General features: G+C 68.5%; 54 protein-coding genes and 3 pseudogenes. 38 read left to right on the plus strand and 19 right to left on the minus strand.

Annotated elements, in window-relative coordinates:
* Window positions 1–150: 150 nt before the first annotated feature.
* Entirely contained in the window at window positions 151–1,077 is a 927-nt protein-coding gene (mshD, locus tag AB0N66_RS35775; protein ID WP_365442962.1) for a mycothiol synthase, read from the minus strand.
* A gap of 288 nt (window positions 1,078–1,365) precedes the next feature.
* On the opposite strand from mshD, the gene AB0N66_RS35780 reads away from it, so the two are divergent.
* Together AB0N66_RS35780 and AB0N66_RS35785 are read left to right on the plus strand one after the other, a co-directional pair.
* On the plus strand, window positions 1,366–3,168 hold the full coding sequence (locus tag AB0N66_RS35780) for a bifunctional metallophosphatase/5'-nucleotidase (protein WP_365442964.1): 1,803 nt from the start codon (window positions 1,366–1,368) through the stop codon (window positions 3,166–3,168).
* A gap of 520 nt (window positions 3,169–3,688) precedes the next feature.
* A pseudogene (locus AB0N66_RS35785) lies at window positions 3,689–5,401 on the plus strand (ABC transporter ATP-binding protein); the annotation flags it as partial.
* A 407-nt stretch (window positions 5,402–5,808) separates the two neighbouring features.
* On the opposite strand, the gene AB0N66_RS35790 reads toward AB0N66_RS35785, so the two are convergent.
* The 7 genes from AB0N66_RS35790 to AB0N66_RS35820 all read right to left on the minus strand — a co-directional run bounded on the left by AB0N66_RS35790 (window position 5,809) and on the right by AB0N66_RS35820 (window position 12,550).
* On the minus strand, window positions 5,809–6,639 hold the full coding sequence (locus AB0N66_RS35790; RefSeq protein ID WP_365442966.1) for a response regulator transcription factor: 831 nt from the start codon (window positions 6,637–6,639) through the stop codon (window positions 5,809–5,811).
* 99 nt (window positions 6,640–6,738) lie between these two features.
* Complete coding sequence (locus AB0N66_RS35795) at window positions 6,739–8,208, minus strand: HAMP domain-containing sensor histidine kinase (protein WP_365442968.1); 1,470 nt, start codon at window positions 8,206–8,208, stop codon at window positions 6,739–6,741.
* A complete protein-coding gene (locus AB0N66_RS35800; RefSeq protein WP_365442970.1) occupies window positions 8,205–8,936 on the minus strand; it encodes a response regulator transcription factor in 732 nt (243 codons plus the stop codon). The genes AB0N66_RS35795 and AB0N66_RS35800 overlap by 4 nt, the downstream gene beginning before the upstream one ends.
* 107 nt (window positions 8,937–9,043) lie before the next feature.
* Entirely contained in the window at window positions 9,044–9,283 is a 240-nt protein-coding gene (locus tag AB0N66_RS35805) for a hypothetical protein (RefSeq protein ID WP_365442972.1), read from the minus strand.
* Between the two features lie 40 nt (window positions 9,284–9,323).
* Window positions 9,324–10,541 (minus strand): trypsin-like peptidase domain-containing protein, encoded by a 1,218-nt coding sequence (locus AB0N66_RS35810; RefSeq protein ID WP_365442974.1) that lies wholly within the window; start codon window positions 10,539–10,541, stop codon window positions 9,324–9,326.
* Between the two features lie 144 nt (window positions 10,542–10,685).
* A complete protein-coding gene (locus tag AB0N66_RS35815) occupies window positions 10,686–11,708 on the minus strand; it encodes a LacI family DNA-binding transcriptional regulator (protein ID WP_365442976.1) in 1,023 nt (340 codons plus the stop codon).
* Between the two features lie 23 nt (window positions 11,709–11,731).
* Window positions 11,732–12,550 carry a response regulator transcription factor gene (locus AB0N66_RS35820; RefSeq protein ID WP_365442978.1) on the minus strand — a complete coding sequence of 273 codons (819 nt, stop codon included), beginning with the start codon at window positions 12,548–12,550 and terminating at the stop codon, window positions 11,732–11,734.
* 255 nt (window positions 12,551–12,805) lie between these two features.
* On the opposite strand from AB0N66_RS35820, the gene AB0N66_RS35825 reads away from it, so the two are divergent.
* The 9 genes from AB0N66_RS35825 (at window position 12,806) to AB0N66_RS35865 (ending at window position 19,646) form a co-directional block, all read left to right on the plus strand.
* Window positions 12,806–13,681: an alpha/beta hydrolase gene (locus AB0N66_RS35825; RefSeq protein ID WP_365442980.1), complete on the plus strand. Its 876-nt coding sequence runs from the start codon at window positions 12,806–12,808 to the stop codon at window positions 13,679–13,681.
* Between the two features lie 60 nt (window positions 13,682–13,741).
* Window positions 13,742–13,996 (plus strand): MoaD/ThiS family protein, encoded by a 255-nt coding sequence (locus AB0N66_RS35830; RefSeq protein WP_365442982.1) that lies wholly within the window; start codon window positions 13,742–13,744, stop codon window positions 13,994–13,996.
* Window positions 13,997–14,004: 8 nt separating this feature from the next.
* Complete coding sequence (locus tag AB0N66_RS35835; protein ID WP_365442984.1) at window positions 14,005–15,198, plus strand: hypothetical protein; 1,194 nt, start codon at window positions 14,005–14,007, stop codon at window positions 15,196–15,198.
* A 67-nt stretch (window positions 15,199–15,265) separates the two neighbouring features.
* Window positions 15,266–16,090 carry a maleylpyruvate isomerase family mycothiol-dependent enzyme gene (locus AB0N66_RS35840; RefSeq protein ID WP_365442986.1) on the plus strand — a complete coding sequence of 275 codons (825 nt, stop codon included), beginning with the start codon at window positions 15,266–15,268 and terminating at the stop codon, window positions 16,088–16,090.
* 276 nt (window positions 16,091–16,366) lie between these two features.
* On the plus strand, window positions 16,367–17,110 hold the full coding sequence (locus tag AB0N66_RS35845) for a DUF2993 domain-containing protein (protein ID WP_365442988.1): 744 nt from the start codon (window positions 16,367–16,369) through the stop codon (window positions 17,108–17,110).
* 585 nt (window positions 17,111–17,695) lie between these two features.
* Window positions 17,696–18,535, plus strand: a complete 840-nt coding sequence (locus tag AB0N66_RS35850) for a sulfurtransferase (protein ID WP_365442990.1) — start codon at window positions 17,696–17,698, stop codon at window positions 18,533–18,535.
* A gap of 55 nt (window positions 18,536–18,590) precedes the next feature.
* Entirely contained in the window at window positions 18,591–18,878 is a 288-nt protein-coding gene (locus AB0N66_RS35855) for a DUF1416 domain-containing protein (protein WP_054232391.1), read from the plus strand.
* Between the two features lie 77 nt (window positions 18,879–18,955).
* Window positions 18,956–19,216 (plus strand): DUF3099 domain-containing protein, encoded by a 261-nt coding sequence (locus tag AB0N66_RS35860; protein WP_365442992.1) that lies wholly within the window; start codon window positions 18,956–18,958, stop codon window positions 19,214–19,216.
* 46 nt (window positions 19,217–19,262) lie between these two features.
* Entirely contained in the window at window positions 19,263–19,646 is a 384-nt protein-coding gene (locus tag AB0N66_RS35865; RefSeq protein ID WP_365442995.1) for a VOC family protein, read from the plus strand.
* On the opposite strand, the gene AB0N66_RS35870 is transcribed toward AB0N66_RS35865, so the two are convergent.
* On the minus strand, window positions 19,640–20,002 hold the full coding sequence (locus tag AB0N66_RS35870) for a DsrE family protein (protein WP_365442997.1): 363 nt from the start codon (window positions 20,000–20,002) through the stop codon (window positions 19,640–19,642). The genes AB0N66_RS35865 and AB0N66_RS35870 overlap by 7 nt on opposite strands.
* A 223-nt stretch (window positions 20,003–20,225) precedes the next feature.
* On the opposite strand from AB0N66_RS35870, the gene AB0N66_RS35875 reads away from it, so the two are divergent.
* The 7 genes from AB0N66_RS35875 (at window position 20,226) to AB0N66_RS35905 (ending at window position 25,560) form a co-directional block, all read left to right on the plus strand.
* Window positions 20,226–20,939 (plus strand): hypothetical protein, encoded by a 714-nt coding sequence (locus AB0N66_RS35875; protein ID WP_365442999.1) that lies wholly within the window; start codon window positions 20,226–20,228, stop codon window positions 20,937–20,939.
* Window positions 20,936–21,823: a hypothetical protein gene (locus AB0N66_RS35880; protein ID WP_365443001.1), complete on the plus strand. Its 888-nt coding sequence runs from the start codon at window positions 20,936–20,938 to the stop codon at window positions 21,821–21,823. The genes AB0N66_RS35875 and AB0N66_RS35880 overlap by 4 nt, the downstream gene beginning before the upstream one ends.
* Window positions 21,824–22,038: 215 nt before the next feature.
* Complete coding sequence (locus AB0N66_RS35885) at window positions 22,039–22,866, plus strand: hypothetical protein (protein ID WP_365443133.1); 828 nt, start codon at window positions 22,039–22,041, stop codon at window positions 22,864–22,866.
* Between the two features lie 222 nt (window positions 22,867–23,088).
* Window positions 23,089–23,667: an FABP family protein gene (locus AB0N66_RS35890; protein WP_365443003.1), complete on the plus strand. Its 579-nt coding sequence runs from the start codon at window positions 23,089–23,091 to the stop codon at window positions 23,665–23,667.
* A 99-nt stretch (window positions 23,668–23,766) separates the two neighbouring features.
* Window positions 23,767–24,126 (plus strand): response regulator, encoded by a 360-nt coding sequence (locus AB0N66_RS35895; protein WP_365443005.1) that lies wholly within the window; start codon window positions 23,767–23,769, stop codon window positions 24,124–24,126.
* 21 nt (window positions 24,127–24,147) lie between these two features.
* Complete coding sequence (locus AB0N66_RS35900) at window positions 24,148–24,585, plus strand: transcriptional repressor (protein WP_365443007.1); 438 nt, start codon at window positions 24,148–24,150, stop codon at window positions 24,583–24,585.
* A 9-nt stretch (window positions 24,586–24,594) separates the two neighbouring features.
* Window positions 24,595–25,560 (plus strand): folate-binding protein, encoded by a 966-nt coding sequence (locus tag AB0N66_RS35905; protein ID WP_365443009.1) that lies wholly within the window; start codon window positions 24,595–24,597, stop codon window positions 25,558–25,560.
* Between the two features lie 3 nt (window positions 25,561–25,563).
* Here AB0N66_RS35905 and dtd read toward each other — a convergent pair whose 3' ends face one another.
* Complete coding sequence (gene dtd / locus AB0N66_RS35910) at window positions 25,564–25,989, minus strand: D-aminoacyl-tRNA deacylase (protein WP_365443011.1); 426 nt, start codon at window positions 25,987–25,989, stop codon at window positions 25,564–25,566.
* A gap of 216 nt (window positions 25,990–26,205) precedes the next feature.
* Between dtd and AB0N66_RS35915 the strand changes: the two genes are divergently transcribed.
* From AB0N66_RS35915 to AB0N66_RS35925, 3 genes are all read left to right on the plus strand, one after another.
* Window positions 26,206–26,907, plus strand: coding sequence for an AmfC protein (locus AB0N66_RS35915; protein WP_365443013.1), 702 nt, complete (start codon window positions 26,206–26,208; stop codon window positions 26,905–26,907).
* Window positions 26,908–27,000: 93 nt separating this feature from the next.
* The gene (locus AB0N66_RS35920; RefSeq protein WP_365443015.1) at window positions 27,001–27,972 is read left to right on the plus strand and encodes an asparaginase; all 972 of its coding nucleotides are present in this window, start codon (window positions 27,001–27,003) and stop codon (window positions 27,970–27,972) included.
* A gap of 170 nt (window positions 27,973–28,142) precedes the next feature.
* Complete coding sequence (locus AB0N66_RS35925; protein WP_365443017.1) at window positions 28,143–29,396, plus strand: GNAT family N-acetyltransferase; 1,254 nt, start codon at window positions 28,143–28,145, stop codon at window positions 29,394–29,396.
* Window positions 29,397–29,620: 224 nt separating this feature from the next.
* Here the strand turns inward: AB0N66_RS35925 and AB0N66_RS35930 are convergent, their stop codons facing one another.
* On the minus strand, window positions 29,621–29,806 hold the full coding sequence (locus tag AB0N66_RS35930; RefSeq protein ID WP_365443019.1) for a hypothetical protein: 186 nt from the start codon (window positions 29,804–29,806) through the stop codon (window positions 29,621–29,623).
* A 216-nt stretch (window positions 29,807–30,022) separates the two neighbouring features.
* Between AB0N66_RS35930 and AB0N66_RS35935 the strand changes: the two genes are divergently transcribed.
* Entirely contained in the window at window positions 30,023–30,946 is a 924-nt protein-coding gene (locus tag AB0N66_RS35935) for a GntR family transcriptional regulator (protein ID WP_365443021.1), read from the plus strand.
* A 42-nt stretch (window positions 30,947–30,988) separates the two neighbouring features.
* On the opposite strand, the gene AB0N66_RS35940 is transcribed toward AB0N66_RS35935, so the two are convergent.
* Complete coding sequence (locus AB0N66_RS35940) at window positions 30,989–31,177, minus strand: hypothetical protein (RefSeq protein WP_365443023.1); 189 nt, start codon at window positions 31,175–31,177, stop codon at window positions 30,989–30,991.
* A gap of 158 nt (window positions 31,178–31,335) precedes the next feature.
* On the opposite strand from AB0N66_RS35940, the gene AB0N66_RS35945 reads away from it, so the two are divergent.
* The 3 genes from AB0N66_RS35945 (at window position 31,336) to AB0N66_RS35955 (ending at window position 34,012) form a co-directional block, all read left to right on the plus strand.
* Window positions 31,336–32,217 carry a winged helix-turn-helix domain-containing protein gene (locus AB0N66_RS35945; RefSeq protein ID WP_365443025.1) on the plus strand — a complete coding sequence of 294 codons (882 nt, stop codon included), beginning with the start codon at window positions 31,336–31,338 and terminating at the stop codon, window positions 32,215–32,217.
* Complete coding sequence (locus AB0N66_RS35950; RefSeq protein ID WP_365443027.1) at window positions 32,217–32,954, plus strand: HAD-IA family hydrolase; 738 nt, start codon at window positions 32,217–32,219, stop codon at window positions 32,952–32,954. The genes AB0N66_RS35945 and AB0N66_RS35950 overlap by 1 nt, the downstream gene beginning before the upstream one ends.
* A 161-nt stretch (window positions 32,955–33,115) precedes the next feature.
* The gene (locus AB0N66_RS35955) at window positions 33,116–34,012 is read left to right on the plus strand and encodes a GntR family transcriptional regulator (protein WP_365443029.1); all 897 of its coding nucleotides are present in this window, start codon (window positions 33,116–33,118) and stop codon (window positions 34,010–34,012) included.
* A gap of 12 nt (window positions 34,013–34,024) precedes the next feature.
* On the opposite strand, the gene AB0N66_RS35960 is transcribed toward AB0N66_RS35955, so the two are convergent.
* The gene (locus AB0N66_RS35960) at window positions 34,025–34,216 is read right to left on the minus strand and encodes a hypothetical protein (protein WP_365443031.1); all 192 of its coding nucleotides are present in this window, start codon (window positions 34,214–34,216) and stop codon (window positions 34,025–34,027) included.
* A gap of 205 nt (window positions 34,217–34,421) precedes the next feature.
* On the opposite strand from AB0N66_RS35960, the gene AB0N66_RS35965 reads away from it, so the two are divergent.
* The 6 genes from AB0N66_RS35965 to AB0N66_RS35990 all read left to right on the plus strand — a co-directional run bounded on the left by AB0N66_RS35965 (window position 34,422) and on the right by AB0N66_RS35990 (window position 41,119).
* Complete coding sequence (locus tag AB0N66_RS35965) at window positions 34,422–35,258, plus strand: winged helix-turn-helix domain-containing protein (RefSeq protein WP_365443033.1); 837 nt, start codon at window positions 34,422–34,424, stop codon at window positions 35,256–35,258.
* A 100-nt stretch (window positions 35,259–35,358) separates the two neighbouring features.
* Window positions 35,359–36,543 (plus strand): aminoglycoside phosphotransferase family protein, encoded by a 1,185-nt coding sequence (locus AB0N66_RS35970; RefSeq protein ID WP_365443035.1) that lies wholly within the window; start codon window positions 35,359–35,361, stop codon window positions 36,541–36,543.
* Window positions 36,533–37,249 (plus strand): HAD family hydrolase, encoded by a 717-nt coding sequence (locus AB0N66_RS35975; protein ID WP_365443037.1) that lies wholly within the window; start codon window positions 36,533–36,535, stop codon window positions 37,247–37,249. Before AB0N66_RS35970 ends, AB0N66_RS35975 begins: the two co-directional genes overlap by 11 nt.
* Window positions 37,250–37,257: 8 nt before the next feature.
* Entirely contained in the window at window positions 37,258–38,328 is a 1,071-nt protein-coding gene (locus tag AB0N66_RS35980; RefSeq protein ID WP_365443039.1) for a phosphotransferase, read from the plus strand.
* Window positions 38,325–38,972, plus strand: a complete 648-nt coding sequence (locus AB0N66_RS35985) for a TetR family transcriptional regulator (protein ID WP_365443041.1) — start codon at window positions 38,325–38,327, stop codon at window positions 38,970–38,972. The genes AB0N66_RS35980 and AB0N66_RS35985 overlap by 4 nt, the downstream gene beginning before the upstream one ends.
* Window positions 38,973–39,013: 41 nt before the next feature.
* Window positions 39,014–41,119 carry an AAA family ATPase gene (locus AB0N66_RS35990; RefSeq protein WP_365443043.1) on the plus strand — a complete coding sequence of 702 codons (2,106 nt, stop codon included), beginning with the start codon at window positions 39,014–39,016 and terminating at the stop codon, window positions 41,117–41,119.
* A gap of 1 nt (window position 41,120) precedes the next feature.
* Here AB0N66_RS35990 and AB0N66_RS35995 read toward each other — a convergent pair whose 3' ends face one another.
* Window positions 41,121–42,014, minus strand: coding sequence for a nitroreductase/quinone reductase family protein (locus AB0N66_RS35995; RefSeq protein ID WP_365443045.1), 894 nt, complete (start codon window positions 42,012–42,014; stop codon window positions 41,121–41,123).
* A 569-nt stretch (window positions 42,015–42,583) separates the two neighbouring features.
* On the opposite strand from AB0N66_RS35995, the gene AB0N66_RS36000 reads away from it, so the two are divergent.
* Together AB0N66_RS36000 and AB0N66_RS36005 are read left to right on the plus strand one after the other, a co-directional pair.
* Entirely contained in the window at window positions 42,584–43,153 is a 570-nt protein-coding gene (locus AB0N66_RS36000; protein WP_365443047.1) for a carboxymuconolactone decarboxylase family protein, read from the plus strand.
* A 10-nt stretch (window positions 43,154–43,163) separates the two neighbouring features.
* Window positions 43,164–44,030 (plus strand): RNA polymerase sigma-70 factor, encoded by an 867-nt coding sequence (locus AB0N66_RS36005; protein ID WP_365443135.1) that lies wholly within the window; start codon window positions 43,164–43,166, stop codon window positions 44,028–44,030.
* A gap of 262 nt (window positions 44,031–44,292) precedes the next feature.
* On the opposite strand, the gene AB0N66_RS36010 is transcribed toward AB0N66_RS36005, so the two are convergent.
* Together AB0N66_RS36010 and AB0N66_RS36015 are read right to left on the minus strand one after the other, a co-directional pair.
* Window positions 44,293–45,384, minus strand: a complete 1,092-nt coding sequence (locus AB0N66_RS36010; protein WP_365443049.1) for a MerR family transcriptional regulator — start codon at window positions 45,382–45,384, stop codon at window positions 44,293–44,295.
* Between the two features lie 367 nt (window positions 45,385–45,751).
* Entirely contained in the window at window positions 45,752–47,203 is a 1,452-nt protein-coding gene (locus tag AB0N66_RS36015) for a lamin tail domain-containing protein (protein WP_365443051.1), read from the minus strand.
* A gap of 696 nt (window positions 47,204–47,899) precedes the next feature.
* Here AB0N66_RS36015 and AB0N66_RS36020 point away from each other — a divergent pair.
* Window positions 47,900–48,511 carry a DUF6000 family protein gene (locus tag AB0N66_RS36020; RefSeq protein WP_365443053.1) on the plus strand — a complete coding sequence of 204 codons (612 nt, stop codon included), beginning with the start codon at window positions 47,900–47,902 and terminating at the stop codon, window positions 48,509–48,511.
* Window positions 48,512–48,570: 59 nt separating this feature from the next.
* On the opposite strand, the gene AB0N66_RS36025 is transcribed toward AB0N66_RS36020, so the two are convergent.
* The 3 genes and pseudogenes from AB0N66_RS36025 to AB0N66_RS36035 all read right to left on the minus strand — a co-directional run bounded on the left by AB0N66_RS36025 (window position 48,571) and on the right by AB0N66_RS36035 (window position 50,736).
* Entirely contained in the window at window positions 48,571–48,921 is a 351-nt protein-coding gene (locus AB0N66_RS36025; RefSeq protein ID WP_365443055.1) for a S1 RNA-binding domain-containing protein, read from the minus strand.
* 208 nt (window positions 48,922–49,129) lie between these two features.
* Window positions 49,130–50,009, minus strand: a pseudogene (locus AB0N66_RS36030) (GNAT family N-acetyltransferase).
* Between the two features lie 73 nt (window positions 50,010–50,082).
* Entirely contained in the window at window positions 50,083–50,736 is a 654-nt protein-coding gene (locus AB0N66_RS36035) for a class I SAM-dependent methyltransferase (protein WP_365443057.1), read from the minus strand.
* 257 nt (window positions 50,737–50,993) lie between these two features.
* On the opposite strand from AB0N66_RS36035, the gene AB0N66_RS36040 reads away from it, so the two are divergent.
* The 4 genes and pseudogenes from AB0N66_RS36040 to AB0N66_RS36055 form a co-directional block, all read left to right on the plus strand.
* Entirely contained in the window at window positions 50,994–51,812 is an 819-nt protein-coding gene (locus tag AB0N66_RS36040; protein ID WP_365443059.1) for a TnsA-like heteromeric transposase endonuclease subunit, read from the plus strand.
* The gene (locus tag AB0N66_RS36045; protein ID WP_365443061.1) at window positions 51,809–54,109 is read left to right on the plus strand and encodes a transposase; all 2,301 of its coding nucleotides are present in this window, start codon (window positions 51,809–51,811) and stop codon (window positions 54,107–54,109) included. Before AB0N66_RS36040 ends, AB0N66_RS36045 begins: the two co-directional genes overlap by 4 nt.
* A 1-nt stretch (window position 54,110) precedes the next feature.
* Window positions 54,111–55,397 carry an ATP-binding protein gene (locus AB0N66_RS36050; protein ID WP_365443063.1) on the plus strand — a complete coding sequence of 429 codons (1,287 nt, stop codon included), beginning with the start codon at window positions 54,111–54,113 and terminating at the stop codon, window positions 55,395–55,397.
* Window positions 55,394–55,816, plus strand: a pseudogene (locus AB0N66_RS36055) (TniQ family protein); the annotation flags it as partial. The gene AB0N66_RS36050 and the pseudogene AB0N66_RS36055, both read left to right, overlap by 4 nt.
* Window positions 55,817–56,072 lie beyond the last annotated feature (256 nt).

Raw genomic sequence — 56,072 nt, forward strand, 5'->3', positions numbered from 1 at the left:
CGTCCCTTGTTCCTGGGGGCTGCCGCCCCCAGACCCCCGCTGTCGCGCTGAACGCGCTCGTCCTCAAACGCCGGACGGGCTGAAACGGGGCGGAGGGGGCGAAGAAAACCCCCGCCCCTGCCCGGCTCGGGGATCCGTATCCGTCGGTGGTTACGACTCGCTGCGGTACATCAGGTCCGTCTCGTGGGTGTGGAAGCCGAGGCGCTCGTACACCGTGACAGCCGCTTTGTTGTCGGCGTCGACGTACAGCATCGCGGTGGGCAGCCCCTGCGCCGCGAGGTGCCGGAGCCCGATCGTGGTGAGCGCCTTGCCCAGACCCCCGCCCTGGGCACCGGGGCGCACACCGACGACGTACACCTCGCCGATCTGCTCCTCCGCGTGCACCTTCGTCCAGTGGAAGCCGATCAGTTCGCCGTCGCGGAAGGCGAGGAAGAACCCCGACGGGTCGAACCACGGCTCGGCCATCCGGTCGTCCAGGTCGCGCTGGGTGAGGGAGCCCTGCTCGGGATGGTGGGCGAAGGCCTCCGCGTTCACCGCGAGCCAGGCGGCGTCGTCCCGGCCCGGCACGAAGGCGCGGACGTGCACGCCGTCCGAGAGCTTCGGCTCGGGCAGGTCCAGGCCGGTCAACGGGCGCCGCATCTGGCGCAGTTCGCGGAAGAGGGTCAGTCCGAGGACCTGGGCGAGATGCCGGGCGGCGGGGTGCCCGCCGTGCGCCCACACCCGCAGCCGCTTCCCGGACTCGGCGAGCAGCGCGGCGCCCAGCGCCCGGCCGTGCCCGCGCCCGCGGTGCGCCGGGTGGACGACCAGCTCGGCGGCCGGGGCCTCCACGGGATCGGTGTCCTCCAGCTGCGCATACCCGACCAGCTCGTCTCCGAGGGTCAGCAGCAGATGCCGTACGCCCGGACGCGCACCGCCCTTCAACTGCAGACGCCCCTGCTCGGACACCGCCTGCTGACCGTCGGTCCTCGCGGCCTCCGCGAGGAGCCGGAGCACGTCCTCGGCCTGGGCCGGGGAGAGCGCGGAGTAGGTCTCGATGGAGCGGGAGAGGCCGGACTGTGCGGTGTCGTCGCTGGTCATGGATATGAGGGTACGGCGAGGCGCCCGGATGGATCGAGAGGTAGCGGGATACGGATCGAGAGGCAGCGGCCTACCGATCGAGAGGCAGCGGCAAGCGGATCGAGAAGCAGCGGCAAATGGGTCGAGAGGCAAAGGCAACCTGTCTGTAACCACGAACCCCCTGTTGCGCTACGCGCGTTGATTCTAAAGTGCGTGCAAAACCTCAGCTGTCGCTCAGCTCTCGGAGTTCTCGCATCTCCTGGAGCCCGCTCAGCTCCCGGAGCTCTCACACTTCCCTGGGGGGAATCCATGCCGCCGACTCCCCGGCACAGACGTACGTATCGCATACTCGCGGGTGCCGCGGGCCTGGCCACCGTCGGTGCCCTGGCCGCCGCGCTGCCCGCGAGCGCCGGCCCTGCACTGGACAAGTCCGCCGGTCACAAGCCTGGCAACAGCCGTTACCAGGACGTACAGCTGCTCTCCTTCAACGATCTGCACGGCAACCTGGAGCCGCCGTCGGGCTCTTCCGGCCGGGTGACCGAGGTACAGGAGGACGGCACCACGAAGACCATCGACGCGGGCGGCGTCGAGTACCTCGCCACCCACCTGCGCGAGGCCCGCAAGGGCAACAAGTACTCGATCACGGCCGCCGCCGGTGACATGGTCGGCGCCTCCCCGCTGATCTCCGGACTCTTCCACGACGAGCCGACCATTGAAGCGCTCAACGGCCTCGACCTGGACGTCACCTCCGTCGGCAACCACGAGTTCGACGAGGGCGCCACGGAACTGGCCCGCCTCCAGAACGGCGGCTGCCACCCGACGGACGGCTGTTACGACGACAGCGAGGAGTTCGACGGCGCCAACTTCCCCTACCTCGCGGCGAACGTCACCAAGGAGAAGACCGGCAAGCCGATCCTCAAGCCCTACTGGGTGTGGAAGCAGAACGGCGTCAAGGTCGGCTTCATCGGCGTGACCCTCGAAGGCACTCCGAACATCGTCTCCGCCGAGGGCGTCAAGGGCCTGAAGTTCGGGGACGAGGTCGCCACGATCAACAAGTACGCCAAGGAGCTCCAGAAGCAGGGCGTGAAGTCGATCGTCGCGCTGATCCACGAGGGCGGCGCGCCCGCCTCGACGTCGTACAACTACGACTGCGACAGCCCCGGCGCCGGTGACGGCATCTCCGGGCCGATCGTCGACATCGCCAAGAACGTCACCCCGGCCGTCGACGCGCTGGTCACCGGCCACACCCACCAGGCGTACGCCTGCACGATCAACGACCCCGCGGGCAACCCCCGTATGGTCACCTCGGCCTCGTCCTTCGGCCGCCTCTACACGGACACCACGCTGACGTACGACCGCTGGACCGGCGACATCGCCCGTACGGCGGTGAAGTCCGCGAACCACGTGGTCACCCGTGACGTGGCGAAGGCCACCGACATGACCGCTCTGATCGACCGGTGGAAGACCCTCTCCGCCCCGATCGCCTCCCGCCCGATCGGCTACATCGCGGGCGAGATCCCCAGCACCGGCACCGAGTCCCCGCTCGGCGACCTGATCGCCGACGCGCAGCTCGCGCACGCCAAGTCCCTCGACCCGGAAGCCGACATCGCGGTGATGAACCCGGGCGGCATCCGCGCCGGGCTCACCTACGCGGCGAGCGGCAGTGAGGGCGACGGGGTGGTGACCTTCGGCGAGGCGTACACGGTCCAGCCGTTCGCCAACACCGTCAACCTGGTCGACCTCACCGGCGCCCAGGTGATCACCGCCCTTCAGCAGCAGGTCAGCGGCCTGAACGAGGCTGCCCCGAAGATCCTTCAGGTTTCGGCGGGGCTGACCTACACGCTGGACCTGACGAAGTCGGGCGCCGCGCGCGTGGTCGTCGACTCCGTCAAGCTCAACGGCGCGGCCATCGACCCGGCGGCCACCTACCGCGTCGCGATGAACTCCTTCCTCGCGGGCGGCGGCGACGGCTTCGCCGAACTCGGCAAGGGCGGAGACGTCCTCGTCGGCAGCGACGACCTCGCGGCCTTCGAGTCGTATCTGACGGCCAACTCGTCGGCCACGACGCCGTATCCGGTGCCGGCGGCGAACCGGATCACGATCGTGAAGTAGGAATGAAGTAGGAGTGAAGTAGGGGCAGCGAATAGCTGAGTGGGGCCGGTACGCCAGTGCGTACCGGCCCCTTTGCTTTATCCTTACGAGCGCCCCGATAAATTCCATGTGAGGCCTGTAATAAACTCTGTGTGAGTCGTGGGTTGGTTCCGAATCCGAGCTTAGAATTGTTTTCAGGTGCAATTCACCGAGGTCTAAGGCGAATTGGTGATTTGCGGGTTTGCTGTCCCGTAGTGTTTTTCTTGTCGAAAGCGAACGGAGCTTCCGGCGGCAGGATTTCACCACACGACATCGCAGCGGAAGAGGAGAACACCATGAGCTTCCACAAGATCACCCCGGTCAAGAAGACCAGCAAGGCCGCGCCCAAGCCCGAGCCGAAGAAGAAGACGGCGAAGAAGGCTCCGAAGCGCCCGGTGGGTCACCAGGACCGCTAGCAGCCGCGACGAGGCGGGGTCACCGGAATTGCTCCGGTGACCCCGCCTCGGCCATGTTCCGGAACGGAAAGGGGAGTTGAGTCGACATGCGGGAAGTCCGGGAGGCGTTCGCGCGGTTCTGGCCACTGACGCGCGGTGACCGTAAATGGCTGGTGCTGATTATCTGCTGCGTGATCGTGGCCGCGCTCGCCGAGACGGCGTCGATCCTGATCTTCGCGGATCTCACCGATCACGCGCTGAAGTTCGGCAGGCTCTCCAAGTTCTGGGGACCGGCCGGCACCTGGCTCACGGTCGCCGTTCTCGGCGCGATCGTCGGCTACCTCGGCAACTCGCTCGCCGTGTGGACCGCCGAGAGGTTCGTGCTGCGGCTGCGCGCGAACGTCTTCCGGCACGTCCAGGACATGCCACCCGACTTCTTCCAGAAGCACCGCCAGGGCGACCTGGTCGAACGCCTCACCGGTGACGTCGAGGCCATCGAGCAGATGGTGGTGTCCGGTGTCGTCGGCACCGTCTCCGCCGCCTTCTCGGCCGTCTTCTACGCCGCCGCAGCCCTCTGGCTCCGCTGGGACCTCGCCCTCGTCACCTTCCTCCTCGCCCCTCTCTTCCTCGTCGCCGCCCGCCGCTTCGCCGGCCGCATCAGGACGTCCTCCCAGGAGGAGCGCGCCGCCGACGGTGCGATCACCTCGGTCGTCGAGGAGTCCCTCGGCAACGTCGTGCTGACCCAGGCGTACAACCGCCGCGGAGCGGAGGAGAAGCGGCTCGACCACGAGGCGCGGGCCTGGATGCGGGCGTCCGTGCGCGGGGCGCGGGCCAGTGAGATGTACGAGCAGTTCGTCGAGGTCGTCGAGACGCTGTGCGTGCTCGCGGTGATCGGCATGGGCGTCTGGGAGATCGCCCAAAGGCGCATGACGCTGGGCCAGTTGCTCGCCTTCGCCGCCTTCCTCGGCTACCTGTATCCGCCGATCCGCAGCCTCGGCCAGCTCGGCCTGACGCTCACCGCGGCGACGGCGGGGGCCGAACGGCTGGCGGAGATCCTGGACACCGAGCCCGCGGTCACCGACCCCGCCGACCCGGTCCGGGCCTGGCCCGTACGCGGCTGGGTCAGCCTCCACAACGCCTCGTTCCGCTACCCGGGCGCCGAGCGCGACTCCCTCCACGACGTGACCCTCACCGCCGCCCCCGGCGAACTCGTCATCGTCACCGGCCCGAGTGGCGCCGGAAAGTCGACGCTCTCCAAACTCCTCACCCGCTTCTACGACCCCTCCTCGGGCGTGATCTGCCTGGACGGGGTCCCGCTGACCGACGTACCCCTGGAGTTCCTGCGCGAGAACGTCGCGCTGCTGCCCCAGGAGACCCTCATCCTGAACGGCACGATCCGCGAGAACATCGGGTGCGGGCGCCCGGGAGCTTCCCCGGCCGACATTGAGAGGGCCGCGTCCGACGCCTTCGCGCACGAGTTCATCCATGCGCTTCCCGACGGGTACGACACGGAGATCGCCCCCGGCACCGCCACCCTCTCAGGCGGTCAGCTCCAGCGCATCGCCATCGCCCGCGCCATGCTGCGCGGCGCCCCGGTCCTCGTCCTCGACGAGCCCACCACCGGCCTCGACTCGGTCGCCGCGCGCCGGGTGGTGCAGCCGCTACGACGCCTGATGGCGGGCCGTACGACCATCATGATCACCCACGACCTGAGCCTCGCCCCCGACGCGGACCGCATCCTCGTCGTGGACGGCGGGCGGCTGGTGGAGGCGGGCACGCACGACGAGCTGATGGCTCGGGGCGGGGCGTACGCGCGGCTGGCGATGCCGGAGCTGGGGGGCTCGGGGGCCTCGGCAGCCGCGTCGCTTTCGGCGGCCGATTCGACGAGGGTGCTGGGGGAGTCGGCGGGGGTACTGGGTTACTCGACTACGGCGGCGGTGGCCGCTTCGGCTTCGGATGCAGCGCTGGCCGCTTCGGATACCGCGTTGGCCGCTTCGTCGGCGGTGCTGGCCGCTTCGGCCACCGCCCTGGCCACATCGGCGAAGGTGCTGGCTGCTTCGGCGGCGGCGCTGGGGAAGGCGGTCACCACGCCGCCCACCTCGACGGCGGCGCTGGGCGAGTCGACTCTCGTGCTGGGGCTGCGCCTGCCCTTGGAGTCGGGCCGTTCGGCTTCGGGGCTCGACGGTGCGAAGGCGGAGGCGGGCCGCTCGGCACCGGGGCTCGGCGGTTACCTGATCCCGAGCGTGCCGCGTGTGCCCCGGCCCCCGCGGGTTCCGAGCGTGCCGGGCCTCTCCCTCTCCGTCGTACCCGGCGCACCCGCCGCACCTGACGCGCCGACTGCGCGGGACGACGACGCCTCAGGTGTCCGCAGGGTGTAGCCCAGCCCCCGCACGGTGTGGACTAGCCGGGGTCCGCCCCGGCGCTCCATCTTCCGGCGCAGATACATCACGTACACGTCCAGCGTGTTGGATGCCGGCTCGCAGTCGAAGCCCCAGACGGCCTTGAGGATCTTGGCGCGGCTGAGAACCTTGGCAGGGTGCCGGAGCAGGTACTCCAGCAGGCCGAACTCCGTCTTGGTGAGGTCGAGCAGTTGGCCGTCGCGGGTCACCGTGCGGGCGCGCAGGTCCATGGCGACGTCCTCGAAGGCGAGCCGGTCGCCGGGGCGGGGCGCGGCCGGCTTCCGCGCGGGGCTGCGGCGCAGCAACGCCCTTACGCGCGCGAGGAGTTCCTCGGCGGCGAAGGGTTTCATGAGGTAGTCGTCGGCGCCGTTGTCGAGGGCGACGATACGGTCACCGACGGCGTTCCGGCCGGTGATCATCAGGATGGGCACGGTGGACCCGGAGGCCCTGATCCGCCGTGTCGCGGCCAGCCCGTCGAGGACCGGCATGGTGACGTCCATCAGCACCAGGTCGGGCAGGCCGTCCTTCCCGGCGACCAGGTCGAGGGCCTCCCTGCCGTCCACGGCGAGGACAGTCTCGTACCCCTCGAACCTGAGCAGTCTGCCGAGCCCCTCTCGTACGGCCTCGTCGTCATCGGCCAGCAGGATCTTCCGCGCCATCCGCCCAACGTGTAACGGAGGGCTGTGGGAGAGCTTGGAGGAGGGTGTGGGGAGGCTGGGGGTCCGCCTTCCCACACCAGTCGACGTAGGGCGCGAGGGTTACGACAGCTCGGGCGGAGGTGTCGGCGCCCCCGGAAGCCGTACCGTCGCCACCGTGCCGCCGCCCGCCGCGGGCGTCAGGGACACCTCGCCGCCCGACTGCTGCACCGTACGCGCGACGATCGACAGGCCCAGGCCCGAGCCCGGCAACGCTCGTGCGCTCGGGGAGCGCCAGAAGCGGTCGAAGACGTGGGGGAGTTCCTCGGTGGGGATGCCCGGGCCGTGGTCCCGGACGGTCAGTTCGCCGTCCCTGAGGGTGACGTCGACCGTGCCGCCCTCGGGGCTGAACTTCACCGCGTTGTCGAGGATGTTCACGATCGCCCGCTCCAGGCCGGACGGTTCCGCCCGTACGTACCAGGGCCGGATGTCGGCCCTGATCGTCAGCTCCGGTCCGCGCAGCCGCGCCCTGCGCAGCGCCGAGTCCACCGTCTCCTGCAACGCGACCACCTGAAGCCGGTCCGCCTGATGACCCGCGTCCGAACGCGACAGCGTCTGCAAGTCGCCGATCAGCGCGGCCAGTTCGGTCATCTGCGCGGTGACCGAGGAGAGCAGTGCCTTGCGGTCCGCCGGGGGGATCGCCCGGCCCGTCTCCTCGCTGCGGGCGAGGAGTTCGATGTTCGTGCGCAATGACGTCAGGGGGGTGCGGAGTTCGTGGCCGGCGTCCGCGATGAGCTGCTGCTGCAGCTCTCGGGAGGAAGCCAGCGAGGACGTCATTGAGTTGAAGGAACGGGAGAGACGGGCGATCTCGTCCGCGCTGTCGTCCTCGACCGGGATACGGATCGAGAGGTCTTCCGTGCGCGCGATGTTTTCCACCGCATCGGTGAGCTTGTCGACGGGTCGCATGCCCGCGCGGGCGACCGCGAGGCCGGCGGCACCGGCGCCGATGACTCCCACGCCGCTGACCAGGAGGAGCACGAGGGCCAGCTCGTTGAGGGTGGCTTGGGTGCCCTTGAGGGGGACGGCGATGAGCAGTGCGACCCCGGGGTACAGCTGCGCTTGCCGGGCGCCGGGCCCTTGGCTGACGGTCAAGGGGGTGGTCAGGACGCGTACGGCATTACCGTCGGTGTCGGTGCCGTTGCGAATGATGCTGTCGCCGGTACTGCTCGCGTTTTTGATGACATCCGTATCGCGGCCGGTTACCTTGACCGCGCCTTCGGAGGTCGCCGACACGCAGGGTGTTCCGTCGGCTTGGACCAGTTGCAGGTAGTAGGTCTCTTTGACGTCGAATGTGTTGCTTTTCTGCGGCGGAGTCTGGGTGCAGTTCTCAAGCGCACCCTGGACCTGGTTGATCAGCTGGGGCTGAACTGTCGCTCGCAGGTCCTCGTCCACCTGCTCGTACAGCTTCCCCTGCACGATGAACCAACAGGTAACCGAAACCGCAGCCACCCCGAACGCCACCGCCGCGGCGACCAGCATCGCCAGTCGGGACCGGATCGGCAGGGTTCGGATCCGGCGTACCACCGATTTCACTCCGCGCCGCCCGACCGCAGGACATACCCCACACCCCGCACCGTGTGGACAAGGCGCGGCTCGCCGCCCGCCTCGGTCTTGCGGCGGAGGTACATGACGTACACGTCGAGGGAGTTGGAGGACGGCTCGAAGTCGAAGCCCCAGACCGACTTCAGGATCTGCTCGCGGGTGAGGACCTGGCGCGGGTGGGCGAGGAACATCTCCAGGAGTGTGAACTCCGTGCGGGTCAGTTCCACGGCACGCCCCGCGCGGGTGACCTCGCGGGTCGCGAGGTCCATGCGCAGGTCGCCGAAGGTGAGGGCGTCGTCCTCGGGAACCCCGACCGCGGCGGCGGCGTACGAGCTGCGCCGCAGCAACGCCCGGACGCGGGCGAAGAGTTCGTCGAGTTCGAAGGGCTTGACGAGGTAGTCGTCGGCGCCGGCGTCGAGCCCGGTGACGCGGTCGCCGACGGTGTCGCGCGCGGTCAGCATGAGGATGGGGGTGGTGGTGCCCGCGCCGCGCATCCGGCGGGCGGCCGTCAGACCGTCCATCCTCGGCATCTGGATGTCGAGGACGACCAGGTCGGGCTGGTAGGCGGTCGCCTTTTCGAGGGCGTCCGCCCCGTCGACCGCGACCTGGGTGTCGTATCCCTCGAAGGCAAGGCTGCGCTGGAGTGCTTCACGCACAGCCGGCTCGTCGTCGACGATCAGGATGCGCTGGGGTTCACGGTCGCCTTCGGCGGGGCTCATGGGCGTGGGTTCCTCGGGTGCGGTGGGACGGGGCCGGTCGCTTTCAGCCTCGCACGTTTCCGGGCTGCGTCGTAGGGCCGTAAAGGATCAGCCATGCGGACGAGGGATCAGCCTCGTACGCCGGTACGGCGGCGGGCGGGAGTCCGGCGGGACCGCTGGGCGGCGGCCGTGGAGACCTCAGGAGCCCGGCTCACCGGAGTGTGCAGCTCGCGGGCCACCGCGAGGGCCAGGCCGAGACCGGCCGGGTCGTCGCCCGGGACCCCGTGCGAAACCTGCTTGATCGAGAGCTGCTTGATCGAGGGCTGCTCGGCCGAAGCCTGCTCGGTCTGCTTGATCTGCGTGGTCATGTCGAACTCCTTGCTCACTTACGGCCCCGGCGGGGGCGTCTCAGCTGTCCGAGCCGCCTGCGCGAAGGGTTGCCAGGTCGGACTTGACGGTGTTGATCGGGATGGCGAAGCCGAGGCCGACGCTGCCCGCACTCGACGAGCTCGTGGCGTCCGCGGCGGAGTACATCGCGGAGTTGATGCCGATGATGTTGCCGTTCATGTCGATGAGGGCGCCGCCGGAGTTGCCCGGGTTGAGGGACGCGTCCGTCTGGAGCGCCTTGTACGTCGTCGTGGACGAACCGGTGTCGCCGTTGAACTGCTGGCCGCCGAACTCGAACGGCCACTGGCCGCTGCCGCCGCCCTGCTGTTGCTGCTGGCCCTGGCTCTCGTCCGTGGAGACGGTGACGTCACGGTTCAGGGCGGAGACGATGCCGCTGGTGACGGTGCCGGTCAGGCCCTCGGGGGAGCCGATCGCGACGACCTCGTCGCCGACCTGGACGCCGGCGGAGTCGCCGAGCGTCGCGGTCTTCAGACCGGAGGGCGCGCTGTCCAGCTTGATCAGCGCGAGGTCCTTGGCGCTGTCGGTGCCGACGACGCTCGCGGTGTACGACTTGCCGTCGCTCAGCTGCACCTTGATCGTGGAGGCGCCCGAGACGACGTGGTTGTTGGTGATGATCTCGCCGCCGGTCGTGATGATCACGCCGGAACCGGTGGCCTCACCGGCGTTGGAGGAGGCGGTGATCTCGACGATGCTCGGGCTGACCGCCTTGGCGACGCCGGCGACGGTGCCCTTGTCGGCGGTGGGTACGACGCTGGTGCTGGTGCTGCTCGACACGGTGTCGTTGCCGGTCAGTTCCTGGATGCCGTACGCGGTGCCGCCTCCGATGGCCGCGGCGACTATCGCGACGGCGGCGAGGAGGGCCAGCGGACCCTTGGCGCGCTTCTTCGGGGTGTGGTGGGTGGGCGGCGCGGGCTCGGCCGTGAGTACGGCGGTGCTCGCCGCGGCCGGCTCGGGGTAACCGCCGTAGGCGCCCTCGCCCTGGCCGTAGTCGTTCCCGCCGCTGCCACCCTGACCGGCGCCCGGCCATACGGTGGTGCCCGGCTCCACGGCGACGGGCTGCACCGGCTGGTGCGCCGGCGGGGGCGGCCACTCGGGGTTCACGGGGGAGGAAGCTTGCTGCTGGGGGTACGGGGGCTGCTCGCTGCCCTGAACGTACCCGGACTCGTCCCCCTGCTGGGGGTGCTCGTACTCGCCGCTGCGGCGGAAGCTCTCGGTCATGGAACAGAGACTGTCGCCCCATCATGAGAGCTCCCTGAGCGCCCGCTGAGAAGCCCGACAGAAGCTCGTATGCCCGATATAAAGACGCTGGAGGCCCGTAAAACAAGGGATCGGGGGCACTTCCCGACCGCTCCTCCGGCGGGGCTACTCGCAGCCGCAGGACCGCCGTAGCACCAGCCGCGACGGGAACAGCTTCACCCGCTCGCCGCGCGACCCCGCGACTCGCAGGCCGTCGTCGAGGACCAGGTCGACGGCCGCGCGGGCCATCGCCGTACGGTCGGTGGCGATCGTCGTCATCGGCGGGTCCGTCAGCGCCGCTTCCTTGACGTCGTCGAAGCCGACCACGGCCAGCTCGCCCGGCACGTCGATACGCAGCTCGCGCGCGGCCCGCAGCACGCCGATCGCCTGGTCGTCGGTGGAGCAGAAGATGGCGGGCGGGCGGTCCGGTCCGGCAAGGAGCTGGAGGCCGACCTGGTAGGCGTCGTAGCGGTTGTACGGCGCCTCGAAGAGCCGGCCCTCCGTGGGGATCCCGGCGTCCTGCATCGCGCGCCGCCAGCCCTCGACGTGGTCGGAGACCGGGTCGCCGACCGTCGGGGTCTCCGCGATACCGCCGAGACAGGCGACGTAGTCGTACCCGTGATCCAGCAGATGGCGGGTGGCGAGCTGGGCGCCACCGATGTCGTCCGTGACGACCGCGACGTCGTCGATGGCCTCGGGACGTTCGTGCAGCAGCACGACGCGGGCGTCCCAGGCCTCGATCTCGGCGGCGGCGTTGTCATTGAGGGCGTGGCTGACGAGGATCAGCCCGGAGACCCGCATGCCGAGGAAGGCGCGCAGATAGTGGACCTCGCGCTCCGCGACGTAGTCGGAGTTGCCGACAAGCACCATTTTTCCGCGCTCGGCGGCGGCCTGTTCGACCGCGTGCGCCATCTCCCCGAAGAAGGGCTGGCGTGCGTCCGGCACGATCAGGCCTATGAGCTCGGTCCGCCGCGACGCCATGGCCTGGGCGACCCGGTCGGGCCGGTACGCCAGCTCCTTGATCGCGGCGAGAACGCGCTCGCGCGTGGCCGGGGCAACCGGCCTCGGTCCGTTGTTGATGACATAGCTGACCACGGCGGTCGAAGTACCCGCCAGCCGCGCCACATCATCCCGAGTTACCTTGGCCACGCGCGGAGTCTACGCGGATGGACCTACCCCTGGGCAGGCCGTACGGCTACTTCCTGTGCCGGAGCTGTGGCCTCCGCGGCGTCGACCGCGTCGAGGTGCGCCGTCTCGTCCGCATCCTCCGGCTTTGGCTGGGCCGCCTTGGCCTTCGCCTCGTCCGTGGTGCGGTCCACCTTCTCCGGTGTAACGAATCGATAACCGACGTTCCGGACGGTCCCGATCAGCGATTCGTGCTCGATTCCGAGCTTCGCGCGCAGCCGTCGTACGTGGACGTCGACCGTCCGCGTACCACCGAAGTAGTCGTAGCCCCAGACCTCCTGGAGCAGCTGAGCGCGCGTGAACACACGGCCCGGGTGCTGCGCCAGGTACTTGAGGAGCTCGAACTCCTTGAAGGTCAGGTCGAGGACCCGGCCCTTGAGCTTCGCGCTGTACGTCGCCTCGTCCACGGAGAGATCGCCGTTGCGGATCTCCATGGGGGAGTCGTCGTTGACGATCTGCTGGCGGCCCATGGCAAGACGCAGTCGCGCCTCGACCTCGGCCGGACCGGCGGTGTCGAGCAGTACATCGTCGATGCCCCAGTCGGCGGTGACAGCCGCGAGGCCGCCCTCCGTCACGACGAGGATGAGCGGACAGCCGGGTCCCGTGGAGCGCAACAGCTGGCAAAGGCTGCGTACTTGGGGGAGATCGCGGCGTCCGTCGATCAGGATGACGTCGGCACCCGGGGTGTCGACGAGAGCGGGGCCTTCCGCCGGGGCCACTCGCACGTTGTGCAGGAGCAGGCCGAGAGCGGGAAGCACCTCCGTCGACGGCTGAAGAGCATTGGTCAGGAGCAGAAGAGAACTCATCGCGCCCCACCTGCCTGGGTCGTCGTCACAAGGTCATGCACGGTTCGCTTGCCCATAACGTCGGTTCCTCCTCGGTCCCTGCGAGGACGTTTGCGGCACTGCTTCGTTCTTGCGTCTCCCGCGTCCCTGGGAGTCGCTATGCGTTCGTGGCCTTCGTACACCTGCGGTTTCCCGCTTCGTATACAACGGTTAAGAATGCACAAAAGGACTCGGGGGCTACTCTGCCCGAGTCCTCTGGCCGTCAGAATAGCCCACATGAGCTCAGGTCCGGCAGGTCAAGTCACGGGATCTTCCCTTCGTCCATCCCTTGAGACGACCCGGCGCACCCCTTTGCGGAGGTTTCTGCGCACGGTCGACGGGATCACGATTGATGCGGCGTACGACCCTGGAACGCGGCCATCCGGTGACCTGGCGATCGTCGTCGCACACGGTTTCACGGGCGATCTGGACCGCCCGCACGTCCGCCGCGCGGCGGACGTCCTGTCGCGGAACGCGGCGGTCGTCACATTCTCCTTCCGCGGTCACGGTAGATCCGGCGGCCGCTCCACCGTCGGCGACCGGGAGGTCCACGATCTGGCCGCCGTGGTCGCCTGGGCGCGGGAGCTCGGGCACCAGAGGGTCGTGACCGTCGGCTTCTCGATGGGCGGTTCCGTGGTGCTGCGGCACGCGGCGTTGCACGGGGCGGCGGGGCAGGAGCAGGGGCAGCAGCAGGGGCAGGAGCACGAGGGGCGTACGGAAGCGCGTACGGACGCCGTGGTTTCGGTGAGCGCACCGGCCCGCTGGTACTACCGGGGTACGGCCCCTATGCGGCGCGTGCACTGGCTGGTAACCCAGCCGGTCGGCCGCGCCGTCACCCGCTGCTATCTGCACACCCGGATCCACGGCCGCGGCTGGAACCCGGTCCCGGCCTCCCCTGTCGAATCGGTCCCCCTGATCGCGCCCACACCCCTGCTGATCGTCCACGGCGACAGTGACGGCTACTTCCCCGTCGACCACCCCCGGATGCTGGCCGCGGCGGCCGACGGGCACGCCGATCTTTGGCTGGAGCGTGGGATGGGTCACGCCGAGAACGCCGCCGATGACGAGCTCCTGGCCCGCATCGGGGCATGGGCCGCCACCCACGCGGGCTAGCCTGACCGTGTTCACAGCGACCGACCATGACGACTGACGGACCACTGACTGAGGAACGTGATGGCAAAGGGCACGGTGCGTTACTGGGCCGCGGCCAAGTCCGCCGCCGGCGTCGCCGAGGAGCCGTACGAGGCCGAGACCCTCGCCGAGGCGCTCGACACGGCCCGCGAGCGACACCCCGGCGAACTCGTCCGCGTACTGCGGCGATGCTCGTTCCTCATCGACGGTGACCCCGTGGGAACCCGCGGGCATGAGACGGTACGGCTGGCCGAGGGCGGCACGGTCGAGGTGCTCCCGCCGTTCGCAGGAGGGTGACCGAGACGATGAGCAACCAGCCCTACGATCCGCAGTACGAGCCCCCGTACGAGGGCTACGACCCGTACCAGCAGCCTCCCCAGCCTCCCCAGCATCAGCAGCCCGCGGCGGGGCCCGACTGGCAGCAGCACACGCAGCAGTGGGAGGGGCAGACCTGGGAGACACAGACCCACGCCCCCCTGGTGTCGGCGCCGGACACCGCGTACCTGCCGCCGCAGGGGTACCAGCAGGCGTACGGCGAGCCGCAGGGCCAGAGTTACGGCGAGCCGCAGGCGTACGGGTACGCCCCCACACCGGCGGCCCAGCCCCTCCCGCCGGAGGCCGCGGCCGAGGCAGCCCAGGGGTGGGCCCGCGAGCCGCAGCCCCAGCCGCAGGCCCAGGCGTACGCCCCCGACGTCGAGGACGGCCCCGGCTACGGCCCCCCGACCGTCACCGGCAACCCCCGCGTCACCGACGCCCAGCGCGCCCGCGCCGAGGGCCGCTCGCCCATCATCGAACCCGGGATCCAGCCGGCGGCGCTCACCGCGCTGCTCGGGCTGCTGCTCTCCGGTGCGGCGGCGATCGGGGAGTACGCCCTCGTCGTACCCCTCGTACTGCTGCAGGCCGTCACCGCGGCCGGATGGTTCCGGCTGAACGGGATGTGGCCGGCCCGGCAGGGCATCGCGCTGGCGTTCGCGGGCGCGCTGACCGCCGACGTGGCACTGCTTGCCGCGGGCCGGGAGAACGCGCCCGCCGCGATCCTCGGCACCCTCGGGGTGTGGGTGCTGCTCACCCTCGTGCTCCAGCTGCGCAGTCACGCCGACGCGGACACCCGGATGTCCGGGCTGATGGCGACCGTCGTCTCGGCGGCGCTTGCGATCATCGCGACCGGGTATCTCGCGGCCGAGCCGGACGCCGTGACGGTGGGCGCCGTCGCGGTCGCCGTGGCGGTGCTCGCCCGTGCGCTGCCGCTGCCCACGGCGGCCTCCGTGGTGGTGGCGCTGCTGGCCGCCGCGGGCGCCGGAATCGCGGTCGGCGGGATGACGGACGTCGGCACGCAGGGCGCCTTCCTGGGCCTCGGCGCGGGCGTCTGCGCGCTGGTCGGCCACCGGGTCGCCAGCTACGACTACCCGTCCCGCTTCGTTCACTTCACCGCGGGCGTGGCCCTTCCGCTGGCCGCCGCGGCGCCGGCCGTCTACCTGCTGGGGCGCGCCTTCGCCTGAAGCAACTGAAGCAACTGAGGTACTTGACGTACCTTGACGGCCCGGCGCCCCTCCCGAGAGGACACCCATGCATGAGGAACCCTTCACGGCAGTGGGCGAGGGGCTGGACTTCGAGCGGTACTGCGCCGAGATCGTCACGCAGGCCGGACTCCTCGCGGCCGTCCTCCCCGGCGCGGACCTCGCGGCCGAGGTGCCGACCTGCCCCGGCTGGACCGTCAACCAGCTGGTGCGCCACCTGGGCGGCGGCCAGCGCTGGGCCGAGGAGATCGTCCACACGCGGGCCGCGCAGCCGCCGCCCGACCTCGACTTCCGCGATCTCTCCCCGTACGTCGGGGAGGACCCGGTGATGCTCGCCGACTGGCTCACCGAGGGTGCCGAGCAGTTCGCGGCCACGCTCCGGAAGACCGGTCCCGACGCGGACGTGTGGACGCCGCTCCCCAGGGGCCCGCGGAACCCGTCCTTCTTCGCGCGCCGGATGACCCATGAGGCCGCCCTCCACCGGGCCGACGCGGTCCTGGCGCTCAAGGGCGCCTACACGCTCGCCCCGGAGGTGGCCGCCGACGGCCTCGACGAGTGGATGGAACTGGGCTCGCTGCCGGAGATGCTCGACTTCCACCCGCGCCAGCGGGAGCTCCTCGGCCCCGGCCGCACCCTCCGCTTCGAGGCCACCGACGTACGGGACGGCGTCGAGGCGTCCTGGCTGGTGGACCTGACGGGCGACGTGCTCGCCTGGCGCCGGTCGGCCGAGTCCGCCGCGGTGACGGTGCGGGGTCCGCTGCTCGAACTCCTGCTGGCCGTCTACCGCCGCCGCCCCGTGGCCGACGGCGCCCTGGTCGTCGAGGGCGACACCGGGCTGCTCGACTTCTGGCTGGACCGGGTCGCTTTCGGCTGATCGGCTGACCGGCTGGTCCCTGGCTGTCGACCGTGAGCGGGCCCTGGCCGCTGCCCGTGAAATGGCCTTGGCCGCTGCCCGTGAACCGGCCTTGGCCGTCGGCCGTGAGCAGGCCCCTTGCCGCCGCATGTTCGTCACAGCTGATCGACAACTGTTCGAAAGGGCTGCCAATTCGGGGGTCTTTCAAGGTTAGGCTCGGCGCTTGGCGGCCACTCGGCCGTTTCGGGGGTCGTCACGGATCGTCGGCGCCAGGCCGAGGTTGGGGAAACAGCGAGCATGCGTGCACTGCGAATAATCCTGGTCGTCGCCGTCATCCTGGGCGGCCTGTTCGTCATCGCGGACCGGGTGGCGGTCGGTTTCGCGGAGGACGAGGCGGCGAACCGGATCAGGACCACCGAGGGTCTGGCCAGCACCCCCGACGTGTCCATCGAGGGCTTCCCCTTCCTCACCCAGGCCCTTGGCGGCGAGCTCGACGACGTGAAGATCGGCATCAAGGACTACGAGGCGTCGACGAGCGGCACGAACGACACCGTCAGCACCATCCGCATCGACGACCTCAACGCCGAGATGCACGGCGTCGTCTTCAGCGGCAGCTACAGCACCGCCACGGCCACCACCGCCACCGGCACGGCGAGCATCACGTACGCCGAACTGCTCAAGGCCGCCAAGTCCGAGACCACGGAGGTCACGGACGGCGTCACCGCCCAGGTCGTCGGCCTCTCCGACGGCGGCAACGGCAAGATCAAGGTCACCGTCGAGGCGACCGTCCTCGGCACCAAGGTGCCCGAGCCGATCTCCGTGCTCAGCTCGGTCAGCGTCGAAGGCGACACGGTGAAGGTGCACGCCGACACCCTGCCGAACCTGGGCGTCGACCTCGCCGAGAACACCGTCCGCTCGGTCACCGACTTCGAGCAGAAGATCGACCAGCTGCCCGGCGGCATCCAGCTCGACAAGGTCGTGGCGGCCAAGGGCGGCGTCGACATCTCGGTGAAGGGTTCGGACATCAGGCTGGTCGGGTAAGAGGGCTCCCGGGCCGGGTATCCGGTCCGAAAGGGCGTGGCTCCTCGACCGGGCGCGCGATCGGTAGGGCAGGGCTCCAGGACCGGGCGCGCGATCGACAGGGCAGGGCTCCAGGGCCGGGTATGACGGCTTCAGGCCGGGCATGTGGTCCGAAGGGCGAGACGTTCCCGTCCGTCCTACAGATGTGATGCCGGGTGCCGAGCGCGTACAGGTGCCCGGAAATCGTACGGACGTAGCCTCGGCACTCCATCGTTCCCATATGGCGGACGATCGCGTCTCAACATTCGATACGCCGGTGACATCCCCGGCTGTCCGTCCCTACGATCGTGGACATGCAGTGCAATTTGAGCGTCCTCCGGTCTCGGGGGCAGGCGGATTTCACGAAGCGGCGGGCAGTGGACCTGTGCCGCGTCGCCGCCATGCTCTGTCGCACTTTCTGAGCGGAAGCGTCGTCACTTCCGCGAGCCGGGCCTTTTGACCTCTCGTGTCAGGGCCATCCTGTTGCCGCGCAGCCGCCATCGGCGTGAGCGCGCACCCCTCTCCCAAAGCCCCGCCCCGCCGCAACTGCCCCGGAGGAGAACGAGCATGAGCCGCAGTGACGTCCTGGTGGACGCCGACTTCGTCCAGGCCCACCTGGACGACCCCAGCGTGGCCATCGTCGAGGTCGACGAGGACACGTCCGCGTACGAGAAGAACCACATCAAGAACGCCATCCGGATCGACTGGACGAAGGACCTCCAGGACCCGGTCCGCCGCGACTTCATCGACCAGGAGGGCTTCGAGAAGCTCCTGTCGGCGAAGGGCATCGGCAACGACACCCTCGTCGTGCTCTACGGCGGCAACAACAACTGGTTCGCGTCGTACGCCTACTGGTACTTCAAGCTGTACGGCCACGAGAACGTGAAGCTTCTCGACGGCGGCCGCAAGAAGTGGGAGCTGGACTCCCGCGACCTGGTCGTCGAGGTGCCCGAGCGCGCCGCGACCGACTACAAGGCCAAGGCCCAGAACACCGCGATCCGCGCCTTCCGCGACGATGTCGTGGCGGCCATCGGCTCGCAGAACCTGGTCGACGTGCGTTCGCCCGACGAGTTCAGCGGCAAGCTGCTCGCGCCGGCCCACCTGCCGCAGGAGCAGTCGCAGCGTCCGGGTCACGTCCCGTCCGCGCGCAACATCCCGTGGTCGAAGAACGCCAACGACGACGGCACCTTCAAGTCGGACGACGAGCTCAAGGAGCTCTACGCCGAGGAGCAGGTCGACCTGGCCAAGGACACGATCGCGTACTGCCGCATCGGTGAGCGTTCCGCGCTCACCTGGTTCGTGCTGCACGAGCTCCTCGGTGTCGAGAACGTCAAGAACTACGACGGCTCCTGGACCGAGTACGGCTCCCTCGTCGGCGTGCCGATCGAGCTCGGCGCCAACAAGTAATTCGGACAAGAACGGCAAGAACGGCAAGTCAAGGCCTGAAGGACGGAAGCGAAATATGTGTGGAGCGAAGGCCGGCGGTCCCGACGCCTCGACGATCAAGCCCGGTGAGACCACGATCCAGGGCCAGGTGACCCGCGACGGCGAGCCTGTCACCGGTTACGTCCGCCTCCTGGACTCGACCGGTGAGTTCACCGCGGAGGTTCCCACCTCCGCGACGGGCCAGTTCCGCTTCTATGCGGCCGAGGGCACCTGGACCGTACGGGCCCTGGTCCCCGGAGGCACCGCGGACCGCACGGTCGTCGCCCAGACGGGCGGCCTCGCCGAGGTCGCCATCGCCGTCTGACGGCAGCAGCAGCTGAAGGGCCGTACTCCGGGCGCTGGAGTACGGCCTTTCGCCGTGCGCGGGCCTACCCTGGACGTATGTACGCACGACGGCGGCGCGTCTACTTCGCCATGATGGGGACGTGCATCGGGCTGTTCGTCCTGGCCTGGGGAGTCGTACGGATCTGGTCGGTTCCCGTAGCCGTGGGGATGTGTGTGGTGGCGATGGTGATCCCGCCGGTGGCCGCGATGGCGGCCAATCGGCGAGGGCCCGACGACCGCTGGTGGGACGACCCTTCGGGTGACCCCAAGTCCGACGACTGGTGGGACGAGCTGGACGGGAAGAAGCGGCGGCCCTAGACGTGGCTCAGGGTCCGGCCCTGTCATCTGTCATACGGGGGTACGTGTGAGCGTGAGGCTGTCGACCGTCGCCTTCGAGGCATCCGACGCGCATGCGCTCGCCGGGTTCTATCTGCGGCTCCTCGGCTATGTGGTCCGCGCGGAGGAGCCCGACTGGATGCTGATCGGCCCACTCGGGGGCGGCACCGCGCTCGCGTTCGAGACATCGAGCGGCTACGTCCCGCCGGTCTGGCCCGCGGGCCCCGGCGACCAGCGCATGATGCTCCACCTCGACATCGAGGTGGACGACCTGGCCGCGGAGACGGCGCGGGCCCTTGCCGAGGGCGCCAGGCTCGCCGACCACCAGCCGCAGGAGGACGTACGGGTCTTCCTCGATCCGGCGGGACACCCGTTCTGCCTCTGGGTGCCGGAGCGGCCCGCGCCTCAGTAGACGAGCGCCTGCGTCTCCTCCGCCATCGCCTCCTGCACGAACACCTGCGCCCCCGCGATCCGTACGCCCTCGATGACGTCCTTCTCCGTGATCTCCCGCCGGGCCGCGCACTGTGTGCACAGGGTGATGCGGCCGGCCGCCAGGATCGAGTCGATCAGATCGGGCAGCGGCGCCGCGTGCGGCAGCTCGAACTCGGCGGCGCGGCCCGGCAGCGCGAACCACGCGGACTCGCCGGTCAGCCACAGGGACACCTCGACACCACTGGCCACGGCCACCGCCGCGACCGTGAACGCCTGCGAGCACCGCTCGGGGGCATCGGCCCCCGCCGTCACCTTGATCACGAGCTTCTTCGCCATGGCGGAATGGTAGTCGGGTGGTACTCCGAATCGTGATCAACTCCCGTGCAACCCGAGGTACGGACCATGAGTCTCCTGTGAGCGCGGATATGGAATCCGTGCTTCGCGTTCGTGGGGGGACGTTGTGGAAGTACCCGAAGTGTCTGAAGTACCCGAAGAACCGGGGGTGTTCGAGGCGCCTGGAGCCCCTGACACACCCGAGATACCCGAGATACCTGACGCCGTGCCCGTGCCTGTGCCCGCTCCCGGGCGGCGCCGACGCGGTCGTACGACCCTGTTGATCGCCACCGCCGCCGTGCTCGGCCTCGTCGCCGGTACCTGCGCCGGTTTCCTGGTCCAGGCCGACCGTGAGCCCACCAAGCTGCCGTCGCTCTCACAGCCGGTGCTTGCGCAGGCCAAGGGCGAGGGGCCCGAGCCCCTGTCGGCCGCGCAGGACCGCAAGGTGAAGACCGACGGCGACCTGCGCAAGCTGCTGCTCACGAAGCCGAAGGGGGCGCAGGACGCGGAATCCGGTGCCGACGGCTGGTTGACCATGGCCGACTACGCGGGCCAGCTGCTGAGGTCGGACGAAATGTTCAGCGACCTGGCCGGTGCCGAGTTCCGGCGCGCGGTCGCGACCGGCTGGGACGTGGGCAGCTCGTACAGCGTCGAGATCCGGCTCGTGCAGTACCGCCAGGAGGAGAACCTCGACGCGGCGGACAGAAGCGACCTGTGGGAGGTGGATGGCACCAGTGAGTGGCCCATCCCCGGCACGGGCGACGGGATGGCCTACGTCACTGACAAGCCCGAGATCGAGGCCGGCTATCTGCCGTTGTACAGCGCGGAGGCGCACGCCTGGCGTGGTGACATCGCCATGGAGATCTGGATCTACGACAGCAAGCCGATCCCCAAGGCGAAGATCATGGACCTGGCCGAGCGGCAGATGGAGCGGCTGTGAACGAGCAACCGACAACTGTGGAGCCGGTGGAGCCGGTGGAGCCGGTGGAGGCGGAGGGGCCGGTGGCCTCCGTGGACTCCGTGGGGTCCCACGCGGAATCGGCCGCTGAAGCCGCGCCCGCCAAGAAGCCCGTACGTCGTGGCCGCATCGCCGCCATCGCCGGTTCCGTTCTCCTGGCCGGTGCCGTCATCGGCGGTGCCGGCTACACCGTCGTGACCGTCCAGGACGCCGACCGTGACGCGGGCGCGCCGACCTGGAAGTTCCCGAAGGCCGCGAAGGACGACGCCAAGGCGGCCAAGGCCGCTTCCGGGCTCGCCGCCATGCTCGTGCCGTACGACGACATCAGCTGGAGCCGAGGCCCGGACATCGCCGAGTTCGGCGCCGACGTCTCCCTCAGCGGGGGCCAGGCCACCGCCCTGCGCAAGGAGTCGCTCCGCGACCTGCCCCGTTCTCAGCGACGGGAGCTGGAGAAGCAGATCGACAAAGAGCCCACCAAGGGCATGGTGATGCGCAGCTATCTGCACGCGGAGAGTGCGACCGACTCCGTGCTCGCCAGTGACAGTGTCTACACCGTGAGCATTGTGCTGGCCCAGATGAAGGACCAGGCGACGGTCCGGGACATGTCGACGTTCCAGAACGACTTCCTCGACGCCGTCGACATCTTCCGCAAGGGACCCGAGATCGAGGGTCACAAGAACGCCAAGTGCTTCCTTCCGCCCAAGGAGGCCGACAGCGAGCTCGACATGATGGTCTGCTCCGCCTACCAGGGTGACGTGCTGGTCAGCGCCACCGCGAGCGGGGTCAAGCCACTGGACACCAAAGGAGTCGCGACGCTGCTGCGCGAGCAGCTCGACCGCATCGCGGAGCCGGGGGAGGCGGTATGACGACCGAGCAGGATCAGAGTGAGAAGACCGGGCTGAGTGAACGGACCGGGCAGAGCGAGCAGGTCGAGCCACCGGCATCGGTAGAGCAGCCGACGCCGGTCGAGGATCAGACGCAGGCCGAGGTGCAGGCCGGGACGCAGGCCGAGGTGCAGGCCGGGACGCAGGCCGAGGTGCAGGCCGAGGTGCAGGCCGAGGTGCAGGCTCCACTGCCGCCGATGCCCGAGGCACTCCCCGAGGTCTCTGCCGAGACGCCCGCCGAGTCCGTGCCGCCCGTCAAGAAGGACCGCCGGGTCCTCCGCGCCGTGCTGCGCTGGACGGCCGCCGTCGTGGTCTTCGCGGCGGTCGGTACGTCGGCGGCGTACGGCATCACGCAGATGGAGCGGACCGACGTACCGGGGCTGGCGACCGAGCCGGACGGGCGTTGGGAGTACCCGACGATCAGCAAGCCGCCGCTGCCCTCCGGCAGCCCGGGCCCGTTCGCCGAGGCGAACACGGCCGGCGCCCACTACGCCGACCTGCGAAAGCTCGTACTCCCGGCTCCGAAGGGCGCGAAGGCCGACGCGGCGCTGCGCGGCGAGGACGGCTGGCTGGCGACGAAGACCTTCCTGGCGGAGTACGCCACGAAGTACGACCGGGAGACCGTCGGGCAGCTGCTGACCGACTACGGGCTGCGGCACATCGCGGCGCACGGCTGGACCACGCCGGACGGCACGCACACGCGGATCTACCTGCTGCAGTTCGGCACCGCGGCTGTCGCCGACGACTTGGTCTCCAGCGAGCTCATCAGCTACAACTCCCCGGTGCACACGGCGCGCGGCGCCGAAGCGTCCGAGACGTACACAGGGTTCGCCGAGGACGCCCAGGTCGCCGACGTCACGCGGTACTCGTACGTGGAGAGCAAGCCCTACGGCCCCGAGCAGGTCCGGCAGGCGTACCTCTCGGCGGCGGACACCGTCGCCGTGGTCCTGCAGTCCCGCAAGGGCACTGCGGAGGCCCTTCCGTTCGAGCAGACGGTGATCCTGCAGAGCCAGCTGCTCGACTGAGCCGCCAGGGTGCACCTCGCGGTGAAGGCCGGGCCCCACCCCACTAGAGTGGGGCCCGGACCTGTACCGCCTTCACCGTGTCACCCGAGGAGCACCCCGTGCTTGAGGCATTCTTCGAAGCCCTGCTGGCCCTGGTTTGCGTCGGCGTTCTCGCCTTCGCCGGGCTGACCGTGAAGAAGCTGTACCAGGGCCAGCGCTGACCACCACGAAGAAAAGCTGCTCATGATCGAGATCCCGTCCGACCTGCACAAGGACCTGCTCCCCATTGCCTTCCTTCTCGGCAACTGGGCAGGCGCGGGTGTCCACGACTTCCCCGGCTCCGAGAAGTGCAACTTCGGGCAGGAGGTCACCTTCACCCATGACGGGCGGGACTTCCTGGAGTACCACTCGCACACCTGGGTGCTCGACGCCGACGGGAACAAGGTCAGGCCCCTGGAGTCCGAGTTCGGCTTCTGGCGGATCGACCCCACCACCCGCAAGGTCGAGGTCGTCATGACCCGCGACGACGGTGTCGTCGAGATCTGGTACGGCGACCTGGCCGCCAAGCAGCCGCAGGTCGATCTGGTCACGGACGCCGTGGCGCGCACGGCCGCGTCGGGCCCGTACACCGGTGGCAAGCGGCTCTACGGGTACGTGAAGAGCGACCTCATGTGGGTCGGCGAGAAGCAGACCCCCGAGGTCGAGCTGCGCCCCTACATGTCCGCGCACCTGAAGAAGGTCGTCACCCCGGAGGACGTCGAGCGCTGGGCCAAGGCCCTCCCGGACGACATGCCGGACGACGGCATCGCGTTCTTCAAGTAAGCCGTCAGGTAGGACAATGCCAAGCCCGCCGCCAGCGGTCTTATGCACCACAAAGACGAACTTCACGCTGTTCTGATCCGGGCCGGTCACTCTGCTGGAGTGACCGGCCCCACAGCTGTTTCCCGCAGTACCCACGGCGCTCACGGCGCCCCCAGTGCCCCCAGCTCCAAGGTGCTCGTCGTCGACGACGAGTACGCCGTCCGCGAGCAGCTCGCGGAAACGTTCCGCCTGGCCGGCTTCGAGGTCACCGCCGTCGCCAGTGGCGTCGCCGCGCTGAACACCGCGTACGCGGAACCGCCCGACCTCGTCGTCCTCGACATCCGCCTGCCGGACCTCGACAGCCTGGAGGTCGCCCGCATCCTGCGTGACGACGGCCACGACGTCCCGGTGGTCTTCCTCCCCAAGCCCTTCGTCCTCGAGAACATCGTCACGCGCGTACGGCAGATCCTGACTCCCTAGACGCGGCCTACACTGGGCGGCGTGGTAAGCACCGACTGGAAGAGCGATCTGCGGCAGCGCGGTTACCGGCTGACTCCGCAGCGGCAACTTGTGCTCGAAGCGGTGGACACGCTGGAGCACGCCACCCCGGACGACATCCTGGTCGAAGTACGCAGAACGGCCTCGGGTGTGAACATCTCGACGGTCTACCGGACGCTGGAGCTCCTCGAAGAGCTCGGCCTGGTCAGCCACGCGCACCTCGGGCACGGCGCGCCGACGTACCACCTCGCCGACCGGCACCACCACATCCACCTGGTGTGCCGGGAGTGCAAGAACGTCATCGAGGCCGACACCAAGATCGCCGCCGAGTTCACCGCGAAGCTCCGCGCGACCTTCGGCTTCGAGACGGACATGAAGCACTTCGCGATCTTCGGCCTCTGCAAGGACTGCTCGCTCAAGAATTCAACTACCAAGTCGTAGGCTAGGCATATGAAGAGCCCTCTGCTGTCCCTGCCCGGCGCCGTCTCCGCCGAGGGTGTGGACGAAGGCGTCGCCGCCCACTACGGAGACCTGTTCCGCGAGCAGCGTGCCCTCGCCGACGGCGCCGGCTTCGTGGACCTCTCGCACCGCGCCGTCGTCACGGTCACCGGAGACGACCGGCTCACCTGGCTGCACCTGCTGCTCACCCAGCATGTGACGGACCTCCCGGCGGGCCTGGCCACCGAAGCGCTGATCCTCTCCGCGCACGGCCACATCGAGCACGCGCTGTATCTCGTCGACGACGGCACCACGACCTGGATCCATGTGGAGCCCGACAGCCAGGACGCGCTGATCGCGTACCTGGAGTCCATGAAGTTCTTCTACCGCGTCGAAGTCACCGACCGGACGGCCGAGTTCGCGCTCGTGCACCTGCCGGCGGGATCGATCGCCGAGGCCCCGGAGGGCGTCGTCGTACGCGAGACGCCGTACGGACGTGATCTCTTCCTCCCGCGTACGGAACTGGAGTCGTTCGCGGAGAAGAGCGGTCCGGCGGCCGGGCTGCTCGCGTACGAGGCCCTGCGCGTCGAGAACCACCGCCCACGCCTCGGCTTCGAGACCGACCACCGCACCATCCCGCACGAGCTGGGCTGGATCGACAGTGCGGTGCATCTGCAGAAGGGCTGCTACCGGGGGCAGGAAACCGTCGCCCGCGTGCAGAACCTGGGCAAGCCCCCGCGTCGGCTCGTCTTCCTCCACCTCGACGGCACCGAGGTCCTTCTCCCGCCGCCCGGCACGGAGTTGCGCCGCGCGGACGAGGGCCCCGAGGGCCGCAAGATCGGCGTCATCACCACCTCCGTACGCCACCACGAGCTGGGCCCGATCGCCCTGGCGGTGATCAAGCGGAACGTGCCGCTGGACGCGCCGCTGCTCGCGGACACGACGGCGGCGGCGCAGGAGGTCGTGGTCGAGCCGTAGGGCTCACATTTCCAGGAGCACGGTGAACGGGCCGTCGTTCGTCAGTGAGACGCGCATCTGCGCGCCGAACCGGCCCGTCGCCACCGTCGCGCCCAGGGTGCGGAGTTGGGCGACGACCTCGTCGACCAGCGGCTCGGCGATGTCGCCGGGGGCGGCCGCGTTCCAGGTGGGGCGGCGGCCCTTGCGGGCGTCGCCGTACAGCGTGAACTGGCTGATGACCAGCAGCGGCGCGTCGACGTCCGAGCAGGACCGCTCCTCGCTCAGCATGCGAACCGACCAGAGTTTGCGGGCGAGTTGGGCCGCCTTCTCCTTGGTGTCGTCGTGGGTGACCCCGACGAGGACGCACAGTCCCTCGCCGCTGATCTCGCCGACCGTCTCGCCCTCGACGACGACGCTCGCGCCGTCCACTCTCTGCACCACCGCACGCATATGGACCATCATGCCGTGCGCGCGAACGGCGGCCCGGTGCGGGCCCTTCGTGTGATTTCCCGGGTCGCCAAACCCCCATCTGGGGCCGATCGGGGGCACTCGGTCACATAGCGACCACTCGGAGTGGCACCATGCGGGTGTTGCGGTGCATTCATGGGCGCATTCATGGCGCATCCGTGGGACGGACCGCGCCGGTCGAGGGGACGGTAGAGGCACATGAGCACACCGAGTAGTGGGCAGCCGCCCGGGGTCGTGTCACTGACCCGTACGAGCCCACGGGCGGGACGGACAGGACGGGCGGCGGGGATGACGGCCCGGCCGCCGGTGCAGCGCACGGACAGCTCGCCTCCCCTCTCGGCTCCTCTTGACCGGGAGGTGTCCCCAGCTGTGGACGGTCCGCAGAGCGACCTGGCCGTGCTGCGGCTGCCCGAGCTGCGCGTGCTGCGCCGGGATGCCCAGCGGGACGAGGCCGACCTCAGCTATGTGCGGCGGCTGCTCCAGGGCCGCATCGACATCCTGCGGGCCGAGCTGGCGCGCCGCGGGGGACTGCGGGCACCCGGTGCGGGGCAGCCGCGCGTCGTCGGTTCCGGGGAGCTGTCGGTCGTCCAGCGGCTCTCGGAGATCCTCACGGACGCGCCCGCCCGGCACCGTTCCTCGGCCCGCCATGTGACGGTGGGCACGCCGCACGGCGAGGAGTACCGCCGGCTGGCCTCGGACATGCTTTCCGAGGTGGAGCTGTCCGACCTCGATGCCCGTACGGACGAAGAGCTGGGCGCGGGAATGGGACGGCTCGTACGGTACGAGCAGCAGGTATCCCGGCGCCGCCAGCAGCTCCAGCGCACCGCCGACGACTGCAGCGCGGAGATCGCCCGCAGGTACCGTGAGGGCGAAGCGCAAGTCGACGACCTGCTCATGTGAGGGACCTGTTCGTGTGACGTGGCGCCCCGGTGATCCTGGGGCTGTCCCGGTACGGCTGCCCGGGCGGGTCCCCGTCACGGAAGGCCACAGCCCATGTCCGCCGCCGCGAGCACCGATTCCGTCATACCCCCCGTCCTCGCCGAGGTCGTGCGCTCCGGCTTCGTCGAGAGCCGTCACCGGGGGAGCCTGGTTCTGCTGGCCGCGGACGGGTCGGTCCAGCTGGCGCTCGGAGACCCGGCGGTGCCGGTGTTCCCTCGTTCGTCGAACAAGCCCATGCAGGCCGCAGGGGTACTGCGGGCGGGGCTCGACCTCGCCGGTGAGCGCCTCGCCCTCGCCGCAGCGAGCCATTCCGGAGAGATCTTCCACCGTGACCTCGTACGGAAGATGCTGGGCGAGCACGGACTGACCGCCGCGCAGCTCCAATGCCCGCCGGACCTCCCGCTGGACCGGGTGGAGGCGGAGACCTACCTCGCCGCGGGCGCCGTACGCGACCGGGTCACCATGAACTGCTCCGGCAAGCACACGGCGATGCTGGCGGCGTGCGTGCGGCGGGGCTGGCCCCTCGACTCCTATCTGGACCCCGGGCACCCCCTCCAGCAGCTCATCCACTCGGTGGTCGAGGAGGCGTCCGGGGAGCCCGTCGCCGCGGTGGGTACGGACGGCTGCGGGGCGCCGCTTCTCGCGATCAGCCTGACCGGCCTGGCCCGTGCCTTCCGCTCCTTCGTCCTCGCGGCCCCCGGCTCCGCGGAACGCCGCGTCGCCGACGCCATGCGCGCCCACCCCGAGTACGTCGCCGGCACCCGCCGCCCCGACACCTGGCTGATGCGCGAGGTGCCGGGCGCGCTGTCGAAGATGGGCGCGGAGGCAGTGCAGGCGGTTGCCCTGCCGGACGGGCGGGCGGTTGCGTTCAAGATCGAGGACGGCGGGGGGCGGGCGCTGGGGCCCGTGCTGGCGAGGGCGTTGGGGTTGCTGGGGGTGGACGCGCCGGTGGTGTCGCGGATCGGGAGGGTGGCGTTGATGGGTGGGGCGCGGGAGGTGGGGGAGGTGCGGGCGGTGATGTTCTAGCCCGTCCGGTGCTGGAGATCTTTCAGCCCGTCCGGCGTTTGAGGACGAGCGCCTTCGGCGCGATACGGGGGTCTGGGGGGCGGAGCCCCCCAGGAACAAGGGACGGGCAGGGGCGGAGGGGGCGAAATAATCCCCGCGACACCCCATCCCCGTACATCTAGCGTGGCCTCATGACCCATCGCGACGCCATCGACGTACGAGCGATCACCGAGGCCGAGATACCGGACTGGATCCGCGCGCTGAACACGGGTTTCCTGCGCTCCCCGGCGGTGGCGGAGACGGAGATCCGGGACCGGAGTTCGTACATCGTCCCGGAGCGCACCCTCGCCGCGTTCGATGCCGGCCGCTGCGTCGCGACCTTGCGGTCGTTCGCGCAGGAGCTCACCACGGTGGGCGGCACCCCCGTCCCGGCGGACGCGATCTCGAACGTCACCGTCACGGCCACACACCGCCGCCGAGGCCTCCTCACCCGCATGATGGCGACGGACCTCGCGGCGGCGAAGGAACGGGGCGACGTGGTGGCGACACTGATCGCCGCCGAGTACCCGATCTACGGCCGGTACGGCTTCGGCCCCGCCACCTCCACCGCCGAGTGGACCATCGAGGTACCCAGGACAGGCCTCGACCGTCGCTGGTCGGGCCCGGCCGACGGCGGCCGTATCGACCTCGTAGACGCCGAGGACGTCCGCAAGACCGGCCCCGAACTGCACGAACGGCTCAGGCGCGCGCAGCCCGGCGCGGTCAGCCGCGACGAGCGCTGGTGGCAGATCAACACCGGTGTGCTGCAACTGGACAGCTCGGCGTGGACGGAACCGTTCTACGCCGTGTACCGCTCGGCGGCCGGCGAGGTCGAGGGTCTCGTCTCGTACGAGTCGGACGACACCTGGCACGACAAGCAGCCGCACAACACGGTGGACGTGAACTGGCTGATCGCGGCGACGCCGGCGGCGGAGCGCGCCCTGTGGCGGTACCTCTGCTCGATCGACTGGATCACCAAGGTCAAGACGGGCTGGCGGGCCCCCGACGACCTGCTGCCGCACTTCCTGCCCGACCCGCGCGCCGCCCGCATCACCACACAGTCGGACTGGCTGTGGGTGCGGATCCTGGATGTCGTACGGGCTCTGGAGGCGCGTACGTACGGGGGTACGGGGACGCTGGTGCTGGAGGTGACCGACCGGGACGGGCTGTCGGCCGGGCGGTACCGGCTGGAGGCCGGGCCGGACGGGGCGTCCTGTGCGGCGACCACGCTGGACGCCGAACTCACCCTGGACGTGGGCGAGTTGGCGAGTCTGTGGCTGGGCGACGAGTCGGCGGTGCGGCTCGTGGCACTGGGCCGGGTCCGGGAAGAACGAGCGGGCGCCGGCTCCGTGGCCGACGCCCTGCTGCGAACGTCCAGGCGACCGTGGTGCCCGGACATCTTCTGAACGAGTCGAACGAGTCGAACGAGTCGAACGAGTTGAACCAGTCGAACGAGTCGAACCAGTGCGGGCGTGCTCTCTCTGCGGGCTCCTTCCGTGCCGGTGTTGGCCGTTGATCCGTAGCTTCTAGCTATTGAGTTGTGGTTGTGGGTGGTGCTGGCCGACCGAGCTCCCGGCTCCCCTCCGGAGGGGAGCCCGGTCAGCCGGACTGTCCGGACGGTGGCGCCCGATCAGCCGGACTGGGCGAGCAGCATCACGATGATCACAGCTCCGATGCCGCTGAGCATGGTGTTCTTGGCCTTGATGCCGATGGTCAGCGCGACGAACGCGATGATTCCCATCGGCCCGTACTTCCACTGGATGAGCTGTTCGAATCCGATGGCGAGGGCGGCGACGACGAGGGCGACGAGCGGCATGACGGTCCCTCCTTGGGGACAGGGAGGCGAACCTCCGCTGGGAACGGCTGGGAACCGTCCACCTGGTCGACGCTTGCGACTCTGGCGGCCAACCCCCGGGAAGTTTGACCATGTTGCTTAAGTTGGTTACCAACTTAAGGATAGTTATCTCCACGTTGGGTCGACTCATAACCACCTATCGCGTAACTGCCCAAAGATGGCGGGAAGTTGTAGGGTTTGGTCGTGGACCCGGAACATGTCGCCACCAATGGGCGAAACAGGTCACCACGGTCACTGGCGTCGCATCGCGAAGTGGCCGACGAGCTGCGCAGCCGGATCAGGTCCGGTCAGCTGCGGGCCGGCCAGCGCATGCCCACGCAGGCCAGACTGGCGGACGAGTTCGGCGTCGAGCGTGGGGCCGTACGGCAGGCGCTGCGCATCCTGCAGTCGGAGCAACTGCTCGTCAATGTGTCCAAGGGGAGCCCGGCGACCGTCGCGGACGATCTGCGAAGGGTGCTGACCGGGTCCGAAGCCCCGCCGCAGCCCACCACGGTGGCGCTCGGCGCGAGGATAACGGAGGCCTTCGCGGCCCCTCATGTGGAGATCGACGCGCTGTGCCTGACGTCGATCTCGCTCACCCTCGCCATGGGCGAGCCGCTCCGTCAGATCCACGCCGAGCGAATAAAACCGGCCAGGATCGACGTCCGTGTCCTGCTCCCCAGCAGCGACATCCCGCTCGCCTTCCCGGCTCCGGTGGATGTGTCGGCCGACGGAGGGATCCATGACGACCGGCTCCAGCGCAACTGGCTGGCCAACCGCAACGCCCAGGGTCAGGTCCTGCGCCACAACCTGCTCGCGCTGCGTGCCACGCACGGCATCGAGGTCAACGTCACCTTCCGTGCGCTCCCTTTCACGCCGCCCGTGAAGCTGTATCTGCTCAACGGGTCCGAGGCGCTCTTCGCGTACTACACCCTCGCCAGGCGCGAGGAGGAGATCGACCATGTGCACCTGGAGATGTACGACGTCCAGGGCACCCAGTCCATGCTGTTCCCCTTCTTACAGGGGGCCGGGCTGCGGGACACGACGTTCGTCGAGCAGTCCCACCTGTGGTTCAACGCGCTGTGGGAGACCATCAGCTCGGAGCTGCTGCTCACGAGCTGAGGCCTCCTGGGTGGGGGGGTGTCCGGTTCGGATTCACGCGGGTCAGAGGGCGGGGCCCGTGACCATCAGGGCCAGGACGACCGCCCCGATGGAGCTGCACGTGGGGCTCTTCGCCTTGATCCCGATGGTGAGCAGCAACAGCCCGACGATGCCCGTCGGGCCGTAGTGCCATTGGACGAGCTGCTCGAAGCCGACGACGAAGACGGCGGAGAGGAGGGCGATGACGGGCATGGTGGTTCCTCCTGCTTCTGGGCGAGATGAAGGGGGAAGCAAAACTTCCGCCAACTTGGCTAAGTTGGCAACCAACTGTGCTTAAGTTGTCCCCACTTGGCTGGTACTCATAAACAACTTTCAAACAACTCCCCATAGATGGATGAGAGTTGTAGCGTTTGGTCGTGACCCAGGAGAACGTGGCAGTGAACGGCGACAGAAGACTCTCGTCCCAGGAGATCGCCGACGCCCTGCGGGACCGCATTCGTGCCGGGGACCTCAGGGCGGGTGACCGCCTGCCCACCCAGGCGGAGCTGGCGGAGGAGTTCGGCGTCGAGCGCGGCACCGTCCGCCAGGCCCTCAGCTCACTCCAGAGCGACGGCCTCCTCAGCAACACCGGCAGGGGCAGCCCGCCGCGGATCGCGGACGTACCCCCCACGCGCGACGAACCCCAGCCGACGATGGTCGGCCTCGCGCCGCGCCTCGCCGAGGCGTTCGCGGCCCCGCACGTCCACATAGACGCGGCGTGCCTCACCGCGGAGACCCTGATGCTCGCCCTCGGCGAACCGGTGCGCCTGATCCACGAGGGCACCATCCGCCCGGAGTCGATCGACGTCCGGATCCTGCTGCCCTCCCGGGACATCACCCTGGCGTTCCCGGTCCAGGTGGACGGCCGCACCGACGACGACCCGGTCCACAAGCGCTGGCTCGACCAGCGCAACGCCCAGGGACACGTCCTGCGCCACAACCTCCAGTCGCTGCGCTCCTCCCACGGCATCGAGGTCCGGGTGACCTTCCGCGCCCTGCCGTTCACCCCACCGGTGAAGCTGTACCTACTCAACGAGTCGGAGGCGCTGATCGCGTACTACATGATCACCAGGCGCGAGGAGACGGTGGACAGCGGAGGAGTACTCGACATGTACGACGCCCTCGGCTCCGCCTCCCTCCTCTTCTCCTTCGAGAAGCGGGCCGGTCATCGGGATGCCTCGTTCGTGGAGCAATCCCAGAAGTGGTTCAACGCCCTCTGGGAAACCATCACCACGGACCTGACACTCTCCTAGTGACTCCTGATACAGCGCAGACTGAACCGGTGGCGACAGAGACAGAGAACCTCCGGGAAGTGATCGAGCGTGCTCGCTTCGTCCTCTTCGACTTCGACGGGCCGATCTGCCGGCTGTTCGCGGGGCATTCCGCGGAGGATGTGGCGAAGGACCTGGTGGAGTGGCTGGAGAGGCAGGGGCTGCGGGGGCTGCTGAGCGATGAGGAACGGGTCCATCTTGATCCGTGGGCTGTTCTGGCCGCAGTCGACCGTGGTCATCCGCGCAGTGATCTGGTGGTCGAACTGGAGGAGCGGCTAACCCAGCACGAGCTCAAGGCGGTGTACTCCGCCTGGCCCACCGCGTTCGCCGATCCGTTGATACGGACCTGGAGCGCGGTCGGAGCACGGCTGGCGATAGCCACCAACAACTCGCCCAGCACGGCCGCCAGGTACCTTGCGACGCGCGGTCTCATCGAGTGCTTCGCGCCGCACATCTACGGCCGCACTCAGGATCTGCGTCTCCTCAAGCCGGACCCGCATTGCCTCAATCGCGCTTTGAACGCATTGGGTGCTGCCCCGTCGACGGCTCTCATGATCGGCGACACTCCCTCAGACCTCCTTGCCGCCGAGCAAGCTGGAGTCCCGTTCCTCGGCTACGCGCGTAACGAAGGGCAGGTCGAGGCGCTGCGCAAGGCGGGGGCGCAGGTCGTGATGGGTTCGCTGGAGCCGCTGTTGCAGATTCTGTGGGGGCGGCCCTGATGTCGGCCGGGGCTTTCGCGCCCTGTGCGACGGGCGTCATTCCGTTTGCCGGGCGCGGGCAAGGGCAAGTTGGTAACCAACTGGCGCGAGTTGTTTGGGTTTGGTCCCGCTGGCGGGACCCTGTCCGACGAAGGTATCTGGATGGCACGGAGTTGTAGCGTTTGGTCGTGACTCAGGAGAACGTTGTAGTGAATGGCATTACGAGGCGCTCGCACGATGAGATTGCCGACACCCTGCGAGGTCGCATCCGGGCCGGTGAACTCAGGCCCGGGGACCGTCTGCCCACCCAGGCCAAGCTGGCGGACGAGTTCGGCGTCGAGCGCGGTGTCGTCCGCCAGGCCCTGCAGATCCTTCAGAAGGACGGGCTGCTCAGCAACGTCACGAAGGGAACCCCGCCCCGCGTCGCCGAACTCCTGCCGACGCGCGGGGAACCGCAGTCCACGATGGTCACCTTGACGCCCCGGCTGATCGAGGCCTTCGGGGTGCCCCATGTGCGCATGGACGTCGTCTGCCTCACTTCCGAAACCCTGATGCTGGCACTGGGGGAGCCGATTCGCCTGATCCACGCGGGCGAGCTGACTCCTGAATCGATCGAGGTCCGCGTCCTGTTGCCGGACAGGAACATCCAATTGGCCTTCCCCGCCCCGCGGTTGGGCTGGGGCCGGGACAAGGACCAGGACCACAAGGTTCACCAGCACTGGCTGGGATTGCGTGACTCGCAGGTGCAGGTGGTGAAGCACAATCTCGAGGTCTTGAAACGGGAAGCCCCCTACGAAATCGACGTCAGCGTCACTTTCCGGGCGGTGGCCCTCACACCGCCGACCAAGCTCTACCTGCTGAACGGACAGCAGGCCCTGATGGGTTACTACATGGTCGCTCGGCACGACGAGGTGAAGGACAGTGAAACGCTGGAGCTCCACGATGTCCGGGGCCTGAGCTCCATCCTTCTCCCCTTCGACAGCAAGACGTCTCAACGCGACGCGGCTTTCGTGGAGCAGTCCCAGAAGTGGTTCGACTCTCTCTGGGAGACGATCGCCACGGAGCTGTCGACCATGTAGCGACGCCGTGGCTCAGGCCTGGATCATCAGCAGGATCAGCAGCACAGCGGCTACAGATGAGCATGTGGCGTTGCGTGCTTTCAGTCCAATTCCCAGCAGGCACAGGCCGATGATCCCGATGGCGCCGAACTTCCATTCCACGACCTGCTCGAAGCCGATCACCAGCGTGGCTACCCCGAGCGGCAGTATGGGTGTGATCTGCATGACTCCCCCTGGCCTGTCGTCAACCTACCCACCAATTGGACTGGTTGACTTAGATTGGATTTGCCCGGTCGGGTTGTGTGCTAATCATCAGTCCAGTGGGCAAGGTTGATTGGCTGGAAGTGGTGTGTCGAGTGACTGTGGGCGGTAGGTTCGGCCTGTGAGTGAGTCGCGAAGTTCGGAAAGTGGAGGCAGGGAGTTCGCTCGGGTGGAGACCGCACTCCGCGAGCAACTGTCGAACGGGACGTACCGCCCCGGGGGGCTACTGAGGCCTCAGCGGGAGCTGGCTGACGAGTTCGGGGTCTCCAGGGACACGGTTCAGCGAGTTCTGAGGCTGCTGGCCCAGGAAGGGTGGATCGAATCGCGGCAAGGCAGTGGCAACCGTGTGCTGAAGGTGCCGCGCGTCGGCCCGGGGGAGAGGCGACCCGCACGGCGGGGCAGGGCATCGCTCGGTCCGTTGCTCGACGAGGCCTTCGAACAGCCCGAGGTGTACCTGGATGTCTTCTCTCTGACCTCCGAGACGTTCTACAGCCACCTCAGGGTCCAGACGGAGCGCATCAACGCCCGAGAGATCACCCCGGGAAAGCTGCGGGTTCGCTTGATGCTGCCCTCGGAGGAACCGGGACCGGCCTACCCCCGGGCCAAGGATCCGTCCGACCGCCAGATCTGGGAGCGTTGGCGTCGCATGGCGCGGGACCACTGCAACCGGTCACGAGCGCTGATCAAGGAACTGCAGGTCGACAGTGCAGTGGACGCGGCACTGGAGATCCGTCGAGTGCCGCTGACTCCTGAGTTCAAGCTGTATGTGCTCAACAACTGCGAGATGCTGCACGGCCCTTATGAGGTGGTCGAGCGCACGATCACGCTCGACGACGACGCGGCGACAGAGGTTGATGCGCTGGACGTACTGGGCCTCGGCTCGACCCTCACATACCACCGTCGAGAGGACGATGACGAATCGCACGACTCCGAGTTCTTCGCCAGCCATCAAGGCTGGTTCGAGTCGTGCTGGAAGCACCTGGGCGTGGTACAGGAGGGCACCTGAAACGGTGACGGGGCGATACCAAGCGTCGGTATCGGGCAGGGGCTGTCCAGATAGTGACACGGTGTGAGGCCAATCACGTGAAGGACTACTGTGTGCGCTCATGTCGTCCCCTCTGCCCCGCAGGGCGCACCAGGCACTGGTACGCCGCCTCGCGGAGGCACGGCGCCGCAGCCCCGACGGGGAGGTGGTCACCGGCCACCACAACAGCAATCACATCGTGTCCCTGGGGCTACCGCTGGCCTTTTTGCTGGGGCTGGGGATGGACTCGGGCAGGGTTCGCGCCAAGTTCCGCACCCCCTTCAAGACGGTCGAGGTGGTGCCCCGGATCTGGCGGCGCGAGTCGGAGGTGTTGCGGGTCGTGAGCGAACGGCTCGGTGAAGTGCCGCGCTGTCTCGCGGACTTCGGCGAATGGTCACTGCACGCCTATGTGGCGGGACGGGCTCTGGCCGAGGTGATCCCGGAGGGGCCGATCGGCAGCCGACGGCTGGCCGCGCTGGCGGAGTTCTTCGCACGGCTGGCTGCTGTGCCTGTAAGCGGCCTCCCGGCCCGCCCGTCCGACTGGCCGGTGGACGAGGACAGCTGGGGCTTTCTGCGCTGGCTGGCCAGGTTCACGGAACAGCGGGTCCATCAGGTCAACCGACCGCGTTTCGGCGGGCTCTTCGACGCCGTCGGCATTCCGCGCGATGCTGTGGACCGGTTCATGCGGTCCGCCACGGAGCTGACTCCGCGCCCGTTCGCTCTGCTGCACACGGACGTCCACCGGGCCAACGTGCTGGTGACACCGGGGGCGGAAGGCGAGCGCCTTGCGGTCATCGACTGGGAACTCGCACTGTATGGGGACCCACTGCACGATCTGGCGACCCATCTGGTGCGCATGGACTACGACAAGACGGAGCAGGAGTTGATGGTCCGGATGTGGGCCGACGCGATGCGGCGCGCGGGCCACACGGAGATGACCACGGACATGGACCGGGACCTGCCCGTCTACCTCGGCTTCGAGTACGTTCAGTCGGTGTTTCCCGACGTCATACGCGCAGCCCTCGCACTGCCCGACTGCCCAGGTGAACCGGAGTTCGCCCGCGCTGCCACGTGGGTGTGCCGGTCCATGCGCCGGGCCAGAGAGCCGCTCGCCCTTGTCGACGAACCTTTGGACGAGCGTGCGGCGGGGGAGGCTCTACGGCAGTGGCACAGTGCCGACAGAGCACGGCGGGCGGAGCGGACGGAGGATGCGGCGGAGCATGCGCGGACGGAGGGTGTGGAGCGGATGGAGTGGCATGGCTGTTGAACTCGACGACATCAAGGAAGTGCGGGAGCTGCTCGCGGGCGCGCACTGCGTCCTCTTCGACTTCGACGGGCCGATCTGCCGGCTCTTCCCAAAGGGTTCGTCGTTGGATGTTGCCGACGAACTCCGGAAACTCGTCGACAAGGCCGGCCTCGACGACGTGCTGACCGAGCAGGAGCGCGCGGACAAGGATCCACATGTAGTGCTGCGGGCCGTGAACCAGGCTCGGATGGAACTTGACCTGGACCTGGGGGATCTGGTCAAGGTTCTTGAAGAGCGGGTGACCGAAGGCGAGCTGGACGCCGTACAGGACGCATGGAGCACACCGCGAGCCGGCGAGCTCATCCAACGGCTCAGGGAGCAGGGTCGCCGACTGGCCGTGGTCACCAACAACTCGGCCAAGGCGGCCGATTCCTACCTGAAATCCCAAGGTCTGGCCGAGTACTTCGCGAGCATCCATGGCCGTGGTACCGACCCCGCGTTGATGAAGCCGAATTCTGACGTCGTCACCCGGGCCCTCCGGAGCCTGAAGGCCCGACCGGAGGACGCGGTGATGATCGGAGACACCCCGACAGATGTGGAGGCCGCGCAACGGGCCGGAGTCCGCTTCATCGGCTATGGCCGCAACGCACGCAAGGAGTCGGGGCTGCGCGAAGCCGGGGCCACGCTGGTGCTTGCGTCGTATGATCCGGTGCTCGACGAGGTGTAGGTGGTTCCGTGTTGCTTGTGAGGCGTGGGGCCGAGGAGCTTCTGGCGTCTCCGGATACGGTGGTTGGGCCTCTTGTGGGCTATCACCATGAGACGTACGTCTTTCCGTTCCCGGGGGACAGCGGGTTCCGCGGTGCCATGTGGAAGGCGCGCGAACCTCGGTCGAACCTGCTCTGGTTCGACCGGAGATGTTTCTCCGGCGAGGAGGAGCTGGTGAAGGTGCTCGCCGGCCGAGTGCGGCGTGTCCCCGAGGTGATCGACGCCGGATGTTTGCATCTCCAGAAGTTCATTGAGGGCCGGACTCTGGGTTCCCTGTACCGGACGGGGCGAGCGATACCGCATCGGTATGTGTCTCAACTCATTGATGTCGTGCGAGATATGGCGGCCGTCAGCGACGAATCGCTGGGCGTCGGACGGCGCTGCTCGCCGAGGGACCGGGTGGGGAACGGCGACACCTCCGGGTTCGTCGAGCGGCTGGTGGCCTTCGCTGAGGAGCGGGTGTACCAGGAGAACCAAGCTGCGTTCGGCGGCCTGTTCCGCGGGCTGGGCATCGATGGAGACTCGTTCCAACACCTCCGGAGGCACCTGTCGGGGCTCACCGAGCGTCCGTTCCTGCTGCTGCACGCAGACCTCCACCGCGAAAACCTGATCGTTGATCCGGAGGACCGGCTCTGGGTCATCGACTGGGAGCTCGCTATGTTCGGCGACCCTCTCTACGATCTGGCCACCCACCTGCATGTGACGCGCTACCCCCGCCAACAGGCCGATCGGGTGGCGCGGCTCTGGACGACAGCGATCGAAGAGGTGAGTGCGGGCGCCTCCGCGGGACGGAAGAGAGATCTGCCCCTCCTGTGCGACTTAAAGCGGGCTCAGTCCGTCTTCACGGATGTCATCAGGGCCGCGCTCCTCCTGGGGAGCGGGAGCCCACCGGACCGCGACGTGGTTGCACGGTCGGCACGGCGGCTGCGGAGGGTCCTGGAAGCAGCCGTCGGCCCGCTGGGCCTGTCCGAGATGCCTACGGAGAGAATGATCGCGACCGAGCTGGTGCGGTGGTCCCGAAGCTACGATTCATCCTTATGAACAGTGGCGAGCCGGGCCTGCGCGAGCGCAAGAAGCAGCGCATGTATCAGGAGGTTTCCGAAACGGCGATCGGGCTCTTCCTGGAGAAGGGGTTCGACGCCGTGTCCGTCGCCGAGGTGGCGGCCGCCGCCGAGATCTCCAAGCCGACCCTCTTCCGGTACTTCCCGGCCAAGGAGGATCTGGTCCTGTACCGCTTCGCCGATCACGAGACGGAGGCCGCGCGGGTCGTCGCCGGGCGGGCGCAGGGTCAGTCGCCCACGGACGCTCTGCTGGAGCACTTCCTGGACGGCCTCCGTCGTCACGACCCCGTCACCGGGCTCAACGACCACCCGAACGTCCTCGCCTTTCATCGGCTGCTCTACGGGACGCCGTCGCTGGCGGCACGGGCGTACGCGTACGTCGAGCGTTCCGAGGCGGCGCTCGCCGAGGCCCTGGGCGGCGACCTTGACGCCCGGCTCGCCGCCGGTCAGATCACTGCCGTACGGCGCATCCTCGCCCTGGAGAACTGGCGGCGGATCGCGGCGGGGGAGCAGGTGGCGGAGGTGCGGCGGGATGCCGTGACGGCGGCCCGGCGCGCGTTCGCGGGGCTGGCGGTGGGGTTCGCGGGGCTGTCCGACGTACGACCATCTGGTGAAACCGGGTAAAGAATGTAACTCGGTTATGTTATTCCGCTACCCTGGTTGGAATGACGTCACTCGACCCTGTCCTCGAACAGCCCCGGACGCTTGCCCAATCCCTCACCGGCGAACGCGCCTACCACGACACTTGCCGCGCAGCCCTCGCCGCCATGATCGCCGGTGCCGAGGAACAAGTCGTCACCGGCGAGGACGTCTCCGCCTCCGGTGCCGACGCCGAAGTCCTCGGCCACCGCCTGCGCAGCAAGGCCAAGGAGATGCGGGAGCTGCCCGAAGGCCCGCTGTTCTTCGGCAGGTTGGACTTCGAGAGTGCGGGTGCGGGTGAGGGGTCGGGTGCGGGTGCGGGTGCGGCGGCCGGCGAGCACGCCGGGCAGAGCTATCACATCGGGCGGCTGCGGATCACCGAGCACCCCTCCGCCCCGCCCCTCGTCGTCGACTGGCGCGCTCCCGTCTCACGCGCCTTCTACCAGGCGAGCGCCCGAACGCCGCAGGGCGTCGCTGTCCGGCGGCGGTTCGGCTGGGCGCCGGGGAGCCTGGGCGAGTCCGCGGACCTCACAGGCCTGGAGGACGAGCACATCGGGCAGTCCCGGCAGCCCCGGCAGCCCCACCCCCAGCAACCGAGCAGCATCCTCGCGGGCGAGATCGAGCGCCCCCGCGTCGGCCCCATGCGCGACATCGCCGCGACCATCCAGCCCGAGCAGGACGATCTCGTACGAGGTGACCTCGCGTCCTCGGTCTGTGTGCAGGGCGCCCCGGGCACCGGCAAGACGGCCGTCGGACTGCACCGGGCCGCGTACCTCCTCTACACCTACCCGCAGCGCATCCGCCGCGGTGGCCTGCTGATCCTCGGCCCCAACCGCACCTTCCTGTCGTACATCTCCGCGGTCCTGCCCGCGCTCGGCGAGACAGGCGTACGGCAGTCGACCCTCGGGGACGAGATCGCCCGCCATCCCGTCATGGGGGAGGACGACGAGCGCGCCGCCGTCGTCAAGCACGACGCGCGGATGGCGGAGGTGCTCCGCCGGGCCCTGTACGGAGGGATCGGCGGTCCTGCCGACTCCCTTGCCGTGCCGGACGGTTCGTACCGCTGGCGCGTCCCGGCCCACGAGCTCCGCCGCATCGTGGACGACGTACGCGCCGAAGAACCTCCGTACGCCGTCGGCCGTGAGCGCGTGCGGACGCGGGTCGTGGGGTGCCTGCTGGAGCAGGCGGAACGGCGTGCAGGCCCGCGTACGAACGCCTGGGTGCGGAAGATCTCGCGGGCCAGGCCCGTCAGCGCGTACGTCGACGCGGTGTGGCCCAAGGTGCTTCCCGAGGAGGTGCTCGCCGGACTCCTCACTGATGCAGGTGTGTTGGAGGTTGCCGCGGAAGGGCTCCTGGACGCGGACGAGCAGAAGGCGATCCTGTGGGCGAAGCCGCCGCGTTCGTACAGGTCGGCCCGCTGGTCGGCCGCCGACCGCGTCCTTCTCGACGAGGTCGCCGGGATCGTCGAACACCCCGAGGGATACAGCCACTTGGTGATCGACGAGGCCCAGGACCTGTCGCCGATGGAGTGCCGGGCGATCGCGCGCCGGGCGTCGTTCGGGTCACTGACCGTGCTCGGCGACCTCGCGCAGGGCACCACTCCGTGGGCGGCACGGAGTTGGGACGAACTGCTCGCGCATCTGGGCAAGCCCGATGCCGCGGTCGTACCTCTCACGATCGGCTTCCGAGTGCCGGCAGCCGTCGTCGGACTCGCCAACCGGCTGCTGGCACGCCTGGATGTGGGAGTGCCGGCGGCTCAATCGTTCAGGACGGACGGGGAGTTGAATGTGCGGCACGTGTCCGACGTCCTCGCCGGGACCGTCGACGCGGTGCGCGGAGCGCTCACGCACGAGGGCTCGATCGGCGTGATCGCCGCCGATATCGATGTCCTACGTGTGCGGGAGGCGCTCCGCGCCGCGGGCGTCGAGACCGCCGGACCCGATGAACTGGGCTCGCGGGTAACGGTGTTGCCCGCCACCCTCGCCAAGGGACTCGAGTACGACCACGTCGTCGCCGTCGAACCCGCGGCCGTCGCGGAGGCGGAGGTGCGGGGGCCGCACCGCGTGTACGTGGTGCTGACGCGGGCGGTGTCACGGCTGGACGTGGTCCACGCGCGGCCCCTGCCGTGGTGACCTACCAGTCCGGTTCTCCCACAGGGGTCAGGAGAGGGATCAACTGCTCTTCCTCGTAGGTCAGATGGGCTTCGAGTTCAGCCGTGAGGCGTTCCACCTGGGCGAGTACGCGGTCGGGTTCGGCCTGATCGTCGGCAGCCAGCACCCCGCTCAGCTGTTCGAGCAGTTCGGCGATCGCCTCGTGCTCCTGGCGCAGGCGGTCGAGGACCGGGGCGAGTTCGGGGTGGCGGCCGCCGAGGAACGGGAAGATGCCGAGGTCCTCGCCGGTGTGGTGGTTGTGCAGGCCCTGGCAGAGAGTGAGGCAGTTGACGCGGAGCTGGGCGCCCAGAGCGGCACCCGGTTTCTTGAACCCCTCCTCGAACCCCTCCTCGAACTCCTTCTTGAACTCCTCACGGATGAGAGCGAGTTCGCGTCGGAACGCGTCGTGGATGACCTTCAGGCCCTCGGTCATGGAGCTCGCGTTCACGTTCGGCGGGCCGTCCGGCGCGATGCCGTGGAGGGCTACGACGGGGATCACCCGGTCCGTCTTCGCCTGGTACTCGGCCCACCCCGGGTCGGCCTCCACCGCGCGGGCGAACGCACGGTCTCGTTCGGCACGTTCGAGTACGACGGCATTCGCCTCGTACGTGAAGACGCCGTCCTCGACGGTCACCCGGGGGTTCGCGAGGAGATTGCGGAACCAGTCCGGGTGCTCGGGCGCGCCACCGGCCGAGGCGATGACGAGGACCCGCTCGCCGCCGTCGGGGTAGTAGCCGACGGGGGTTGTGTGCGGGGTTCCGGTGCGGGCGCCGGTGGTGGTGAGGAGGAGCAGGCGGGCTCCCTCGAAAAAGCCGCCGACCTGTCCGTGGTTGGCCCGGAATTCTTCGATGACTGATTGGTTGAAGGGGTTGGGCATTCGCTGCTTTCTTCTGTTTTTGGGCAGGGGGAATCCCGTGAGGCGGGAATGGGTGCAATGGATGCACAAAGGCACGCGTTTGCGCGGGCGCGTGGGCCCGCGGAATTATCGGGCGTGGGTGTCCACGGGAGGGTGCCGTCGAGGGCATGCAGGTGAGCAGGCACGCAGGCGTGGAAGAAGTCGCACGAGGATCTCGTACAGGGATTACGTATACACGTATAGGAGATCGCGTACGGAGGTGTCGTACGAGCATGTCGTACGAGGTAATGGCGGGCGGGGCTCTACCCCGCCCCGGCCTCACTCGGAGGCCGGGTGCCCAACTCGTTCACGGCACAAGGCCGACCCGGCAGTCATAGGCGTAACCGTAATGCTTGTGCGAGCAGGGAGGCAATACCAAATTGCCCCCAGCCTCCCTCCCGGCTGATTTCAGATGGCGAGTGTGGCGATTTCGAGTGCCGTGGACGTCCCGTGTGTGGTGGCGGGGGTGTCACATTCGCGCACTCGCCGGTGTCTTCATGTCGAACAGCCCAACAGGCCAGGCCGGCAGGCCGGCGGATGAGGAGAACACGATGACACTGCGCACTCCCAAGGCGGAGCTTCCCACCGAGATGCGGGAGAACCTGATCGAGCGGTTCGGTACCGTGCCCGAGCCCGTCGAGGTGTTGTTCCACAGCCCCGATGTCGCCACGGCGAACATTGAGTTCGGGGCCAGGGCGGGCGCGTGGGGTGCGGCTGACGCGAGCCTCAAGTCGTTCGCGCACATGGCCGTCTCCGCGCAGGTCGGCTGCAGTTGGTGCCTCGACATCGGCTACTTCGGGGCCCTGAACCAGAACCTGGACCTGGTGAAGGCGAGCCAGGTGCCGCGCTGGCGGGAGTCGGAGGTGTTCACGCCGCTGGAGCGGGACGTGCTGGAGTACGCCGAGGCGATGACGAACACGCCGTCGACCGTCACCGACGAGCTGTCGGCGAGTCTGCTCGGCCGGCTCGGCCCGGCGGCGCTGGTCGAGCTGACCGCGTTCATCGCCTTCGCCAACATGGCGACCAGGAACAACTCGGCGCACGGGATCGAGTCGCAGGGCTTCTCCGATGCCTGCGAGATTCCGCTGGCCGAGCGGCCTGAGAAGTCCGGCGTAGCGTGACGGCGTGAGGATGACCGAGGACCCGTTCATCGCCCACCGCGGTCTGCTGTTCACGGTCGCCTACGAGATGCTCGGCTCGGCGGCCGACGCGGAGGACGTACTCCAGGAGTCCTGGTTGCGGTGGGCCGACGTCGACCACTCGCATGTGCGTGACCCGCGGTCGTACCTCATCCGGGTCGTCACCCGGCAGGCACTCAACCGGCTGCGCACGTTGTCGCGCAGCCGTGAGGAGTACGTCGGCGAGTGGCTGCCGGAGCCGCTGCTGACCAGCCCTGATGTCGCCGAGGACGTCGAACTTGCGGAGAGTGTCTCGATCGCGATGCTGACCGTCCTGGAAACGCTGGGGCCGACGGAGCGGGCGGTGTTCGTGCTCCGCGAGGTCTTCGAGATGCCGTACGGCGAGATCGCCGAGGTCATCGGGAAGTCCGCGGCCACGGTGCGGCAGATCGCGCGACGGGCACGCGAGCATGTGGCGGCCCGGCGACCGCGGGTGCAGGTGAGCCGGTCGGAGCAGCAGGCCGTGGTGGCACGGTTTCTGGCCGCCTTGCGAACCGGGCAGTTGCGGGAGCTGATGGAGGTTCTGGCGCCGGACGTGGTCCTGATCGCCGACGGCGGTGGGCTGGTGGTCGCCGCGCTGGCTCCGGTCCACGGGGCCGAACTGGTCGCGGAGCTGCTCGCGCGCGCGAACCAGGTGGTGGCCGCGTTCGAGACGACGGCGGTGTGGCTCAACGGCGCCCCTGCGGGTCGGCTCGAGATCGACGGCGAGCCGTCCGCGGTGAGCGTCGTGGTGGAGAACGGGCGGGTCACCCGGATCTACGTGGTGCGAAACCCGCGCAAGCTGACCCGGCTGAACGAACTGGCCGAGCTCAGCAGGTAGGCCCGCCGTTGCACTGACGTCGTGGGTGTTGAGGGCGGTTCCGACCATCCTCAACACCCACGGTCAATCGTAGGCAGCGTGATCGTTCACCCGCGGAGCCAAGCCAACAGGCCCCGTGGACTCGGTCGCGATGTGCCGGCTGCCATGGCTCGGGGAACCGACTTGGCTCTCCTGGCTTGTCGGGCGAGTCGATACTCGTCGGATTCACGGATGAGTTCTTGAGAGCGGATCCGGTGCAACTCGAAGTGCATGCCGCTCACTTCTACTGCTGGAGCTCCATGACGTCGGCAACCACGCAGCTGACGTTGTCGGGGCCGCCGGAGGCGTTGGCGAGGGCGATGAGTTCGCGGACGGCCTGCTCGGGCTCACTGATCTCGGAGAGCACCCGTCGGATCTCATCGGTCGGCACGACGGTCGACAGACCGTCGGAGCAGAGCAGGTATCGGTCTCCCCGCCGGGCGTCGTGAAGGCGCATGTCGGGGGTGGCATCGGCTCCTTGGCCCAGGGCTCGTATCAACAGTGACCGCTGGGGGTGGGAGACGGCCTCCTCCGGGCTGATGCGTCCTTCGTCGACCATCGACTGCACCATGGTGTGATCTTGAGTGATCTGGAACAGCTCTCCGTCGCGCAGGAGGTGGACGCGGGAGTCGCCGATGTGGACGAGGGCCAGTTGCGATCCGGTCCAGAGCATCGCGGTGAGTGTCGTACCGGCCTCTTCAGCTGTAGAGCCGGTCCCGACGGCGCCATGTACGGCGCCGTGCACGGCCTGCTTGGCCTGGTCGATGGCGTCTTCGAGGACGTTGAGGAGGTTGCCCGCCGGGATACTGTCGGTTTCGAGGTGCTTGAGTGCGTCGACGGCGGCCGCGCTTGCGGGGGCTCCTCCGCTGCCGAAGCCGTCGGCGACTGCGAACAGGCGGGACCCTGCATAGGCGGTGTCCTGGTTGCTCTCGCGGACAAGGCCCGTGTCGGAAAGAGCGGCGTAGCGGATGCCCAGGGGGTTGGTGGTAGGGGACATGGCAGGGTCCTTCCAGGACAGGTGGTCGATGAGGAAGGCGGCCAGGTCCCGCCGTGCGGCGGTGTCGGCTTCGACCTGTGCCCAGAACGCGCGGATCTCCTGTGCCGCCGCAGATGCTTCCAGCGAGCGGACGTGCTGGATGCGGGCCAGAGGCATCCCCAGGCGTCGAAGCCAGGCGACCAGTCGGGCCTGTTCCACTTGTTCCGGTGCGTAGAGGCGGTAGCCGGTCACCGGGTCGACGCGAGCGGGGGTCAGCAGACCGAGTCCGTCGTAGAGACGCAACGCCTTCGGCGACAGCCGGGACGCCTTCGCGAACGCCCCGATGGTCAGCAACCCCATGCCCGTTCCCCTCCTCATGCCGGGTACGTCACCCGGCTTCACCGATGCTGTGGCCTCCCCCAAGGTGAAGGTCAATGAAGGTCGACCAGTGGATTGTCGACCAGTGGATTTCGGCGAAGGCCTGTGTGACGACGAGGAGGCCGTCGCTGGGGAGCGACTCGCTTCGAACCGGGTCGTGGGGCGGGTCGCCCGGGACTCTCACCCGGGCCGTGAGGCGGGTCGCCCGGGGTGAGATTCCCGGGCGACCCGAGTTGTCATGGCGCACGTGGCAGGACACTTACCGTGCCTGGAGCGGGACTTGGCGGGCGGTCCTTTCGGGGCCACCCGCCGCGTTGCAGAGTTGAGGTGCAGCGTTCAGGTGCCGCGTTCAGTTGGTTCGTGTGGCTGAGGTGCCGACGCCGGCCGCGGTGCAGGGCAGGGTGCCGGCCCGCAGTGCGTGCCCGTCGTCGTTGGCGTCGTCGGACCACACGACCGGCTTGTGGCCGCCGGTGCAGGCTGCCTGCGGTGCGATGGCGAAACCCTCGTTGTTGTAGTTGGGCATGCCGGTCGGACGGTCATGGACGGCGGTAGCGGTGAACCGGCCCTGCGCGTCGATGTCGAGGGTCGCGGTGCGGCCTTCGCAGGTGTCGTCACAGGCGGCCCACAAGTGTCCGGTTTCGGGCTCGAATTCGAGGTCCATCACTCCGGGAAAGCCGCTGGAGAAGGTGGCGATCCGGGTGTATCCGCCGCCGCTCTGGTCCAACGCATAGGCGTACACCGTGCCGTTGGCCTCAAGTCCGACGAAGAACAGCCCGCTGCCGTGGCCCGGATAGACGGCCGGGTTGTAGGCGGCGCCGGTGTGCTCGTCGCTGAAGCCGTGCGCGGTGAGGTAGGTGTCCGGGATCCACGAGATGGCCTCGGGCCCGCTGTTGGCCGCTACGGCGGGCAGGTCGGAGGTGAGGTTCCACTCCGCGGTCGCGTTGAGGGAGCCGGCCGTGGAAGAGGTGTCGAAGCGGACGACTTCCGGCTTGCTGACGCCGCTGTTGCTGTTGTCGCGCTCGGTGGAGGCGAATATCCCGTCAGGGGTGGCGGTCACGCCTTCCGTGTCGGGGTCGCCGCTGCCGTTGCCGTAGTGCAGCGCCTTGCCCGCAGCCCAGCCGCCGGCCGGGTCGGGGCTCCACGTCGCGCCGTTGGGCACCAGGCGGTAGAGCTTGCTCGGGCCGTTGTCCACCGCCCACAGGACGCTGGGGCTTTCGAAGGAAAGGCCGCTGAGGTTCTCGCCGAAGACGTTCGAGCCGTCGGCGATGGTGACCGCGGTGTCCCCCGGCCACGCGGTGACCGAGGGCTGACCGCCTCCGCCGTCGCCGCTGCCGCAGGCGTTCGCCGCACCTCGGGTCGGCGCGGTCGTCGTGGTGAACTCGCCCGTGCCATCCGCGCAGCGGCCGTACGTCGTCGTGGCGTGGGCGGTCCAGCTGTAGGAATCGACCAGCGTGGAGCCGTCGGCCTCGAACAGCCGGGCCGAGTCGGCGCTGCCCAGTCCGAACGAGCTCTCGACGTCCAGCACCAGGTGCGCGCCCGCGGCCAGCGAGGTACCCGATGCGATCTTGTACGAGTGGGAGTTGTCGTTGTCCTTCACGACCCACTGGGACACATCGGCCGGGGCGGAGCCGGTATTGACCAGCTCCACCCAGTCACCTGGCGTGCCACCACTCGACTCCACCTCGTTGATCCGTACGGCCGACTGCTCCTGCGCCACGGTTGGCGCACAGGACAGACCGAGGGCGAGAAGGGACAGGGCGGCAGTGGTGAGTGCGGCTCTTCCACGCCAATGCGTACGCAATGTAGCCAGTCCTTTGATCGGGGGTTACCGGCAATCGGGGGATACCGGCGGGAGGTTGACGAGAATGTCCTCCCCAAGAAGGGTCTGGCACGTTGACGATCACTGCAACGGCAGAAGTGTCATCTCTCTCCCAAATACTTCCGGGATGCGATGGCCTGAACTCGTCCTCTTTTTAGGTGGCTTGGAGGCGTCGCGGGAATGGCAATTCGGGATACAGAGCTGGAACTGGTGATATGGCGGGACGGTGGGGGTTCTTGCCCCTTGGCTGAAGGAGACGCGGCCAGAGACGAAAGACCGCGGCGGCGAACGACGCCATGAATGCGAGCCCGGTAGTCGTTTCAGCGATGCGTGAAAGCGCCCGCTGTTCCTGTGTATTTCCAGTGAGGCTGAACCACATGTATTGCCAGTCAGGCTGAACCACACCGGAACATGCGCCGTCGATCACCGACCAGTTCAAGCCCCACCCGGGTATGGTCCGGCCCGCCACTGGTCGCCGTCGCAGGGCGGGCCACGAGAAGCGCGGGAGCGAGCGCGAGCGCGCCGTGACCGTGTCGTGCGGGGAGCCGTGAGTGGGGGCAGTGCCGCTAGGTGTGGCGAGGCGCGATAGTTGTCATCCGCTCCCGTTCCCGCTGGCGCGCGGCGTGACTTCAAAAGGGCTGGCCCAATTGCACATCAGCCAGTCAGGATCACCCTGTGATGCGCCACGCCTACGACGATGCCGAACTGCTGGCCCTGGTCCGCCGCTATGTCACGCCCGGGCGCCGCTATCTGAAGCTCGGCGACAGTGTGCTGCGCATGCCCAGTCCTGAGTACGACCGATTCGTGCAAGCTCTTGGCGAAGACGCGCGACTCATCACCCCGGACGAGATCGCCATCCTTCTTGAGGGCGGGTGGCGTGAGCGGAGGACCGCCGCATGGCTCATCGCCGTCGGCCGCCGGACCGATTTCCGTGAGCGACTCGGTGAGCTGCTGCTGGCCAGCGAGGTCTGCTGTGCGGGGTCGGCGTACTGCGTCGCCTTGGCCGGCTTCGGCACTCCGCGCGACGCCGATCTGCTGGCCGCCTATCTTGATCGCTACCTTCGCCGCCCCGACCTCGCCTACGACCAGACCGTAGCCATGGGCGCACTCGTGTTCACCGCCCTGAACCTCGGAGGCGATCAAGCCGCTCGTTTCCTGGGCCCGGACGGCATGTGGGAACAGTGGCTCCACGACGCACCCCACATGCCATGCACCGTGGACCCTGCCATCTGCCTGAGCCCGATCCGTCGACTCTGCGCCTTCGTCGACGAATGCGCGGAAACGAAATGACCGCAGTGTCCCTTGGCTGTACCGCGTGATGGCGGTCGTGGGAATCACCGTGCCGCGGCTCACGCGGTGAGCCTGGACACGTAGTTGGAACCAGTGGGGTTCGGCGAGCTAATGATTGCTGGTCGAAGGTCGATGTCCGCGACCTTCACCGTGACCAGCTCGCCTTCATCGACAAGCTGATCCGGCGTCTCGACCGGCTCGTCAGTCAGCTCTGAGAGGTGAAGGAACCCCACAACCTCGGGAGCAAGCTGCACGAACACACCAAGAGTGCTCTGGAGCCGTTCACCGAGCAGAACGGCTTGGCGCCGGCCGCTGTCCGTCAGGGTTGTCTCGTCTGCTGACGCTTCACCGCCGAGCGAGGTAGAGGTATCGAGTGGCTGCCTCTGTTGTGTTCCGGTCTCCGTTGCCATCCGTGATCTTGTATGTCGGGATGGACGCTGAGCTCGTTGTGCGTAGTTCCGTCGCGGCTGAGCCGGCGCCCCAGAGACCCGCGCTCACGAAGTCCAGCCGCGCTGACGTACTCCACCTTGACGTCTTCCGCCGAGGGCTGGGCAGATCAAGCGGGACCAAACCCCTCGTCTGGGTGGCTACACAGTCCGGTGTCCTCCGTCGTAGTCCTCAACTGGCTTCCGGCGCGGTGCACAAGAAGTCGTACACAGCCCAGTCAGTGAGTGTGCGATAGCCGAGGTGCTGGTAGAGGGCGTTGCTGGTGGGGTTGGACAGATCCGCGAACAGGATGACGTCCCTCGCGCCCGCGGCCAGCGCGGCCTTGCTCACCTCTGCGGTCACGGCGCCCGCGTAGCCGTGCCCGCGCAGGTGGGCGGGGGTGTAGACGATGTCCACCTGGATCTGGCCACCGATCATCGAGTTCATGCCCGCGAAAGAGACAGGAGTGCCGTCCGGGGTCTCCCAAAGTGTGTAGCGCTTGTCGGCGAAGCGGGTGTCGGCCCACGTGCCGGCGTCGATGGAGACGTCTTCCCCGACGGCCTTGGCGAACTCGCCGCACCAGAACATGACTTGCTCAAGGTCCTGCTCGCCCAGGACGCGGCCACGGCCCGCCGGCAGCGGCTCCGGTGGCGTGAGCGTGCCGAGGCGATACAGACGCAGTCGCGTGTCGCGGATTTTCGACGTGGCCCCGGTGTGCCGCTGCCAGGCCTCGGCGAAAGTGGTGGCCGTGCCGTGGTCCGCGCTGACGCGGGAAAGGGAGTACCCGAGGGTGGCCAGGCGGCCGGCGAGGGAGTCGGCCTGCTCGGGCGTGAGCGGGGAGAGGCCGAAACCATGGGGCGGGAGGCGGGAAGGTGGCGTGGACCTCGCCCGCTCGCTCCAGCACGCCGAAGACAGGAGCCTCAGTGCCGAACGCCTCCGCCCCACGCGCTCGCACTCTCTCGACCCAGGTCAGCTGCATGACGTGCGGGCCGGGCCGGGATCGCAGGAAGTCTCCGGCTCGGATGAGAAAGTCGTCGACGTCTTCGGTGAGGTACCAGTCATCCGGTCGCATGCTTCATGATTCCCCGTGCTGTAGGTCTGCCCTGCTGTTTTCCGCCAGGGCGAGGAAGCAGGCTTCCGCAGGGTCATTCGGGCTTCCGCGCAAGGAAGGTGGCAATCGCCCTCTTCGCTCCTTCGGCAGGCTCCTCCAACAGGCGCGCGGTGACCACGAGCCCAGCTTGACCCAGTAGCGCGACGATCCGGTCCGCGGGGAGCAGGTGGGACTCGTAGGACACCGGATGGCCGCCGTACGCCTGTGTCGGACGTAGACGCACGTTGTCACCCACCCACCCGGCCACCATCAGATGGCCCCCGGGCGTGAGCGCGCGATGGAATTCGGCGAACACGCGGGGCAACGACTCCGGCGGTGTGTGGTGGGTGGAGTAGTAGGCCAGAATGCCGCCGAGCTCGTTGTCCTGGATTGCCAGCGAGGTCATCGAACCCACCTCGAAGTCCAGACCCGGATGGGCCCGCCGAGCCAGCTCGATCATCTTCGGAGACAGATCAACGCCGAACGCGGACACTCCCAGGGCTGCCAGATGTGCTGTGACCTTGCCTGGCCCGCATCCAAGGTCTGCGACCGGCCCACGGTCGGCCACCCGCACTACTTCGGCGAAAGCGGCCAGCATCGCCCGTGACAACGGATCCAGCTCTGCAGGGGACTTGACGAGTTCCGCATAGTCGGCGGCGACGGCGTCGTACGACTCCTGGACCGCGGCAAGGTAGGAGGGCTCAGTCACCCGGGCGACTGTAGAGGAGGACACCGACAGCCTGACGATGGGCACCACCCGGCGCGGGCGGTCAGATAGCAAATGAGCCTGAGCACGATAGTTGTCGTTAACCTCCTATCCCGACCTGGCCTTTCTCGAAGCACTGAGCACGATATCTGTCGCCGAATTTGCATCGTTGTTGACGTGTTCCGTGCTTTTTGCAGGCAAGTTGTCGCCAACCTCGAAGATCGCTCATCCGGTGGGATGTGTGCGGCTTACCTGGGACCATGAGCGATACCCGGGGCTCCTTGTGGTCCCACAGCTGTACGTGGACGGATCTGCTGGTCCCTGTCTCGCTGGACGCGGGGCGGGGCGGCCTGGACCTGTCCGATGGCTGGCCAGACCGGTGGACGGCGACGTGGAAGTACGCCGGGGACGAGGTTGCGGGTTCCGTCCGGCACCTGGGGCAGGTGCCGGTGGCGAGCCGTGGGCCGATGCGGGGGTTCACCTGGCGGCGGGAGCAGTGGCACAGGCCCGGTCTGGAGTCCCTGGTGTCAACGGGGCGCCTGCATGGGTTTGAGAGCCTCGAAGAGGATCAGCTGCTGGTAGCCCTGGACTTTGCCGGTGATCTGTTGGAAGTGCTGTCGCAGCCGTTGCGTATCCGGTTCCGTACGGCGGAGAAGTGGCGCAACCACACCCCGGACTTCTTCGCGGTCACACGGGTGGGGACCTGGCTGATCGACGTGCGGCCCCGAGACCTGATCGAGCCCGAGGACCTGGAGTCGTTCGCGGCCGCAGAGGAAGTGGCGTTGGTCTGCGGGTGGCACTACGCGGTCGCGGCCGAATGGCGTCCGCATGTGCGGTCCACGCTCGGCGCGTTGTACGGGAAACGCCGTCCGACACGCGACGTGCTCGGCATTCAGGCCGAACTACTTGCTCATGCCGAAGAGGGCATCACATTCGGAGAGTTGGCGGCCGCGCAGACGTACTGGCCGGTGGCACGGGCCCAGTTGCTGCACCTGTTGTGGCATCGCATGCTCGGGATCGACCTTGCTCAGGCGTTGACGGACAGTTCGCGGGTGGTGCTGGCGGGAGGCGTCTCATGATGGGGGCGGCGGCACTGGATCTCTCGCCCGGCGCGGGCGTGGTGCTCGACGAGGTGGAGTGGCTGGTCGAACGGCAGGAGCCGCATCTGGGGCGGGTCCACCTGGTGCGTGCGGGCGGCGAGCGCCAGCGGGCGAGCTTCCGCTTCCTGGTCAACCACCCGCGTTGTCGTCCGTCGTCGCGTACAGCGGCGGAGGGCGCCAACCGTGGGCGGCAGCTGGCTTCGTGGAGTGATGTGAAGCCGGAGAAGCGGCCCCTGATCGAACAGCGTTTCGCGCATCTGATGGAGGTCAACTGCGGTTTCCGCAGTGGTGATCCGTTCCGTCCCGTGCCGGGGGAGCCGCACTCCGAGTATGACCCGGACCGTACGACGCTGACTGAGCGGCGGGCGGCGAAGGCCGCTGAGTTGTCGACGCTGAGGCCTGAAGAGGCCAAGTTGCTTCTGGGCGTCGCGCACGTCGGGGTGCGCACGCTGGAGCGCTGGGAGCGCAGGCGCAGGAAGTACGGGATCGTGGGCTGCGCCGATCACCGGTGGCTGCGGGCGAGCGGGGGACACCCGAGCGTCAGCGAGGAGGTTCGCGAGGCGATCTTCGCGGTTAGGGCGGAGACGCAGCACCACCGCTCCCGGGTGAGCGCACGCACCCGCGAGATCATGATCCGTCGCTATGTGCGGGAGACCTTCGAGAACGAAGACGAGGACGGGGACGAGAGCGAGAAAATCGAGGTCCCCAGCTACCACACGCTGCTGCGGGTGTGGAAGGAGTGGTTCGGGCCGGGCGGCGCCCGACAGAAGTACGAGCGCTCGGCCGAACTGCCCACCAAGAACGGGCATGTTCTCGTGACCCGCCCCGGCCAGGTCGTCGCGCTGGACACGACGATCCTGCCGGTGATGGTCCGCGAGAACGTTTTCGGTGACGCGATCACCGTCCACCTCACTTTGGCGCTGGACGTCTACACCCACTCCATCTGCGCGTTCCGACTCACGCTGGTGTCGGACTCCTCGGTGGACGTCGCGATGGTGCTGCGCGACGTCATGCTGCCGTTGCCCATGCGGGAGGAGTGGGGCGAGGACATGGAGTGGCCCTATCCGGGGCTGCCAGCCACCATGATCTCCGAGTTCGCCGGGTACGAGGTGGCCGGGCTGCCGTTCTTCACCCCCGAGACCGTCACCTCCGACCACGGTTCCGTCTACCGCAATCACCATCTGGTGGATGTCCAAGAGGCGATGGGCTGCCGGATTCTTCCGGCGCGCGTGCTGCGCCCGCAGGACAAGAGCGCGGTGGAGCGCGTCTTCGGCAGTATCCGCTCGCTGGTGTTCGAGAAGCTGGCCGGTTACACGGGGGTTGACGTCTCCGATCGCGGCGCGGACCCGGAGGGCGACGCGGTGCTGACCCTGGCCGAGATGGAACACTTCATCGCGACCTGGGTCGTGAAGGTCTGGCAGAACCGCAGGCTCGGCGAGTTCGCGCCCAGCTGGGATCCCGGTGGTGACCACAGCCCCAACACCCTGTTCGCCGCCTCCTTCGCCCAGGAGGGCTTCGACCTGGACATTCCCTCCCCGGAGACGTACTACCGCTTCCTGCCCGAGCACCACGTGAAGCGGATCCACCGGCGGGGCGTGAAGGTCAAGGGGCTCTGGTACGACGCCGCGTTACTGCACCAGCCCGACATGAACTCCGCGCGCGGGGGCCGCTACAAGCAGCACTGGATCATCCACCGCGAACCCCGCGACCGGCGGGTGGTGTACTTCCAGGATCCCGACACCCATGAATGGCACGAACTGCGCTGGACGGGCCTGCCGCCGGAGGGCGAGATGCCGGCCTTCGGTGACGCCCGGGTCGAGGAACTCCTCACCCGCGTACGGGAAGCAGGCCTCAAGCCACGCTCTGACAGCGAGCTCGTCCCCAAACTCCTGGAGATGCTGGGGGCCGTTGATCCGGTCGCGAAGTGGCCGTCCCAGCTGACCAAATCCCAGCGGACGCAACACGCGCGGGAGATCACCCAGGCCCAGGCGGCAGCTGCGGACCGACCGCAACAGCCGCCGAAGCCGAACAAGGCACCGCGCCTGGCTGCCGTCGGCGCACCGGATGTGGAGCCGCCGTGGCGGGAACGGGCCCGGGAGGCCACCGAGGGCCTGGACGCGCACCGGCGACGACGGCGTGAGACGGCCAAGCCAGCGCAGCAGCCGTTGGCACCCACCCCGCTGGGATCGAGCCGCCGTGGCCGCAACCTCTTCGTCATCGCCGACGACGATGACGGATCCGACGAACCGGACCCGCAGCCGACGGAGGAGACGTGAGATGAGCAACCTGCACCCGGAATCGCCGAACGCGCCCGTGCCATTCCTGCGCTTCGGCCCGAGGCCGGACCGGACCCGGCATGAGGGCTGGCAGGAGTTCCGCCGGACACGGGATCTGTTTGTGCCGGTCAGGAAGATCTCCTTGGCCGAGTACGGGCTAATGAGCGCGCGCAAGAAGTCCTTGTATGACCTGCGCCGCGCGGCCACACACGTCAACATGCAGATGCTGGACACCCCGATGAGTGAGCTGGTCACCATGCTGATGCGTTCGCGGATCCAGAACAACGCGATGCGTATCGGCCCGAGCACCCTGGACGGGCTGATGATCAACGGCGGTGGGTACCAGGGCAAGACGGAGACCGCTTGCCGGACCGCCGCCGAGTTCGAGGACACCTGGCGTGACCTGTTCGAGCAGTACCCCGAGTGCTACTTCGATCCAATGCCCGGCACCCGGGACCTGATCGCGCCGGTCGCCTACTGCCAGACCCCGGTGAAGGCCACCCCGATCGGCCTGTGCGAGGCAATTCTCGACTACTACGGCGCCCCCTACGGCAAGAACCTGCGCGGCATGATCCGCAACGCCCGCGAATCGATCAAGGCGCACGCCACCACCGTCCTGATCATCGACGACATCACCCGCCTGAAGATGCACCGGGAGGACGACCAGGACACCCTCGACCTGATCCGCGGCCTGATGGACTTGGACGTCACGCTCGTCCTCATCGGCGTGAACATTCCCCGCTCCGGCCTGCTCAGGGAGGGCTGGCACGACCCCCGCACCAACCAGTGGATCTACGCACCGCTGAAGAAGGGCAAGAGCTACAACCCCGACGCCTCCACCCAGACCGAGCGACGCTTCGACCTCGTCACGCTCGACCCCTTCGACTACAGCAACGACGCGGGCATCGCGGCTTTCGTCGCCCACCTCGAAGGCATCGAGAACCAGATCCGGCTCTTCAACGCCGGCCCCGGCACGCTGTCCGAAGGTCGGATGCCCGAGTACCTCTACCGCCGCACCCACGGCATCGTCGGCCTCCTGCGGCGCCTGATCGAGGACGGACTGACCAAGGCCATCCAAAGCGGCCTGGAGGACCTGACTATCGACCTCCTCGACGAGATCACCATCAACCTGGGCAACGTCCCCGGCAAGGACGACGGGCGGGACGCCGAAGCCGGCGAGATCCCCGACATCGACACTTCTCCGAAGCGGAAACCGGGCCCGAAGCCCAGGAAGGGCCGCAACAGCGTCTACGACGACCGAGGCACACCTCCGGCGGCTGAAGCATGACTAGCCGCGCGCTGTCGCGCAGTCTTGACCCGCTCGACGACGAGACCATCGTCGGCTTTCTCCTCCGCCTCGCTTGTCATAACGGCACGAACCCTGCTCAAATCGCCGCTCGTATGGGGCTGATGGACGAGGCAGGCAACGCTCCCGGCGTCGTTTCGCCCTGGCTGCTTGCGGACATGGACAAGCCACGTCTTGTCCGGACGGCACGCGCGACACACCTGACTGTGGCGGAGGCCAGCAAGCTGCTGCTGGCCCCTATGGGACATAAATACGGCCTCGTGAGCCGCCGATACCGGCCGTGGACGAGCCCACAGCAGCTGGCCCGCCCCAACCGCTGGGTCTTCATCCGGACCTCTCAGTACTGCCCGCCGTGCCTCGCGGGTGATGACGACTCGCTGGGACGCCTGTACGGAGGTGCCTGGAAACGGGCCTGGCGGCTGCCGGTGGTCTTCGCGTGTTCGCGGCATCAGCAACTCCTGAGCCGTACCTGTCCCAAGTGCCGAACCCCCGGCCAGTTCGCCCCCACCGGCCTGATCGCTCGCCCAGGCACGGAAGATCTTCATCCAGCCCAGTGCCGAGCCGTGTCTCCCGCCCTGCACACGGGTCGGGGGCGACGCTCGGTCTGCGGGACCGACCTCGCGCGTATCCGCCCTACTCGCCTGCCGGGAGACGCAG

Source organism: Streptomyces sp. NPDC093544, assembly GCF_040683495.1.
Lineage (GTDB): Bacteria > Actinomycetota > Actinomycetes > Streptomycetales > Streptomycetaceae > Streptomyces.

Coding starts and splice junctions, on each gene's coding strand:
- dtd (WP_365443011.1), bottom strand. CDS start 25,989: ATGCGTGCGGTGGTGCAGAGAGTGGACGGCGCGAGCGTCGTCGTCGAG.
- AB0N66_RS35850 (WP_365442990.1), top strand. CDS start 17,696: ATGAGCCGCAGTGACGTCCTGGTGGACGCCGACTTCGTCCAGGCCCAC.
- AB0N66_RS35940 (WP_365443023.1), bottom strand. CDS start 31,177: ATGCCCGTCATCGCCCTCCTCTCCGCCGTCTTCGTCGTCGGCTTCGAG.
- AB0N66_RS35890 (WP_365443003.1), top strand. CDS start 23,089: ATGATCGAGATCCCGTCCGACCTGCACAAGGACCTGCTCCCCATTGCC.
- AB0N66_RS36020 (WP_365443053.1), top strand. CDS start 47,900: ATGCGCCACGCCTACGACGATGCCGAACTGCTGGCCCTGGTCCGCCGC.
- AB0N66_RS36045 (WP_365443061.1), top strand. CDS start 51,809: ATGATGGGGGCGGCGGCACTGGATCTCTCGCCCGGCGCGGGCGTGGTG.
- AB0N66_RS35995 (WP_365443045.1), bottom strand. CDS start 42,014: ATGCCCAACCCCTTCAACCAATCAGTCATCGAAGAATTCCGGGCCAAC.
- AB0N66_RS35810 (WP_365442974.1), bottom strand. CDS start 10,541: ATGACCGAGAGCTTCCGCCGCAGCGGCGAGTACGAGCACCCCCAGCAG.
- AB0N66_RS35825 (WP_365442980.1), top strand. CDS start 12,806: ATGAGCTCAGGTCCGGCAGGTCAAGTCACGGGATCTTCCCTTCGTCCA.
- AB0N66_RS35805 (WP_365442972.1), bottom strand. CDS start 9,283: ATGACCACGCAGATCAAGCAGACCGAGCAGGCTTCGGCCGAGCAGCCC.
- AB0N66_RS35960 (WP_365443031.1), bottom strand. CDS start 34,216: ATGCAGATCACACCCATACTGCCGCTCGGGGTAGCCACGCTGGTGATC.
- AB0N66_RS35800 (WP_365442970.1), bottom strand. CDS start 8,936: ATGAGCCCCGCCGAAGGCGACCGTGAACCCCAGCGCATCCTGATCGTC.
- AB0N66_RS35905 (WP_365443009.1), top strand. CDS start 24,595: ATGAAGAGCCCTCTGCTGTCCCTGCCCGGCGCCGTCTCCGCCGAGGGT.
- AB0N66_RS36010 (WP_365443049.1), bottom strand. CDS start 45,384: ATGGGGTTGCTGACCATCGGGGCGTTCGCGAAGGCGTCCCGGCTGTCG.
- AB0N66_RS35970 (WP_365443035.1), top strand. CDS start 35,359: ATGTCGTCCCCTCTGCCCCGCAGGGCGCACCAGGCACTGGTACGCCGC.
- AB0N66_RS35820 (WP_365442978.1), bottom strand. CDS start 12,550: ATGAGTTCTCTTCTGCTCCTGACCAATGCTCTTCAGCCGTCGACGGAG.
- AB0N66_RS35930 (WP_365443019.1), bottom strand. CDS start 29,806: ATGCCGCTCGTCGCCCTCGTCGTCGCCGCCCTCGCCATCGGATTCGAA.
- AB0N66_RS36000 (WP_365443047.1), top strand. CDS start 42,584: ATGACACTGCGCACTCCCAAGGCGGAGCTTCCCACCGAGATGCGGGAG.
- AB0N66_RS35840 (WP_365442986.1), top strand. CDS start 15,266: ATGCATGAGGAACCCTTCACGGCAGTGGGCGAGGGGCTGGACTTCGAG.
- AB0N66_RS35790 (WP_365442966.1), bottom strand. CDS start 6,639: ATGGCGCGGAAGATCCTGCTGGCCGATGACGACGAGGCCGTACGAGAG.
- AB0N66_RS36050 (WP_365443063.1), top strand. CDS start 54,111: ATGAGCAACCTGCACCCGGAATCGCCGAACGCGCCCGTGCCATTCCTG.
- AB0N66_RS35975 (WP_365443037.1), top strand. CDS start 36,533: ATGGCTGTTGAACTCGACGACATCAAGGAAGTGCGGGAGCTGCTCGCG.
- AB0N66_RS35985 (WP_365443041.1), top strand. CDS start 38,325: ATGAACAGTGGCGAGCCGGGCCTGCGCGAGCGCAAGAAGCAGCGCATG.
- AB0N66_RS36040 (WP_365443059.1), top strand. CDS start 50,994: ATGAGCGATACCCGGGGCTCCTTGTGGTCCCACAGCTGTACGTGGACG.
- AB0N66_RS35845 (WP_365442988.1), top strand. CDS start 16,367: ATGCGTGCACTGCGAATAATCCTGGTCGTCGCCGTCATCCTGGGCGGC.
- AB0N66_RS35780 (WP_365442964.1), top strand. CDS start 1,366: ATGCCGCCGACTCCCCGGCACAGACGTACGTATCGCATACTCGCGGGT.
- AB0N66_RS35990 (WP_365443043.1), top strand. CDS start 39,014: ATGACGTCACTCGACCCTGTCCTCGAACAGCCCCGGACGCTTGCCCAA.
- AB0N66_RS36025 (WP_365443055.1), bottom strand. CDS start 48,921: ATGGCAACGGAGACCGGAACACAACAGAGGCAGCCACTCGATACCTCT.
- AB0N66_RS35870 (WP_365442997.1), bottom strand. CDS start 20,002: ATGGCGAAGAAGCTCGTGATCAAGGTGACGGCGGGGGCCGATGCCCCC.
- AB0N66_RS35920 (WP_365443015.1), top strand. CDS start 27,001: ATGTCCGCCGCCGCGAGCACCGATTCCGTCATACCCCCCGTCCTCGCC.
- AB0N66_RS35835 (WP_365442984.1), top strand. CDS start 14,005: ATGAGCAACCAGCCCTACGATCCGCAGTACGAGCCCCCGTACGAGGGC.
- AB0N66_RS35855 (WP_054232391.1), top strand. CDS start 18,591: ATGTGTGGAGCGAAGGCCGGCGGTCCCGACGCCTCGACGATCAAGCCC.
- AB0N66_RS35915 (WP_365443013.1), top strand. CDS start 26,206: ATGAGCACACCGAGTAGTGGGCAGCCGCCCGGGGTCGTGTCACTGACC.
- AB0N66_RS36005 (WP_365443135.1), top strand. CDS start 43,164: ATGACCGAGGACCCGTTCATCGCCCACCGCGGTCTGCTGTTCACGGTC.
- mshD (WP_365442962.1), bottom strand. CDS start 1,077: ATGACCAGCGACGACACCGCACAGTCCGGCCTCTCCCGCTCCATCGAG.
- AB0N66_RS35885 (WP_365443133.1), top strand. CDS start 22,039: ATGCCCGAGGCACTCCCCGAGGTCTCTGCCGAGACGCCCGCCGAGTCC.
- AB0N66_RS35860 (WP_365442992.1), top strand. CDS start 18,956: ATGTACGCACGACGGCGGCGCGTCTACTTCGCCATGATGGGGACGTGC.
- AB0N66_RS35925 (WP_365443017.1), top strand. CDS start 28,143: ATGACCCATCGCGACGCCATCGACGTACGAGCGATCACCGAGGCCGAG.
- AB0N66_RS35830 (WP_365442982.1), top strand. CDS start 13,742: ATGGCAAAGGGCACGGTGCGTTACTGGGCCGCGGCCAAGTCCGCCGCC.